The 57671-nt window shown below is 37.9% G+C and carries 50 protein-coding genes and 2 tRNA genes (1 of these 52 running past the window's edge); 9 read left to right on the top strand and 43 right to left on the bottom strand.

The window, feature by feature from the left end; all coding sequences use genetic code 11:
- The 26 genes from lpxD to PHO71_RS13860 form a co-directional block, all read right to left on the bottom strand.
- Positions 1 to 784, bottom strand: the 5' portion of a protein-coding gene (gene lpxD / locus PHO71_RS13985) for a UDP-3-O-(3-hydroxymyristoyl)glucosamine N-acyltransferase (protein WP_300204385.1). The gene continues 260 nt to the left of window position 1, outside the view; only the first 784 of its 1044 coding nucleotides appear in the window; it begins with the start codon at positions 782 to 784; its stop codon lies off the left edge, out of view.
- Between the two features lie 81 nt (positions 785 to 865).
- On the bottom strand, positions 866 to 2095 hold the full coding sequence (locus tag PHO71_RS13980) for an HD domain-containing protein (protein ID WP_300204382.1): 1230 nt from the start codon (positions 2093 to 2095) through the stop codon (positions 866 to 868).
- A gap of 9 nt (positions 2096 to 2104) precedes the next feature.
- On the bottom strand, positions 2105 to 2929 hold the full coding sequence (gene pyrF, locus PHO71_RS13975) for an orotidine-5'-phosphate decarboxylase (protein WP_300204379.1): 825 nt from the start codon (positions 2927 to 2929) through the stop codon (positions 2105 to 2107).
- Between the two features lie 15 nt (positions 2930 to 2944).
- The gene (prfA, locus tag PHO71_RS13970; protein ID WP_300204376.1) at positions 2945 to 4057 is read right to left on the bottom strand and encodes a peptide chain release factor 1; all 1113 of its coding nucleotides are present in this window, start codon (positions 4055 to 4057) and stop codon (positions 2945 to 2947) included.
- Between the two features lie 25 nt (positions 4058 to 4082).
- On the bottom strand, positions 4083 to 4529 hold the full coding sequence (locus tag PHO71_RS13965; RefSeq protein ID WP_300204374.1) for a hypothetical protein: 447 nt from the start codon (positions 4527 to 4529) through the stop codon (positions 4083 to 4085).
- Between the two features lies 1 nt (position 4530).
- Entirely contained in the window at positions 4531 to 5697 is a 1167-nt protein-coding gene (locus PHO71_RS13960; protein ID WP_300204371.1) for an AIR synthase related protein, read from the bottom strand.
- Between the two features lie 159 nt (positions 5698 to 5856).
- Positions 5857 to 6438, bottom strand: a complete 582-nt coding sequence (locus PHO71_RS13955) for a LemA family protein (protein WP_300204369.1) — start codon at positions 6436 to 6438, stop codon at positions 5857 to 5859.
- 69 nt (positions 6439 to 6507) lie between these two features.
- Positions 6508 to 7440, bottom strand: coding sequence for a YgcG family protein (locus tag PHO71_RS13950; RefSeq protein ID WP_300204366.1), 933 nt, complete (start codon positions 7438 to 7440; stop codon positions 6508 to 6510).
- A 72-nt stretch (positions 7441 to 7512) separates the two neighbouring features.
- Positions 7513 to 8460, bottom strand: a complete 948-nt coding sequence (locus tag PHO71_RS13945) for an alpha/beta hydrolase (protein WP_300204363.1) — start codon at positions 8458 to 8460, stop codon at positions 7513 to 7515.
- 58 nt (positions 8461 to 8518) lie between these two features.
- Positions 8519 to 9265 carry a shikimate dehydrogenase gene (locus tag PHO71_RS13940; RefSeq protein WP_300204361.1) on the bottom strand — a complete coding sequence of 249 codons (747 nt, stop codon included), beginning with the start codon at positions 9263 to 9265 and terminating at the stop codon, positions 8519 to 8521.
- 36 nt (positions 9266 to 9301) lie between these two features.
- Positions 9302 to 10039, bottom strand: coding sequence for a bifunctional demethylmenaquinone methyltransferase/2-methoxy-6-polyprenyl-1,4-benzoquinol methylase UbiE (ubiE, locus tag PHO71_RS13935; protein WP_300204358.1), 738 nt, complete (start codon positions 10037 to 10039; stop codon positions 9302 to 9304).
- 2 nt (positions 10040 to 10041) lie between these two features.
- Positions 10042 to 10986, bottom strand: a complete 945-nt coding sequence (locus PHO71_RS13930; RefSeq protein ID WP_300204464.1) for a phosphoribosylaminoimidazolesuccinocarboxamide synthase — start codon at positions 10984 to 10986, stop codon at positions 10042 to 10044.
- Positions 10987 to 11030: 44 nt separating this feature from the next.
- The gene (locus PHO71_RS13925) at positions 11031 to 12047 is read right to left on the bottom strand and encodes a PhoH family protein (protein WP_300204356.1); all 1017 of its coding nucleotides are present in this window, start codon (positions 12045 to 12047) and stop codon (positions 11031 to 11033) included.
- Between the two features lie 90 nt (positions 12048 to 12137).
- On the bottom strand, positions 12138 to 12815 hold the full coding sequence (locus tag PHO71_RS13920) for a DUF5715 family protein (RefSeq protein ID WP_300204354.1): 678 nt from the start codon (positions 12813 to 12815) through the stop codon (positions 12138 to 12140).
- A gap of 107 nt (positions 12816 to 12922) precedes the next feature.
- Positions 12923 to 14572 (bottom strand): flotillin family protein, encoded by a 1650-nt coding sequence (locus tag PHO71_RS13915; RefSeq protein ID WP_300204352.1) that lies wholly within the window; start codon positions 14570 to 14572, stop codon positions 12923 to 12925.
- A gap of 25 nt (positions 14573 to 14597) precedes the next feature.
- Entirely contained in the window at positions 14598 to 15095 is a 498-nt protein-coding gene (locus PHO71_RS13910; protein ID WP_300204349.1) for a hypothetical protein, read from the bottom strand.
- A gap of 283 nt (positions 15096 to 15378) precedes the next feature.
- Positions 15379 to 15642: a hypothetical protein gene (locus PHO71_RS13905; RefSeq protein WP_300204347.1), complete on the bottom strand. Its 264-nt coding sequence runs from the start codon at positions 15640 to 15642 to the stop codon at positions 15379 to 15381.
- Positions 15643 to 15659: 17 nt separating this feature from the next.
- Positions 15660 to 16610 (bottom strand): DUF4906 domain-containing protein, encoded by a 951-nt coding sequence (locus PHO71_RS13900; RefSeq protein WP_300204344.1) that lies wholly within the window; start codon positions 16608 to 16610, stop codon positions 15660 to 15662.
- Between the two features lie 27 nt (positions 16611 to 16637).
- Positions 16638 to 17633, bottom strand: a complete 996-nt coding sequence (locus tag PHO71_RS13895) for a BF2992 family fimbrillin-A clan protein (protein WP_300204342.1) — start codon at positions 17631 to 17633, stop codon at positions 16638 to 16640.
- A 26-nt stretch (positions 17634 to 17659) separates the two neighbouring features.
- Positions 17660 to 19783, bottom strand: a complete 2124-nt coding sequence (locus PHO71_RS13890) for a hypothetical protein (protein ID WP_300204339.1) — start codon at positions 19781 to 19783, stop codon at positions 17660 to 17662.
- Positions 19784 to 19823: 40 nt separating this feature from the next.
- Positions 19824 to 20792, bottom strand: a complete 969-nt coding sequence (locus tag PHO71_RS13885) for a hypothetical protein (protein WP_300204336.1) — start codon at positions 20790 to 20792, stop codon at positions 19824 to 19826.
- Positions 20793 to 20805: 13 nt separating this feature from the next.
- A complete protein-coding gene (locus PHO71_RS13880; RefSeq protein ID WP_300204334.1) occupies positions 20806 to 22167 on the bottom strand; it encodes an Mfa1 family fimbria major subunit in 1362 nt (453 codons plus the stop codon).
- A gap of 12 nt (positions 22168 to 22179) precedes the next feature.
- Positions 22180 to 23289 carry a FimB/Mfa2 family fimbrial subunit gene (locus tag PHO71_RS13875; protein ID WP_300204331.1) on the bottom strand — a complete coding sequence of 370 codons (1110 nt, stop codon included), beginning with the start codon at positions 23287 to 23289 and terminating at the stop codon, positions 22180 to 22182.
- 115 nt (positions 23290 to 23404) lie between these two features.
- Positions 23405 to 24775: an Mfa1 family fimbria major subunit gene (locus tag PHO71_RS13870; protein WP_300204328.1), complete on the bottom strand. Its 1371-nt coding sequence runs from the start codon at positions 24773 to 24775 to the stop codon at positions 23405 to 23407.
- A 1460-nt stretch (positions 24776 to 26235) separates the two neighbouring features.
- Positions 26236 to 27684, bottom strand: coding sequence for a DUF3868 domain-containing protein (locus PHO71_RS13865; RefSeq protein WP_300204326.1), 1449 nt, complete (start codon positions 27682 to 27684; stop codon positions 26236 to 26238).
- A 13-nt stretch (positions 27685 to 27697) separates the two neighbouring features.
- Positions 27698 to 28267, bottom strand: coding sequence for a DUF3575 domain-containing protein (locus PHO71_RS13860; RefSeq protein WP_300204323.1), 570 nt, complete (start codon positions 28265 to 28267; stop codon positions 27698 to 27700).
- A 530-nt stretch (positions 28268 to 28797) separates the two neighbouring features.
- Between PHO71_RS13860 and PHO71_RS13855 the strand changes: the two genes are divergently transcribed.
- From PHO71_RS13855 to PHO71_RS13835, 5 genes are all read left to right on the top strand, one after another.
- Positions 28798 to 29433 (top strand): DUF5033 domain-containing protein, encoded by a 636-nt coding sequence (locus PHO71_RS13855; RefSeq protein ID WP_300204321.1) that lies wholly within the window; start codon positions 28798 to 28800, stop codon positions 29431 to 29433.
- A gap of 317 nt (positions 29434 to 29750) precedes the next feature.
- Positions 29751 to 33926: a response regulator gene (locus tag PHO71_RS13850; RefSeq protein ID WP_300204318.1), complete on the top strand. Its 4176-nt coding sequence runs from the start codon at positions 29751 to 29753 to the stop codon at positions 33924 to 33926.
- 48 nt (positions 33927 to 33974) lie between these two features.
- Positions 33975 to 34736 carry a tRNA pseudouridine(38-40) synthase TruA gene (gene truA, locus PHO71_RS13845; protein ID WP_300204461.1) on the top strand — a complete coding sequence of 254 codons (762 nt, stop codon included), beginning with the start codon at positions 33975 to 33977 and terminating at the stop codon, positions 34734 to 34736.
- 26 nt (positions 34737 to 34762) lie between these two features.
- A complete protein-coding gene (locus PHO71_RS13840; RefSeq protein ID WP_300204315.1) occupies positions 34763 to 35665 on the top strand; it encodes a DMT family transporter in 903 nt (300 codons plus the stop codon).
- A 78-nt stretch (positions 35666 to 35743) separates the two neighbouring features.
- Entirely contained in the window at positions 35744 to 36394 is a 651-nt protein-coding gene (locus tag PHO71_RS13835) for a DUF3256 family protein (protein WP_300204312.1), read from the top strand.
- A gap of 27 nt (positions 36395 to 36421) precedes the next feature.
- On the opposite strand, the gene PHO71_RS13830 is transcribed toward PHO71_RS13835, so the two are convergent.
- The 8 genes from PHO71_RS13830 to PHO71_RS13795 form a co-directional block, all read right to left on the bottom strand.
- Positions 36422 to 37513, bottom strand: a complete 1092-nt coding sequence (locus PHO71_RS13830; RefSeq protein ID WP_300204309.1) for a phosphotransferase enzyme family protein — start codon at positions 37511 to 37513, stop codon at positions 36422 to 36424.
- A 34-nt stretch (positions 37514 to 37547) separates the two neighbouring features.
- Positions 37548 to 40946 (bottom strand): glycoside hydrolase family 2 TIM barrel-domain containing protein, encoded by a 3399-nt coding sequence (locus PHO71_RS13825; RefSeq protein WP_300204459.1) that lies wholly within the window; start codon positions 40944 to 40946, stop codon positions 37548 to 37550.
- Between the two features lie 25 nt (positions 40947 to 40971).
- Positions 40972 to 41862, bottom strand: a complete 891-nt coding sequence (locus tag PHO71_RS13820; RefSeq protein ID WP_300204307.1) for a YitT family protein — start codon at positions 41860 to 41862, stop codon at positions 40972 to 40974.
- A gap of 199 nt (positions 41863 to 42061) precedes the next feature.
- Positions 42062 to 43471, bottom strand: a complete 1410-nt coding sequence (locus tag PHO71_RS13815; protein WP_300204305.1) for a Gfo/Idh/MocA family oxidoreductase — start codon at positions 43469 to 43471, stop codon at positions 42062 to 42064.
- A 166-nt stretch (positions 43472 to 43637) separates the two neighbouring features.
- A tRNA-Gly gene (locus tag PHO71_RS13810) sits at positions 43638 to 43710 on the bottom strand.
- A gap of 8 nt (positions 43711 to 43718) precedes the next feature.
- Positions 43719 to 43801, bottom strand: a tRNA-Tyr gene (locus PHO71_RS13805).
- A gap of 50 nt (positions 43802 to 43851) precedes the next feature.
- Positions 43852 to 44346, bottom strand: a complete 495-nt coding sequence (gene ribH, locus PHO71_RS13800) for a 6,7-dimethyl-8-ribityllumazine synthase (protein ID WP_025074298.1) — start codon at positions 44344 to 44346, stop codon at positions 43852 to 43854.
- A gap of 177 nt (positions 44347 to 44523) precedes the next feature.
- Complete coding sequence (locus PHO71_RS13795) at positions 44524 to 45207, bottom strand: tetratricopeptide repeat protein (protein WP_300204299.1); 684 nt, start codon at positions 45205 to 45207, stop codon at positions 44524 to 44526.
- 161 nt (positions 45208 to 45368) lie between these two features.
- Between PHO71_RS13795 and PHO71_RS13790 the strand changes: the two genes are divergently transcribed.
- Both PHO71_RS13790 and PHO71_RS13785 read left to right on the top strand, forming a co-directional pair.
- Positions 45369 to 46478, top strand: a complete 1110-nt coding sequence (locus PHO71_RS13790; protein WP_300204296.1) for a DNA replication/repair protein RecF — start codon at positions 45369 to 45371, stop codon at positions 46476 to 46478.
- On the top strand, positions 46475 to 46762 hold the full coding sequence (locus PHO71_RS13785) for a DUF721 domain-containing protein (protein WP_300204294.1): 288 nt from the start codon (positions 46475 to 46477) through the stop codon (positions 46760 to 46762). Before PHO71_RS13790 ends, PHO71_RS13785 begins: the two co-directional genes overlap by 4 nt.
- On the opposite strand, the gene PHO71_RS13780 is transcribed toward PHO71_RS13785, so the two are convergent.
- The 7 genes from PHO71_RS13780 to gap all read right to left on the bottom strand — a co-directional run bounded on the left by PHO71_RS13780 (position 46749) and on the right by gap (position 54001).
- Positions 46749 to 47540, bottom strand: a complete 792-nt coding sequence (locus PHO71_RS13780) for a histidinol-phosphatase (protein ID WP_300204292.1) — start codon at positions 47538 to 47540, stop codon at positions 46749 to 46751. The two genes, PHO71_RS13785 and PHO71_RS13780, sit on opposite strands and share 14 nt — an antisense overlap.
- Entirely contained in the window at positions 47485 to 48009 is a 525-nt protein-coding gene (locus PHO71_RS13775; RefSeq protein WP_300204289.1) for a 5-formyltetrahydrofolate cyclo-ligase, read from the bottom strand. Before PHO71_RS13775 ends, PHO71_RS13780 begins: the two co-directional genes overlap by 56 nt.
- Positions 47987 to 49735, bottom strand: coding sequence for a S41 family peptidase (locus tag PHO71_RS13770; protein ID WP_300204286.1), 1749 nt, complete (start codon positions 49733 to 49735; stop codon positions 47987 to 47989). Before PHO71_RS13770 ends, PHO71_RS13775 begins: the two co-directional genes overlap by 23 nt.
- 30 nt (positions 49736 to 49765) lie before the next feature.
- Positions 49766 to 50215 carry a dCMP deaminase family protein gene (locus PHO71_RS13765; RefSeq protein WP_300204283.1) on the bottom strand — a complete coding sequence of 150 codons (450 nt, stop codon included), beginning with the start codon at positions 50213 to 50215 and terminating at the stop codon, positions 49766 to 49768.
- 19 nt (positions 50216 to 50234) lie between these two features.
- Positions 50235 to 50732 carry a DUF4847 family protein gene (locus tag PHO71_RS13760; protein WP_300204457.1) on the bottom strand — a complete coding sequence of 166 codons (498 nt, stop codon included), beginning with the start codon at positions 50730 to 50732 and terminating at the stop codon, positions 50235 to 50237.
- Positions 50733 to 50761: 29 nt separating this feature from the next.
- Positions 50762 to 52819 carry a M3 family metallopeptidase gene (locus tag PHO71_RS13755; RefSeq protein ID WP_300204281.1) on the bottom strand — a complete coding sequence of 686 codons (2058 nt, stop codon included), beginning with the start codon at positions 52817 to 52819 and terminating at the stop codon, positions 50762 to 50764.
- Between the two features lie 171 nt (positions 52820 to 52990).
- The gene (gene gap, locus PHO71_RS13750) at positions 52991 to 54001 is read right to left on the bottom strand and encodes a type I glyceraldehyde-3-phosphate dehydrogenase (protein WP_300204278.1); all 1011 of its coding nucleotides are present in this window, start codon (positions 53999 to 54001) and stop codon (positions 52991 to 52993) included.
- A 142-nt stretch (positions 54002 to 54143) separates the two neighbouring features.
- On the opposite strand from gap, the gene mscL reads away from it, so the two are divergent.
- Positions 54144 to 54587 (top strand): large-conductance mechanosensitive channel protein MscL, encoded by a 444-nt coding sequence (gene mscL, locus PHO71_RS13745; RefSeq protein ID WP_300204275.1) that lies wholly within the window; start codon positions 54144 to 54146, stop codon positions 54585 to 54587.
- 750 nt (positions 54588 to 55337) lie between these two features.
- On the top strand, positions 55338 to 55628 hold the full coding sequence (locus PHO71_RS13740) for a hypothetical protein (protein ID WP_300204272.1): 291 nt from the start codon (positions 55338 to 55340) through the stop codon (positions 55626 to 55628).
- Positions 55629 to 56032: 404 nt separating this feature from the next.
- Here PHO71_RS13740 and PHO71_RS13735 read toward each other — a convergent pair whose 3' ends face one another.
- Both PHO71_RS13735 and PHO71_RS13730 read right to left on the bottom strand, forming a co-directional pair.
- The gene (locus tag PHO71_RS13735; RefSeq protein ID WP_300204270.1) at positions 56033 to 57013 is read right to left on the bottom strand and encodes a TraB/GumN family protein; all 981 of its coding nucleotides are present in this window, start codon (positions 57011 to 57013) and stop codon (positions 56033 to 56035) included.
- Positions 57014 to 57025: 12 nt separating this feature from the next.
- On the bottom strand, positions 57026 to 57643 hold the full coding sequence (locus PHO71_RS13730) for a hypothetical protein (RefSeq protein ID WP_300204267.1): 618 nt from the start codon (positions 57641 to 57643) through the stop codon (positions 57026 to 57028).
- Between the last annotated feature and the right edge of the window lie 28 nt (positions 57644 to 57671).

Here is a 57671-nt window from a genome sequence, read left to right as displayed (position 1 = left end):
TTTTGGCTGAACCGGCAATACCTGCTTGAGCTGCCATAACTGTGTGAGAACCAATTTCATCATTATGTGCAATTTGCACAAGATTATCTATTTTGACACCACTATGTATTACTGTAGCTCCCATTGTAGCACGGTCTACGCAAGTATTAGCACCTATATCTACTTTATCTTCCAGAATGACAATACCTATTTGCGGTATTTTGTCATAACCATTCTGAGTAGGAGCAAAACCAAAACCGTCAGCACCGATTACTGCACCTGAATGCAAAATACATTCGTTGCCGATGCGGCAATCGTGATAAACATTCACATTAGAATAGAGCAGACAGTTATTACCTATCTTCACGCCGTCTCCAATGAAAGTATGTGGATAAATCTGGGTATCATCTCCAATAATGGCATTTTCACCAATGTATGCAAAAGCACCGATATATACGTTCTCTCCGATTTTAGCACTAGGTGCAACAAAAGCCAATGAATTGACCCCCTGCTTTTTAGGTTTGCTCATTTCGTAGAGATTAAGCAACTTTGCAAGGCTTTCATAAGCATTGTCTACTTTTATAAGAGTCGTTTTGATTTTTTGTTCGGGAACAAAATCCTTGTTTACCAGTACAATGCTGGATTGTGTATCATAGATATAAGGTGTATATTTAGGGTTTGATAGGAAAGAAATAGCTCCGGGCATTCCCTCCTCAATCTTGGCGAATGTGTGTACCGTTGCATTTTCATCTCCTACGATTTCCCCTTGGATAAATGCTGCAATTTGCTTAGCCGAGAACTCCATGTCTTTTTTTCAATTTTAATTAGTTCACAAATAACGGATTTTTTTTTTAGATTTCCGTACTATTAAATGAATATTTTATACTTATGTATGCAATCTCTGATAGCAAAGATAGTATTTCTTTACCTTTTTGGATAGCAAAGAGATATTTAACATATCTGATGCTTCAGCAATATTTTTGATAGAGCCGTCCTTATAAATAATATCAATACTGTCATCGGCCGAGTCGTACATATTCTTTTCGATGCTTGGGGTAGAGACAAAATAGTTCGCTTCGGAAAGGGGTATGTCCAGTTGTTGGCTGATTTGCATAATTAATTCTTTTTTCCTGTCTTCTCCAATGCGTTCGGACGAAATTTCCACTTTAAAAATGTTGCGATTAATCATTCCCAGACTCAGCATTGATAAAACTTTGTCGGAGTGAGTACTCCATACTTTCAATGCGGTCCAGATATCGTTGTCATCAAGTTGGATAAATTGCTCCAGACATTCTGGATTATTATAAAACTCTTCATGATTAATGTCATTATATAAGAAAAAATGTAATGCGGGTGAAGCAAACAAATCCATTCCTTCGGAAGCAAGTTCCTTTGCACGAAGCAGTGTACTAATGAGCATTCGTTCATAGGCTACCGAAGTCTTGTGCAGGTATACTTGCCAATACATCAGGCGGCGTGCTGTAAGAAAGTTCTCAATGGAATAAATTCCTTTGGATTCAATAACCAACCGGTCATCTGCTACATCAAGCATTTTTATAATACGCGCTGAACCAATATTACCTTCAGTAACGCCTGTATAAAAACTATCCCGACGAAGATAATCAAGTCTGTCCATATCCAACTGACCACTGACAAGCTGATGCAAGAAGCGTTTCGGGTATTCATCCTTGAATATTTGAATCGCAAGGCTAAGTTGTCCGTTCATATCCTTGTTCATCCGTTCCATAAGCATAAGAGAAATTTCCTCATGAGAAACCCCTTTGACGATGGTATCTTCCAGTACGTGCGAGAAAGGACCATGTCCGATATCATGTAACAGGATAGCAGCTTGTACAGCCTCCGCTTCACTATCGAAGATGAAGTTCCCTTTAGAAGCTAATTGTGTAATTGCTTCACTCATCAGGTAAAAAGCACCTAAAGAATGCTGAAACCGGGTATGTTGTGCTCCGGGGTATACAACAGAAGAGAGTCCTACTTGTTTGATACGAGTAAGACGCTGTAAAAGGGGATGTCGTACGATATCATACAACAACCCCTTTGGAATATTGATAAACCCGAATACCGGGTCATTGATTATCTTTCTTTCGTAAGGCATTCGTTTTCTTTAGAGAATCGCTTTTAGTTGTTCAGCCATTTGTGCCTGTACTTCCTGTGCAGCTTTGCGGGCAGCTTCTGCAAACTTTTCTGTTTTATCTACGTAGATAATACCACGGGAAGAATTAACAATCAGTCCACAAGTACTGTTCATACCATATTTGCACACTTCTTCGAGTGAACCACCTTGAGCACCAACGCCAGGAACCAATAAAAAATGATTAGGAACAATCTTACGAATATCCTCGAAAGCACATCCCTGAGTAGCACCTACTACATACATCATACGATCATCACCGGCCCATTCTTGTGATTTGCGCAATACTTTTTCAAACAGACGTTCGCCATTCACGTCTTCTGTCAGTTGAAAATCATGAGAGCCTTTGTTGGAAGTTAATGCTAGCAGAATTACCCATTTCCCTTCATAACTAAGGAATGGAGTAACACTATCTTCTCCCATATAAGGAGCTACTGTTACAGAATCAATATTTAGTTCTTCGAAAAAAGTACGGGCATACATGGCAGAAGTATTTCCGATGTCACCACGCTTTGCATCAGCAATAATGAACTGGTCAGGATAGTTATCTTTAATATATTGTACTGTTTTTTCGAAAGCAATCCAACCTTTTACACCCATGCTTTCATAGAAAGCCAGATTTGGCTTATAAGCGATACACATATCAGCTGTTGCATCGATAATTGCCTTGTTGAAAACAAAGATCGGATCTTCCTCACTCAGCAGATGTTCAGGAATCTTTTTGATATCCGTATCCAATCCTACGCAAAGGAATGATTTCTTGCGCTTTATGTTTTCAAATAACTGTTGTTTATTCATTTTTATTTTATAATTTTAAAGTTCACTTTCTTTCAGACGTTCTGCATTTTCTGCTACAATCAGGTGGTCGATACAAGCCTGAATATCTCCATCCATGAAAGCTGCCAGATTATAAATTGTATAGTTGATGCGATGGTCAGTAATACGTCCTTGTGGATAGTTGTATGTACGTATTTTGGCGGAACGGTCACCGGTAGAAACCATTGTTTTTCGTTTGGATGCAATGTCATCAATGTATTTTTGATGTTCTTTATCGTAGATGAAGGTACGAAGTCTTGCCAGAGCGCGTTCTTTATTCTTCGGCTGGTCACGTGTTTCAGTACATTCGATTAGGATTTCTTCGGCTATTCCTGTATTCGGATTCTTCCAAATATACCGTAAACGTACGCCGGATTCTACTTTATTGACATTCTGCCCGCCTGCACCACCACTTCGGAAAGTGTCCCATTTGATTTCACCTTCGTTGATAACCACATCAAATTCTTCAGCTTCGGGAAGTATGGCAACAGAAGCTGCAGAAGTATGCACACGTCCTTGAGTCTCCGTAGCTGGTACACGTTGTACACGGTGAACCCCCGATTCATATTTCAATGTTCCATAAACACTGTCTCCTGTAACGCTGCAGATTATTTCTTTGTATCCACCTGCTGCTCCTTCATTGGCACTGGAGACTTCCATTTTCCAGCCTTTGGTTTCGAAGTATTTGGCGTACATTCGAAAAAGGTCACCCGCAAAAATAGCAGCTTCATCACCACCTGTTCCACCACGAATCTCAAGAATTGCATTTCTGCTGTCTTGAGGATCGGCAGGAACAAGCATCAGTTTGATCTCTTCCTCTAATTGTGGAAGACGGTTCTGGCTATTGTCCATTTCTTCTTTTGCCATCTCGCGCATTTCGTTGTCAGACTCGGTTGCCAGAATATTTTTAGCCTCTTCGATATTCCCAAGCAATTGGATATATTCCTTGCGGGCTTTCATCAAATCATCTAAATCCTTATATTCCTTTGTCAGTTTGACATAGCGTTTTTGGTCGGCAATGACTGACGGGTCGGTAATAAGAGTAGATATTTCTTCAAAACGGGCTACAAGTCCGTCCAATTTTTCTAATATGGTACTGTTATCTGCCATTTTTTATCCTTTGTATATCTGTTATTTATAATTGTATCTCATATATATACCAGATATTTTCCTTTTTATCTAAAAAATATAAGTTCTGATTAAACACGTCAGGAATTGTATCAATTGTATATTGAACGAAATCATCTTCTAATTTAAACCATTCGGGGGCATCTGATGGTATTACAGGTTTTGATAATATTTGTTTGATACTGTCATTTACAATACTATCTACCTGGAATAGTTTTTTCTTGAGATAATCATCCCAATTCTTGATTGATTTGATTTTGAAATATGCAATGTATTCATTGGTGAAATGCGCTGACTTCCAATATTGTCCTTTCAATACCTGAAAGGAATCGGGTTTTACTTCGTCACCTGTCCAGAATTTATAACTTTGGTTTGGATCTGTCGTCTTAATCTCACATGAATAGAGAGATAGAAAGCAGTATATGAATACAATATATTTACAAATATGCTTCATATTAATACTGAAATTCCCCGAATTCGCTCTTAATGATTAACTCTGTCTGATCACATGCTTCGATACGACCTACAATCTGTGCCGGAATACCGAATGATTCAGAAATAGCAATCACTTCTGCTGCACGTTCCTGTGATAAGTAAACTTCGAGACGGTGTCCCATATTGAATACCTTGTACATTTCTGCCCAATCCGTACCGCTTTGTTCCTGAATTGTCTTAAACAACGGAGGAACAGGGAATAAATTATCTTTGATAACACGGACTTTTTCAACAAAGTGAAGTACTTTAGTTTGCGCGCCACCGGAGCAGTGTACCATACCGTGTATTTCCGGACGAAGAGCATCGAGTAATTTCTTTACTACCGGCGCATAAGTACGGGTAGGAGAGAGAACTAGCTTTCCTGCATCAATAGGAGAATTTTCCACTTCATCGGTCAGTTCTAGGTTACCGGAATATACTAGTTCTTTAGGTACGGCAGCATCATAGCTTTCCGGATATTTTTCAGCAAGGTATTTGCCGAATACGTCATGACGGGCACTCGTCAGACCGTTGCTACCCATACCACCATTATATTCTTTTTCATAAGTTGCTTGTCCATAAGAAGCTAAACCAACAATCACATCGCCGGGGCGGATATTTGCATTGTTAATAACATCCGAACGCTTCATGCGACAAGTAACAGTTGAATCAACGATGATAGTACGTACCAAATCGCCAACATCAGCAGTTTCACCACCAGTAGCATATACGCCTACACCCATTTCCCGGAGTTCGGCCAACAGCTCGTCGGTTCCGTTGATAATAGCGGAAATTACTTCACCCGGAATCAATAATTTATTACGACCGATAGTAGAAGAAACGAGGATATTATCTACGGCACCTACACAAAGTAAGTCGTCAATGTTCATAATTAGCGCATCCTGTGCAATACCTTTCCAAACGGAGAGATCGCCCGTCTCTTTCCAATACATATAAGCTAATGAGGATTTGGTTCCTGCACCGTCAGCGTGCATAATATTGCAATATTCCGGATCACCACCTAAAATATCAGGGATGATTTTACAAAATGCTTGTGGGAAAATACCTTTGTCTATGTTTTTGATGGCGTTGTGAACATCTTCTTTTGATGCGCTAACGCCTCGCATCATGTATCGTTGATTACTCATGAGTTATAGAATTTTGTATACGCCTGCAAAAGTACGGCTTTTTTTTCGTACAGCCAACTATCTTTATATAAATGGCATTGCCTAAAACAGTTTTCGCATTCAAGAAAATACGAAAACTGTTTTAGGCAATGAGTGAATGTTTATTAGAAAATATCTGTCTTAGAACTCAACTTTCGGAGCTTTTTCGCTTCCTTCTTCTGCTTGGAAATAGGCTTTTTTATCAAATCCGAACATTCCTGCAAAAATGTTTTTAGGGAAACGGCGAATATTGGTATTATAAGCTTGTGCTGCATCATTGAAGTTTTTACGTGCTACATTGATACGGTTTTCCGTACCTTCCAATTGTGCTTGTAATTCCAGAAAGTTTTGATTAGCTTTCAAATCCGGATAATTCTCCGTGATTGCAAGTAATTTGCCCAAAGCTGATGTAACTGCACCTTGTGCTTTCTGGTATTCAGCTAATTTTTCCGGAGTAAGGTCAGTAGCATCCACTTTGATTTGCGTGGCTTTGCTACGCGCTTCAACTACCCCTTCCAGTGTTTCTTTTTCATGGGAAGCATACCCTTTCACTGTATTTACCAGATTCGGAATCAAGTCTGCACGACGTTGGTATTGAGTTTCTACATTTGCCCATTGACCGTTTACATTTTCTTCCATTGTCACCAGACCATTATATGCACTGACTGCCCAGATCACAATGATTGCCACAATGGCTAAAATGATAATAATTGACTTTTTCATGTTTCTTGCTTTTATTAAGTTTGAAAATCAGATTTTCTATTGATTGAGTTTAAATTTATTTTTCTATAATCAGAATCGTGAACCGGCACCGCCTCCGCCGCCAGAGCCTCCGCCAAAGCTTCCTCCACCGAAACCACCTCCGCCTCCGAAGCCACCGCCAAATCCTCTTCCTCCGCCAAGCCCTCCTACAAAAGGACCACCTCCGCCACCTCCTCTGTGGCGGTAGTTGTCATCGTAACTTTGCTGTTGCCGTTTAACTGTATGACCACAATTTCTACAAGTATAAATGACTTCTTCTGTCTTGACGCCATTTATATTTGAAATAGGTCGGCTGCTACTTCTTTGCAACTTGTGTTTACCGCATTTGGGACAACGGCTCTGATTCCATGAGGCATAGAAAGCTGCTCCAATACCAAAAGCAATAAAACAAATAATAGCGATAATCATATCACTTGAACCGCTTCCTTCCGGTTCAGAAATAGAATCGTTTTCCATTGAACCATCCAGTCGCTGGCAAGTAGCTTTTATTCCAGCTACCATTCCCGCATCCCAATTCCCATCTTTTAAATATGGAATCATATAACGGGTCTGAATTCTTTTGCAAATAGCATCCGGAAGTACGCCTTCCAATCCGTAGCCGGTATAAAATTGAATACAACGTTGATCTGTCACTAATAAAATGACCAATCCGTTGTCCTTATCTTTTTTACCTACTCCCCACTTATTTAGTAGTTGATCGCAGAAATCGAAACAAGATTCTTCTCCTATTGAGGGGACAACAGCAACTACCGTTTCAATTCCGGTTTGTTGCTCCAAAGCGTAAAGCATCGCGTCTATTGAGTCGCAAGATGCTTGTGAAAGTATCCCCGTCGGATTGCAAACATATTGCATTTTATTTTGTAGATGCACTTTCGGAAGATTATCTACTGTATATACTTTTTCTTGAGCTTGTAAGGGTGTCAGCAGAAAAGTGATAAATAACAGTGTAAATATTGATTTCATAACAGTTGTTTTACTTCTGCAAATATATAAACTTTTTCCGTTACGAATTTCAAACTCCTTGTTATAATAGGTTTAATGAATATATCGCCCCACAAATTCACGGATCTTCTCGGTATATTCCTTTTTATTCTCTTTGTACGAAACAGCATGAGTTGCTCCCGGAACAATCCACAATACTTTAGGTTCCGGTTTGGCTTCGTAAAGCGGATAAACCATCCATGTTGGTACATAATTATCCTTGTCTCCGTGGATAAAAAACATCGGTAACTCACACTTTGCCACTTGTTTTAAAGAAGAGGCCTCTTTGAAATTCCAACCATATTTTTTTTCGCACAGCCAACTGGTAGTGTGCATCACTGGGAAAGGGGGAAGATGGAATGTAGATTTTAATTCGTGTGAAAACTCATCCCAAACACTGGTGTAGCCACAATCTTCCACAAAACATTTCACGAAAGGTTGCTGTTTTTCACCTGATACCATCATAGTAGTGGCGGCTCCCATAGATATACCATGTACTACCATTTGTGTACTGTCCCCGAAAATATGGTTTGCAATGTTCATCCATTGTAACACATCAAAGCGGTCTTTCCAACCCATTTGAATGGCAGGTCCCTCGCTTTCACCTTGATGTTGTAGATCAGGGAGCAGAATATTGAACGCTAAATCCCTATTATATAAATAACCAATCATAAACATACGGATGGCATTGTCCGTATATCCATGCACGATAACAGCTGTTTTACCAGTAGCTTGCGGAGCGGCAACATAATAAGCGTGTAACTGCCTTCCTTCCGGATTGATAATGAAAGTATCTTTCAGTGCATCTACCTGCCTAAGGCTGTCTACCCAACCATGGAGGAAAGGATAGTTTTTGTACATAAAAGGATAAGAGTCTGCATTTTTAGATAAAATCTTAGCATTCGGAGTTAAAGAGAAGTTAAGCATATAAAAACTTCCTCCGATAGTGCAGCCGGTAAGAACCAACAGAACAACGATAATGATATAAATAAACTTTCTCATAAGCTAAAATCCTTTTACTACTATCTCTTTCTCCTTGAAAGAGGAACCTAAAGAGGCCTTACTTATGCCAAATTTCCCAAGCGGCAAATGCTTGTAGCAATAGCATCTCCAATCCGTTTTTAGTGACAGCACCCTGTTCTTCTCCTTTTTTCATGAAGAGAGTAATATTCGGATTATACAACAAATCGTAAAGTAAATGGTTCGGAGTCAATTGATCATAAGGAATATTTGGACAATAATCCACTTTAGGATACATACCTAATGGAGTACAATTGACAATTACAGTATATTCTGCTATGATTTCGGGAGTTAGCTCTTCATAGGTCAGCATACCTTCTGCTTTATGAGTGCGCGATACAAATAGACATTCTATACCTAGATTCAGTAGCCCACGGTAAACTGCTTTGGAAGCTCCGCCTGTACCAAGAATCAAAGCTTTTTTGTGATGAGGCTGTAGTAATGGCTGTATAGATTGAGTAAATCCGATAATATCGGAGTTATAACCGATTAATTTAACTTTACCTTTCTGTTGGCGAATAATCTTGATTACATTCACAGCACCAATCTTAGCGGCATCAGGATCTAGTTCGTCCAAGAAAGGAATCACTTGCTCTTTATAAGGAATGGTAACGTTGAGTCCATACAAATTCGGATTTTCTTCAATGATCTCCATAAAGTCATTAATGCTGGGAATCTCAAAATTTTCATATTCAGCATTGATACCTTCTGATTTGAACTTCTCATTAAAGTAGCCGATTGAAAATGAATGTTTCAAGGGATAGCCGATTAAACCGTATTTTTCCATAACATGAAAGAGTTAAATTGATTACTCATGTTTGATTTATTTAGTAGCCGTATAAAGTGTGCAGATGCCAAAGGTTAATCGTCGGAAATTCACTTCGCTGAAACCGGCTTTGGTGATGACTCCTTTCATGACTTCCCCTTGAGGAAATGCTTTGATAGTATCCGGCAGATAATGATAGGCACTGTTGTCTTTGGAGAGCAATTTGCCAAGCAATGGGATGACAACTTTGGAGTAAATAGAGAATAATTGCTTCATCGGAAAACGATCCGGAGTAGTCAATTCCAAAATAACAAGATGTCCACCCGGATTCAGTACTCGGCACATTTCCGAAAGTCCTTTGTCTAGGTCTTCAAAGTTGCGTATACCAAAAGCTACAGTGATAGCGTCAAAACTGTTGTCGGCAAATGAGAGAGAAGTACAGTCCTCCCGGGCAAAAGATATTTTGTCCGAGAGACCTTCCTTCTTAACTTTTTCACGACCCACATTCATCATACCTTCCGAAATGTCCGTGCCGATCAGTTCGACAGATTGCAATTCATGACAAGCAAGGATAGCAAAATCTCCTGTTCCGGTTGCGACGTCCATGATACGTTGCGGTCGGAAAGGGCGGAGCCAAGCAATTGCTTTACGACGCCAACTGCGGTCGATACCTAAAGATAAGGTATGATTCAGTTTGTCGTAGGCATGAGCGATATTGTCAAACATTCGTTCCACTTGCTCGGCTTTCTTGCCTTCTTTATTGTAGGGTTTGATATGTTGCTGTGGGTAATCCATTCTTATTTTTTTAAGAAATTCATTACATTCTTTTCGATACGTTCAGCAATGTTGGTGGTATCCTCTTTTACAAATTTCTCACCGGTGATATTCTCGAACAATTCAATGTAGCGGTCACTGATGCTCTGTACAATAGTCGGAGTCATTTCAGGTACATTTTGTCCATCTTTGCCTTGGAAGCCATTCTCCATTAGCCATTCACGAACGAATTCTTTTGAAAGCTGTTTCTGAGGTTCACCTTTTTCGAAACGTTCCTGATAGCCTTCTGAATAGAAATAACGGCTGGAATCCGGAGTATGAATCTCATCCATCAGGTAGATAGTACCATTGTGTTTACCGAATTCATATTTAGTATCTACAAGGATCAAACCACGTTCAGCAGCAATCTCAGTTCCGCGTTTGAAAAGTGCTAATGTGTATTTTTCAAGAATAGCATATTCTTCCGGTGTAGCCAGACCTTGCTTTAAGATTTCTTCTTTAGAGATATCTTCATCATGAAGGCCCATTTCAGCTTTAGTAGTTGGGGTTACAATTGGTTCCGGGAATTTTTGGTTTTCACGCATTCCGTCCGGCAATTTCACACCGCAGATTTCACGTACACCACTTTTATAGGTACGCCAAGCGCTGCCGCACAAATAACCGCGTACGATCATTTCTACCGGAAAACCTTCGCACAACACACCGACAGTAACCATTGGATCCGGCGTAGCTAGTTTCCAGTTGGGACAGATGTCAGTAGTGGCATCGAGAAATTTAGCTGCAATTTGGTTCAGCATTTGCCCCTTGTAAGGAATACCTTCAGGCAATACTACGTCAAAGGCCGAAATACGGTCAGTTGCTACCATGACGAGTTTTTCACCGTTGATGTTGTACACATCACGCACTTTTCCGTGGTACACGCTTTTCTGTCCCGGAAAGTTGAAATCTGTTTTTGTTAATGCTTTCATCATTTTATATAATAAAAATTACAAGTTACAATTTGCTGTACCACTCATTCACTGGCTTGTTTGATCTGACGTTCGCCGTTGATAACCAACTGCTCACTTTTTCGTCTCTCCCGTTCAGCTTTCACTTCTTTATCGAATTTGTCATAAGCATCCACAATACGTTCTACCAATTTGTGGCGTACAATATCTTTTTTATTCAGTTCAACAAAGCTAATCCCTTTTACTCCTTTCAAAATACGTAGTGCCTGGACTAATCCGGATGTTTGTGAGCTGGGGAGGTCAATTTGTGTCATATCTCCGGTTACAATCATCTTTGTGTTCATTCCCATACGGGTAAGGAACATTTTAATTTGCTGTGCAGTAGTATTTTGTGCTTCATCCAGTATGACAACTGCATCATTCAACGTGCGTCCACGCATAAAAGCTAATGGTGCGATCTGGATGACATTCAAATCCATGTATTCTTTCAATTTGGCAGCAGGTATCATATCTTGTAATGCGTCATAAAGCGGCTGCAGATACGGATCTATTTTATCCTTCATATCACCGGGTAGGAAACCCAGTTTTTCTCCCGCTTCTACAGCAGGACGACTAAGAATGATTTTTTTAATTTCTTTGTTTTTCAGGGCACGTACAGCAAGTGCAATAGCAGTGTACGTCTTTCCTGAGCCTGCCGGACCGATAGCAAATACCATATCATTCTTGGCAAAACCTTCTACCAATTTCAATTGATTCTCACTTCGGGGGATAATTGGCTTACCTGTAACACTGAAAACGATCACGCTTCCATTTTGTTCTGATTGTGGGGCATTGCCTTTGATTATGTCGATGATGACTTCCTCTTTCAGCGAATTATATTCAGCACAATATTTCTCTAGTTTGGTGATATTTTCTTCAAAGGCACACATTTCCTCTTCATCACCCAATACTTTGATAACATTGCCGCGGGCGACAATACGAAGCTTCGGATATAAAGTTTTAATTAACTGTATGTTGGCATTGTTTACGCCATAAAAAATAACCGGGTCAATATCCTCAAGAACAATCAGTTTCTCTATCATTGGATCGTATTAAAGAAAAATTTCTGCAAATTTAATGAAACGTTTTGGATTCTCCGGCTGTTTAGAGGTGAATTTTACTTCAATTTATACTCATCTTGCGGTGATATGAAAACATCCTTGTTTTAATTCATATTTAATATAGCATTTATTAGCTTTTCGTAGATCTCTCAGCACCTCGGACAGAACAAGTTTCAATGTGTCTGCACTAACATCTTGTAAGGGGCGACCGTTTTCATCTTCTACTTTTTTGAAACGTTTCCAACTAACATCAAAAGTAGCCCCAAAGCAATGTGCCGAGTTTTCAGAAGCATTTCCATTACGGTGGCGTAGGCGCTTCACATCATTATTTGTACGGAGTACAGACGTCACTACCACTTGATTGGGGTTTAAACCTTTTGCAGTTAGCGAATCAAGAAAAATGGAACCGATCGTATCAAGCAACTCGCTTGCACGGGGAATAAGATAAGGGATAGAGTGCGTCAGTGAGTCTACTCTATAAAATTTATTATCGGTAATATGAATTAATTGTTCTTTCATATTTTCAGCCTCTTCACGGTCTTCTAATGGACGGATGCCGATTGCTTTAGCAACAGACAGATGTGTGTCATTCAAATCAGGAAAAGAACGTTTATAGCTAATGACACCGTGAATGTTGCGCGGTTTGTTCAGTTTGAGCGACATATCCTTCTTTTTGCAAGCTGCGGTAAGAGATAAAAGACTGATAAGTAATAAAAAAAATGGTTGAATACGAATTTTATGATGGTTCATTTTGTTACTTTTGGCTACAAATATATACGATAAAATAATAATAGCACAGATTTTAAATGAAAAATCTGTGCTATTATTATTAAAGACATTTATGCGTAATTGTAACCTTACTTTTTATGTTGCTTTTCGTCTTTTATTTCTTTCTTCTCTTCGTTTTTATTTTCCGGATTTATAATCCCTTTCACTGTTTCGCCAATTGGTAACTTGTCGAGTATTCCGAGACTCGGAGCCACAGTCTTCACCAACGTATTCAGGAAGTTACTTGTCCCTCCATTTCCACCATCGAACACAGTGATATTTCCTAAATTCATGTGTTCAAATGCCTTCACTTGTTCACCGGCAATCTCCTTCCACTGATCTACCATCTTGTATTGAATAGCGATAGCAGGATTTGATTCGGCAGCTTTTACCATAGCTTCGAATCCTTCCGCTTCAGCGAGTAATGATCTCTTCTTACCTTCTGCTTCTGCTTCCAGTTTCAATTGGATCGCTTTTGCTTCCGCTTCCGCTTGTGCTAAAGTTGCCTTTGCACGTGCTTCTGCTTCACGGGTAATTTTTTCGGCAATAGCATTTGCCTGAAGAATAGCTTCCTGACGAGCTATTTCTGCCGGAACGATCTTTTCAGCTTTCAAAGATGATTCCACTTTGCGAGCTTTTGCTTCTTCCACTTCTTTCTGAGCGATTTCTCGTGCAGTCTGTACGGCAGCTTCTGATTTTGCAGCTGCTTCACCTGCCTGTTTATCGGCATTAGCTTGAGTCACTGCTAATTCGGAGTTAGATAAAGCAACTTCTTTTTGCGCTTCATTTCGCCCGATAGCAGCCTTTTTGCCGGCTTCTGCTTGCTTGATTTCCATGTCAGAGTTCAATTCGGCAATACGACTTTCCTTTTCAGTGTTAGCTTGTTCGATACGAATATTTTTTTCTGCTTCTGCTTTTGCTACTTGTGATTCTTTTTCTGCATTTGCGATAGCTACTTGCGAGATTCTATCTTTATCTGCATTGGCAACAGAGATTTCCTGTAGTTTTTTCGTTTCAGCTATAGCAATGTCTTGATCTTTTCGGGTTTCGGCAACTTTCGTTTCACGTTCTTTAATTTGATTGGCAATTTTGATAGCACCCAGTTTTTCTTGTTCTTCAATATTGGCTTGTGCTTCGTTCAATGCCTTGCTTTCAGCTTCTTTACCTAAGTTTACAATATAATTGGCAGCATCACGAATATCACTGATATTGATATTCATTAAGTAAAGACCGAATTTGCGGAGTTCCGTATCGATATTATCCTTTACTTTGGCAAGAAACTTATCACGGTCGGAATTTAATTCTTCAATCGTCATGTCGGCAATTACCATACGCATCTGACCATATACGACATCAGTAATCAAGTTTTGCTTATCGTCCATGTTTAACCCCAACATACGTTCGGCTGCATTTTGCATCACTTCGCCATCGGTACTGATAGCAACAGTAATAGTGGTAGGAACATCCACACGAATATTTTGAGCGGAAAGAGCTCCGGTTAGTTTACATTCAATCTGCATTGGCTTCATTGACAGAAACTCATATCCCTGAATGATTGGCCATACGAAGGCAGCACCTCCGTGATATAATTTGGCAGACTTTTTATCCCCGCCTGTCTTACCATATACAACGAGGACTTCGTCACTCTTACATTTACGGTAGCGCGATAGGATACCGATGAAAGTGAGCAGGATAACCGCTACTAATATAGCAGCCATAATGAGCATTTCTTGTGTCATAAATAGTGTGTTTTAATTGGTTATTTTATTGAATATATAATATTCCATTTTTATAATTGCTGATAATAGTTCTGTCTCCTGTCCGATAGGCTTTCCCCGATTCGGATATCACGTCTACTTCGCGTATGGCACCGTCTCGGCTAGTCTGTACAGTATATTTATTTTCGTTTTGTTTAAAATAGATTGTGCATTCCCGTCCCACTAGTTGCTCCGTTTGTTCCGAACGGTTGATTTGCTGTAGTTGATATGCCTTTTTATAGAGGAACCAAACAGCAAAAATGAAAAATAGACCAATAAGGATAGCGATGACGAAACTCTGGATTTCAGTGTTTCCGGCAAGGTACATATACCAGCCGAAACCGATTCCGAAGTGGGTGAGTCCTTTGAATGAAACAACGCTACTGATATCCACATCCACGTTTACATCTGCGTCCATATCTCCAAAGAAGATCGACAGGATAAATTGGATGGCGAATATGCCTGTTGTTACAAGAGCAATGATGAGAAAAATTGTGTGGCTCATAATGTTATTGTGTTAATGAATCATGCATATTATACAAAAGTAACTTATTCTATTGAAAAAACAAGAGAAATGCGAGTAAAGTTATAAAGCATAAATATCCATATAAAAAAGGCAGCTAGTATTCGGAATACACATAAAAATCCCCATCCACTCAGGATTACCTTCACAGGCGATATCTGAGTGGAATGAGGAACACAAACAAAACAAACAATTTTGTGTAAATCTAATTTATATGGGGGTCGTGATCCGTACGCTTACGGAGATTACACACCATTAAATATTTTTAGTTGCTGCTTGGGCAATCAAGTACAAGCAATGAATCTTCGCACAATGTAATGGAGCATCTCTCCAGAATACCGAGGTCGATTTCTACTTTCATTCGTCCGCAGACATCTTGCACTTTATGCTTGAAGTCTACAAAACCTTTCACAAATTTCTCAATCCTATTAGCAGAATGCTCGTAAGCATACCAGTGTCCGTTCTCTTCAAATAGATAGGCTTGGCGCATATCTGATGATTCTAATTGTAGGATGTCATTTGTTCTCATAATATTTTGGTATTAAATTAATTATTCAAGACTATATTAAAAGTATAGTTATTATTGCGATATAGTGAATAGTTTCGATTGGGAACTTCAGGCCGATCACAACCTAGATCTACTGTATATCTTTTTGTTGTCCAGGTAGACTTACTACCTCTATTTGCCGTTATCACAACTTGCGTATGATTGGTACTGCTAGGTGATATGTTTTCTCCAATCTGATAGTAGTAAGAAAATTCAGTTGAAGCATTGGCAATTTGAAAATCGGATGGATTAAATGACTCTTTGAATGTACTTCCAAAAATATTATTGGTTGAATTATGTGGAAAAAAATAACTCTTTACAGCAGCTTTTACTATCTCTATGCTTTTAATTTGATAGTTAATGCTCGAACTTGCATCTTTTGCTGAAATTACAAATTTAACAGCTGCTGTCATGCGTCCTAGCATAATATTGATACTTTTGTTTGATTGGATAGCCCCCTCATAATAACCAAACATATACATCTTTTTGTTGGAAATCAGACCATTACTGCTATTAAATTGTAAATCTACAGTCATCTCTTTTAAGTCTGCCAACCGGCTAGGCCAAGTTGGATGGTTTCCATCCATATTTGCTACAAGACAAAGGGTCTCTGTTCTATTCTGTGGATCAATTGTTAAAGTGGGACTCCATTGATAGCCAAGTTGAGGTGCATCCGTACCGAAAACTTGGTATTTTGTATCTTTAGCGATAAGTTGTCCTTCAAAATTGTAATGTAATAGACAGAGATCATATATCGGATTATCTGTCATCGGATCTTGTGGAGTAATAGAACGAGTGTCCACGCTTATTTCTGCACTTTGCAAATTTAAGTGTACGATTCCTTCTGAAGAAGTTTCGGCATCTATATTCTCGCCAATCCATTCATTGTTCTGAGTACAAGCTGCCAGCCATAAACAACTTAACAGGAATATATATTTATAAGCTTTCATAATCATTGGTTTTATTCGTTTTATCTGTTATTCTCCGCTGACTTCTGTGGACCATGAAGTCTCTTGCCAGTTTGCTACGGAGATATTATCTTTGATTTTCACATTTACAGTATAGTCATATGAGTATCCCGCATAGAGTATTTTATTGACGATAGAATAAGTAAACTGTGTTGGTACTCCGTTCACCATTAAGTTCATAATGATTGTCATTGGCGTTGCCCGATTATCTATTGGCAAAAGACAAATTTCAGCTCTTAAACTACGATCTTCTTGTACTGTGATATCTTGTTCTTTGATATAGATACGATTGTAATTAGCTACAATTTCAGCTTTAATAGAGTCTCCTACATTTGTTAATTCAGCAGGTTTCTCTCTTATTCTGTCTATTTCAATTCCATCTTGCATTACCGATAGAGATGATACACCGTTTGCTATATCTCCTTTCAGCGTGAAAGTCATGCGAGCTGTAAGTTGCATTAATGGATTTAAAGGGATAACTTTACTTACGTCATCCTTTCCAATAGTGATTTTAGTCGGTGCTGTTTGGTCCCAGTGACTATTATTCGCTATTACAGATTCGCCATTATTTATGGTGATTCCATTATTATATTTGTGTGCCGGAGATATTGCGCTGAATGTATAATCTCCTGGAGAAAGATAAAGAGGAGTTTTACTTTCATCTATAATAGCTCCCGTATTATTGTCTACTTTGCAGGGATAAAGGGACTGGGATCCTCCATCTGACGTACGGACTACATAATCTTGAGTTGCAGTTATGGTACCTTTTGCAATCAATCTCAAAGTCGTTCCTTCCGGTAGGTTGATAATTTTAGTCAGACCGGGGTGAACAGCACGTACGTTATTAGTCCAGTTACCCGGAGAAGCTGTATACATTCCAGATAACTCGGGTATAACTGCAACTGTATCTTTATTTGATACTTGCTGTATCTCATCTTTCTCACATGCTATAAGGGAAATTATTGCTATGGTAAAAAGTAATATGTTTTTATAGGTTGATTTCATAACTTTTAATTTCTTGTTCGTTTTTATTAATCGTTAGCTTTAGTATCACGAACACAACGTATCAGACACCCGTTATTACGGATTTCGTTTTTATACATCATGATTTGATTCGAAGCGGCATCGCCTGCAAATTTCATACGAACTGTATAGGCCTGGTAACTATTGGTGGTACTTGTCCAATATACAGCTTCAGAACCACTATAAATTAAAGCCGGATAATTGGTGTTCCCTGATATTGCATGCTCTGGTCCGATATGTATATATCCGGAAATAGGTAATTTAATTTGTTCTACCGGATGGCTCCATTTTGCAACATATTTTACATTCCCTGTAGTTAAGGTACTACTTTTGGTTGCTGGATATCTCGATATTACTAATACATTACGGTATGGATCTCCTTTGTCGGAAGTAGTACATTTATTAACTAATTTATATTTACCACTTTTTTCTATATGCCATCTCAAAAAGTATGCATTATCTGTACCTTCTCTTTTTAAAGCATAAATAGAGTTGGTGATACCTACAGTTGTTTCTGTCCATGTGTTTTTTTTGACGCCTACATATGTAGAGCTGGAACCTGTTTCCGGGTCATTATTTTCCTTTTCAATATAAGTTTCAGATGGATGACTTTTCAAAAATGGAATATCTCCAGCCTTTTCTGTAGCAGGAATAATCAGCTGGAATTCATTGCTCGTCGGTATACGCCATCCTTTAGGACAAGGTTGGGCCTTGTTATCATTCCAATTGTAACTGCTACTCCAGTTGTTACTACCATAACAAAAATTGAAATATAGATTTTTGTCACTAGGATTTCTGGCCATACTCTGGTTACTGGTTCTTGGCTTTTCAGACATATATCCTGGCACATGTGGGTATGGCATTGATTCTTGTAGATGCCAATTACCGTTTGATAGTGCATATATTATCCCGTTATCATCTTGAGCTGTATTTATATAGTATGGTATATTTCTTCCGAATTGATAATAATATCCACGGCTATTTTCCCAAGCCTGATCTCCCGCTAGTGGGTCTCCGCTGGTAGCTCCTAGGTTACGGTCCATCCATGTAATACCACTGATGGTCATAGAACCGTTCACTTCATCCTCTTCTTTTAATTCCTCATCCGGAATCCAGTCATAAAGCCTTGGGACTATAGTTACAACCAATGAGCTCTTTGTGATAGTGATAACCATATCATATTCATGATTACTCTTAAATTCGAATGGAATTTCTTTTGTTGTAGGATTGTTTCCTGTATTTTCAGCCAATATAGAAGTGATTTCAATTTCTTTTGTAGTAGATTGTCCATCAATGGTTACTGCTACTTTTATATGCGTGGAATGATTAGTTCTATCAGTTTCCTGTAAGTTTTCTTTTCTTGTAGGAAAAAGCATAGGAGTTATTACTACATTATTTTTCTCGACTACTGCTGCTTTAGTAGTAACCTCTTGATTCCCTTCTGAATAAACAGTACATTCTTGGCTCCTTTTATCAGTATTTACTAAATTGTATTTACCGGTTTGCATATTCAAAGAACCATCCGGATAATCTTTTATAGATATGCTATTCAAACTGACAGTAGTCTTTTCATATTCGGAGTTTTTCATTACATACAGATTCAATTTAGCTAGAGTATGTCCGAACAAAAGTTTAATAATGCCAGAGTTCAGATAACTTTGGTTCTCTTTTTTTGCCCACATAACATCGGTTAGCGGAGTAGTTGCATCTTTGTACTTAATGTAGCATGTTGGAGCAGACTTTCCATTGGGAATTATTTCTACCGGTTCTTCTGTACTATTTGTTACAGCATAGAAACTCAATGTTTTGCCATTAAATTTATTGATTTCGATACCTTCAATGTTTTGATGATCTTCAGATTCTATTCCTGTAATAGCATCCGAACTGGCAGGATTTGTTAAATAGTTATATCTGAAATCACTGTTTGTTGCATCTATTGCATAAATCTGATAGGCAGTTTTTTTCGAAAAAGTAGATTCCGTATTCGCTGCACGGGTAAACTTCCCTTTATCCGAAGATAATTGGAATGCACCATTACCTGTTACTTGTTCGGCTGTTTCATCTGTGGTACATGAAGTAGCAAGAAGAAGTGCTGCCGTTGAGATTATAGTGTATATTAGGTTCTTTTTCATTTTACTATCAGTTATTATTCGTTGTTTTGATTGTTTTCTTTTACGGTTTAATCGGTACATAGATTAATCCTCCTTGTTCCCAGTTGTCTAATTGACGGGCAATAAGTGTGAAAGAGTTTTGTTGGAAACGAATGCATACTTCATACGCTTCACCCGGTTTTGCATTTGTAACTTTGGTTATATTATCATTATCATACAACTGTATATTCAATGTATTATCAATTGTTCTTTCAATCTCATGACTACCGGTTAGCAGAATGTCCGCAGTCAGACGTAAGTTTTTTAATATTCCCGAATTGATCATAGGCAACATCAGATAAGCTGTTCCTAATTCGTCAGTGTTAGTACCACTGATAATATCGGGATGTATAAATTTTAAATTGCTATTTGCTGTTTTTTCGGAATTTATCTTGTATTTATTTTCATCGAAGTTATAATTCCATTCTACAGGTAAATAGCTCTTTGGGATGGTGATGGTAATGTTTCTCACATCACGATTTCCTACCATTGTTTGGTCACGCTCAACCGTGAAAAACACCTTAGTTAGCGTGTGTTCAAAATTCATAGTTTCGCTGAATGGAGCATTTTGGTTGCCACCGATAACTTTTTCTGCTACACAAACATCAGCGATTCCTGAATTTGCTATTGATAAAGTTAATGTTTGATAGTCGCTACTGGTTTGTATATCTGTAGGCGAGTATCCCGTAGCATACACCATAGCATTATCATATGGATAAAATTCTCCGGTATTGTATTTGTTTTTACTGTATTCATTCAAATCATCTATTGGAGATTGAAAGAAGTCATTGAGGTTTTTTTTCCAGAAAATTAAAGTTCCAGATGCAGGTGTAGAAGAAGTACCGTCCATAGAAAATTTTGCAAATCTTACTTCTATCTGTTGTTGTTCATTAGAGATGGTATATTCATCCTCTAATATGCTGTCGCAACCACTGAAAATAGTCGTTGTCAGAATCAGTAAACTGAATATGGTATATTTTATTTGTTTCATTTTCTTTTCTCCATTATTTATTGTTTCCTGTTTCAATATCAATAGTGGTTTTTCCTTTGATATTCCAAGGACATATAGTGGTATTTACTTCTATTGTTTTCTCTATTAACGGAGCAGTGAATGAAGTAATATTAATGATGTAATAGTTATTGCGTACCAGCCCGGCATTTTCACTGAAAATTGTTGGTGAATTAACAAATGTCTCGTAATATTGCCATCCACCTGTATGGATAGTAAAATCACTGTTGGTGGTATTAGTATTATAGTTTGTTTTTAAATAATCAATTCCTTTTTGTATGGTACTATAGCACATATCTTTTGCATCTGCCGGAGCTTTTTTACAAGTATAGAAAGTTCCTTTTGTTAGTTTGTTATTGGCATCACTTTCTGATAAATTCTTCGTTCCATCAATGTTTTTAGGAGTAAATTTAGCATTTATAGTTAAATAAGTAGCTACATTTTTTGCACGGTTTACATCTTGCAAGTCTATATTGATCGTATTTTCGAGACAATAGACACCTTCTGTATATTGGTATTCACCTTCTTGCATTCTACTTGCATCATATTTTACAGCAGTTTCTCCACTTTCTGGTGTATTGTTGAAGGGTGCAGCAAAAAAATTATCAGCATAATTGGTTTTCAACGTTTCACTCATGTTGAAATTAGGATCTTCATTATTTGGTTTAGCAAATGGGAAAAACTTTTTGTTGGTGGTGTCCAATATATAATGCACATTATTCAATCGTATATAACCATTGTCTTGTGCTAGTTTTACATATTCCTCATTATTATCCTGTGTAGTACACGTCAGCAGTACTTTAGACATGACACGTGCCAGGGTTGCTTTAACTTTTGTTGTTTTCTCTGCCTCGATATTTATTATTCCACTACCACTTTCTGTTACAACTTGTCCTGTCATTAGAAAGTTATTCTCTGTAGTGATATCCGTAATATTATCTATAGTATAAGCTGGATTGTGATCTGTTGCTTGTTTTATCTTTGTGATTTGAGCGTCTGTCATATTTACAGCGACAAAAGCTTTTTTCTGACCTTGCTCTGTGGTGACATTGAAAAACAAACTTTTATTTTGTAGACTTTCTCCTTCGATAGAATAGTCCTGAATACTACTTCCATCAGCGTTCATTATAAACAAAGTAAGTTTATGACATTCATTCTCTGTGGTCTTCCCCGTCAGTGTCGTTTCTGGGGCACGTATACCTTTTAGAGGAGTGCTAACAGATAATATTAGTTGAGCTTCTATTTTGGGTTGTTCCACAACCTGCTTTTCCGCATACTCATCTTGTGAACATCCAGACAAGCTCGTAACTGATACCAACGTAAATAAAAGATAGTATGTTATTTTTGAAAGTCTCATTCTTTTGTTTATTTAGAGTTCAAAATCGTTGATGTTTATGATCCAGTCATTAATCTGAATTACTGTGTTGAGCAACGTCAAGTTTTCATCTACGAAAAAAATCATTCCGAAACTACTTTCGCGGTCGAGATATTCTTGTAGAGGCATATTTATTAAATTCTGCTCTTTTAACAACCCAAGATAACGGATGAGGGATCCATTAGGAAGTAATTCTGTATTGTTCTCTTTATTATAGATTTTCAATAATGGGTTTTGAGTTTCTACAAGTCTTGCTACACTAATTTCTGCTACAGCTGCTGAATATGTGTTAGCAGGTTCATCCTCGTTACTAAAGGCACGAGTGGTTACTTTACTAGTCTCTGTAACGAATGGTTGGTAAGTCAGTAGGTTGTCTTCCATCAGGGAGTTATCATAATTCATTTTTCCATTGTCATCGTAGATAGAGTAAGTGAACATATCATCTTTGATAGCCCGTGTTGCTGGAATTTGTTTTTCCGGATGTTGATTTACCTGTGCAATTATAATACGTATATTATTAGTGTTTTTCACCAGTCCGATAGTTGTGACTTCTTCGCGAATGCTATTTCCTGTAGCGGGTGTGGTGTATAGTACGCTCTTTCCTTCAATAGCTTCACCGTGCCACAATGGAGAGAGGTTTTTCTTTACAATATATTTATTTTCTTCACCTTCCGTAGAGCGTGTCGCTGGATCGCGGAGTGTCAGGACAGTGAGGTCATTTACTTTAGATTGACCGTTCATCACGGGGACTGCAAATGATTCATTGTCGAGCCCTGCCCAAGTGACCAAATGATATTTTTGTGGATCGATATCTACATCCATAAAGTAGCTACCATCTGCTAACGGCTCACCTTGGTCAGTTTTCTGGTATACGAATTTACCATTGTCATCAAAAGCATAAAGCGTCACTGACTTTACATTTTGTGCGAAAGCGTCTACTTTCTCCATATTGTAGTCATACTTGAACTTTACCCGGTATTTGATGTCACAATCGCCTTCCTCAAAATTGAGGACAGAATCACAAGATGCGATTGTACCAGCCAATACTGTGAGTAGCAGTATTCTACTTGCTTCCTTTTGTATGTTAGTGAATATACGTTTCATGCTTTTTATTATTTTCTGTTGAAATTCTTGTTTTGCTTTGTTTGGCAAAGTTTTGAGTAAAGAGGGAGGGAAGATCCCTTCCCTCTTTTTAAAAGTTTGTCTGTGTGGGATGCAGTTAGAGTTCAAATGCGTTTTCGTTTACGCTCCAAGGTTGAATTCCTACTGTTAAATCTAATAATGTAGGATCTGAGAATTCTTTAGGAAGAACAGAACCGATTCCTTTGATAGATTTAACATTTAGACGGTAGATATTGTTACGTACAATCTGCTTACCTGTATTTGCTGTTTCAATTGGTGCTACATAATAACATACACCACCGTCGTATTTTCTCAAGGCATAGTTATTCCAACAATCTTCAATAGTAGTCTCCTCTGTTAATCCTTCAAAATTGTAACCAGCTTCTTTCATTGCTTTTACACTTTTGAAAGCTTTGTTATCAGATGTAATGTAGAGTGTTCCTGTTGCACCATCCACACTGATTTGACCTTTATAAATAACGTTGGTATATGTTTCATTTGATGTTCCGGTTAAATTTTCCATACAGTAATTGTTTACAGAGCCTGTTTTAACATCGTTACTCATTTGAGCTGCAAATTTTTGGAAAATAAAACCATCTACTGCTGTTGTATTGTATGGAGCAAATAAATTAGATGTTACTGTACCACCTTTAAGTACTGAAACTTCTTGTTGCAAACCTGCATATGCAAAATCTGTTAATTTAACTGTTAATTCAACATTAGCTAAATTCTCAGCATCATCTGTTACTGAGTAGCTGTTGTTCAAAAGTGTGGTTTCTTCCAACTTAGAAGCTACACGGCTAACATCTACTGTCAAAGGATTAGTTATGTTTGCTGTGAAAACTGCTTCTTTGGCGTCACCACTTGCATTGCTCATTAAAAAGTGGTTTTCTTCTGCGATTCCTGCTTCTGCTTCTAATGCTTTAATGTTTCCAGTGAATGAAGCAGTTTCTTTTAAAGCTTTGTAATCAGCATTTGGTGTTGCTAAAGCTGTTTTCAGTGCTGAAGAAGCATTCAAAAATACCCAAACGTTTGCAGCTCCTGGATTTACAGCTATTTTTTCTTTTAGCCATAGGATTGTAGTAGTTGTACTAGTTTGTGATTCGAAATCATTTTTAAGAACATTCACAATGTTTTTTTTACCGTTTTGTTCTATGACAATGGTTGCATCTGAAAAATTTTGTTCTGATGCAGTGCCTTTATCTTCTCCTCCGGCAGTTGCGTCTCTTTCTCCTATGTTTGAAGAATTAGCAAATGAAATACCGAATTGCATAATAGCGTCTTTTGTACCGTTATCGCTATTGTCAATACCTTCAACTTCATTACTGCAAGATGTCATAGCAAACGCAGCGATACCTACTAAAAATAAACTTTTAAGTTTCATAATTTGATGTTTTTTTTGAATGATAATTATTTTATTTTTTTTCTTTCTAAAAATTTTTATTTTTTCTTTCTGAGAGGGAATCATTATTATGAATTGGAATTAATAATAATGTGAGAACTTGTTTCATCTTTGGGGTTCTAGTTCCGGGGAGGAACTTCGGAAGTCCTTATATATAAATAAGGAAGAGAGTAGCTTCCGCAAGAGTTTAATTGTTACTTCCTTTTTGATTGGCAATGTTTGTTTATTTGTTTTTTTACTATTATTTAATTGTTTTGTTTTCAGTTCTCAGGAACTCATTTGTTCCTTATTGACATTGCAAAGATATGGGGTAATTATAGAATCGTAGATTGGCGTTTTTTTCAATTTTCATGGTGATTTCTACAAACTTTCAATATTGCTGTTTTAGGTGGGTGTTTCATTCGGATTGTGAATAGAATAGCGCTTATGTTGAATGTTTTACCATCTTTGATTGTAATTTAACACTGTTATTTTCCTCGTAATTTTTACTATTTTTTTTCTGTTTAATGGAATAATCTTAATTTCTCTTTTGATATCAAGGGATTCTCTTGTCTTTTGAATGATTTACGAGTGTCTCTCATTAGATGGCTTAAATTTTAGAAGTTTATATGTGCCCCTTTGTGTGTAAGATTATCCTTTGAAATTTTAAATAACATATAAATTGTGGTATAATTATCAATTATGTATATGTATTTATCCATTTTCTTTTTGACAAATTGTATTTTGAGTAGTATCTGGAATCCTTTATTTTGTCTCTTATGCAAAGAATGATATTAATTTCTCCTTTATCGGCTATTTGTCTCTCCTGTGGATTTTTAAATATGACTAAAACAATAACATTTGGATGTAATATCACTGAATTAATTTTCAAAAAAATACTTTTACGTGAAATATAATTTCCTTTTATTTATTTAGTCTTGTTTGTGAAAGTTGCTGAAATAGAGAATAATCTGAAGAAAAAGAAGAAAATGTGGTCATCATTATGTGATAATGACATTATCTGTAGTGTATGGCTACACCTTTTGCATCCAATGATGTCATTATACCGATCTTATGATGTCATCATCCGTATGCTTTTTCTCAAAAAATGGGTATTTATATGCTTGTTTTTTGTTGTTTTATGCAAATTAATTATATGTTTTGCATAAATAAAAAGTTTTATTTCACCAGAAGAAGAAAATAAATAGATATGTAGAAACGTGAGTTTGCTCATTCTGTAGAAAATAGTTAGGATTATACCTTTATATTGTACTTTATGATAGAGTGACGGAAATTTGTGAAAGGATTCATTTCCTAATCTTGATTAAAGCTATCTTTCTCAAATTATAATATAGGTGTGATTTTTATAATAGCAAATGCCTATAATTATATGATTTTACTTGTATAAGAGGTTATCAATAGCCTGAATAAAAACTGACTTTTGGCGAATAAAAACGCACTGCCTTCACAGGTAGTGCGTTCTTTTATCCCATCTTTATTATATATGGGGTTGGGGGAAGTTTCTAATTTATATCATATTTGACTTTTCATTTTATTGGGTAATTTTGTTTCTTAGCTAATTCTTTCAGGTTGGCATTAGCTTGTTCGGTAAGACCGGCTGCTTTTGCTGCGTTGAAATAATTCTCAGCTGCTTTGAAATCGTCCTCCATCATGGAGACAATACCTAGGTTATTGAGGGTTTCGGCTGCCTTTTGGTCTGCTTTTGCCAGATGTTTTTTGGCAATGGCTAGGTCTCCGCCTTTCTGAATCTCCACTGCGGCAGCATTCAGGTTAGCAGTCGGATCGTTCGGAAACATTATGGCGGCCACTTGGAATGCATGATTGAATTCTTCGCTTCCTGTTTGGTAACTTTGAGCTATAAGATAAAGCTCTTTCAGGCTTAATTGCTGCGGATGTTTGTTAATAATTTCCTTTGATTCTTCCAGATCGAAACCACGAACTGTGTAACTTACTACATAATCCGAGTGGCGTAAAGCCGGATAGCATTCTTGCAGGAGGTATTGGTATGCTTGTGGACCAACCAGTTTTGCTATGCTATGTTCCTTTACATCTGCATCCATATTCACATCATCCATTAGACTCAATATCTCATCCTTCTTATCTATTGTAGAAGCAATAACAAACTTGCGGAAACCTTCCCAATCTTCAGGAGTAAAATCCGAAGTAATAAGTTTGAGGTCAAAGTTGTAATAACTGGTCACATAATCCACAAGTGCTTGTGTACGATTCTTTGCTAAATACGTGTTATGTGTATAACTTCCTTCAGGAGACGCATATCCGTGGATACTGATGCCAGTAAGTTTAATGTTATTGTCATTCCGTACAGTATCTATAGTTGCACGTACTTTGGCAAGTTCATCTGAATTTCGACGATAGTCCGGATAGATAATGTATTTATTAACCGGGAAATCCAAAAAAGCTCTTCCTTCCACTGCGCGATGTTTTACCGCTTCCTCTTGTGGAGTGATATATGCCACTACCGGTTGAAGCTTCAGTGGAGCAATATTAAGTTGCGCGATTTTTTCACCGCTGTTTTCCTCTATCATGTCACAACAGCCACATACATCAACATTCAGTTTCATATTTGCCTTACGCATCCATCCTTCATAAGGAATCTGTATCAGATAATTCACTTTCTGTTCCGTTTTTCCTTTACGTCGAACAACAGTGTAAGCTGATTCAGGAGTTTGATGATTACGCTGATTGATAAGTTGTCTTTTGCGACCGTATATTACTATGGAAGGTAGTTGTTTTGTTTGTCCGTTGGCTTCGATGAATGGGGTCAGTGTAGTAACATTGTTAGAACTCATTTTCAGATTTGGTTGCAGAATGATGTCCATGCTCACCGTCAGGCGATTGTCTTCGCTACGTGTAGCTGACTCTTTTTCTATACGTATCTGATCTTTATAAATTGTCTGCGCTTTTCCGCCCAATACAGGCAACAGGCAGAAAAGGATATATAGAATCTTTTTCATATTTGTTTTGTTATTAGAATAAATAAATTAAACTGATGGCAGCTTTAGTAGGACCTACATAGTTCTTGTAACCTTCACCTTTCTTTTCACCGCAAGTTTTGCATTCGTATTGTTCGTACTTGACACGTGCATAACCAAAACCTATATTTCCTTCCAAATTCCAATGTTTGCCCAGAATCCATTGGTAACCATAAGACACACCTGCACCGTAGAAATGACCTTTAAAACGGTAGTCTTTCAAATCTGGCCAGATACCCCAAGGCATATCGATAGCGGCAGCTTGGTAAATACCTCCATGAAGGTGTACTCCAATGAAATGACCGTTGAACTTATCGCAGAACCAGTAGCGAAGTTCAGGCTGGAAAGCCAGCATCTTCATCATTTTCTGGTCTTTATAGCTCCAGGGATTGTAATTGGCATACAAATCCAGAGTTAGTTTCTTACTAAGGCCGACTTCGGCCCCTAGATTGATAATTTTCAATGCGTCCATTACAACATTTGTTTTTATGCCAACAACCTGACTATATAATAAGGTGGAGGCAAACAACGCAACACTTAAGATTATGATTCTTTTCTTTTTCATCGTATGATGGGTTTTGTTTGTTGATTGGGACAAAAGTAGAGATATTCTAAATATCCTTTAAAGGGCAGATTCATCTTTCTTTTCTGTGGTTTCAGTGGAATTTAATAAGCCGTGGGGTATATCTTTCATTATAGGTGGTGTATAATTCATGTTTTAATAGGTGTTGTTTTTATCGTAGCTTGTGAATTAATCACGGATGGTCGGTGTTTAATACTTGTATATTCTGATCAGCTACTTGAATAGGTTGTATTTCATTCATTAAAGAGTGGTAAATCATTCATTTTTTCTTCAAAAACGTTTTTTTATATGAATTAAATACCCTAGGTTTGTATCAAACAAACAAAACGAGGTTTATGAAGTCTTAAATAGAATAAGATTTAAAGAAACCGAATCGAATAACATTTTTTTTAAAGATTCCCTCCTGAGGAACATAAACAAACAAACAATTAAGTGTGATCGGTGAATTGCAGAATTAATAAAACAATTCACAAACAAATTATTAAAACGAATAAAAAATAGGAGGAAATATTATGAAGTCAATTAAATTCTTTTTAGCTTGTGCATTTGTGTTAGCTTTCACTGCATGTTCAAACACTGAAAGTGATAGTTTTGAAGATAACTCTTCTACTTTTGAATCCATGAAAACTTTATATGGAATTGAGGCAGCTACTCTTGATTCACAATCTGATAATATTCCTACTGTTACAGCTGAAGAAATGCGTGGTGTTTTAGAAGCACTGTATAAAAACAGTGATGCTTCATATGACTGTAAGGTAGAAGATGTGGAAGGTTATTATGGAGCTGGAAATAATAAGAAGACAGTGATGATGACTGCTGAATATAAAGCTCGTACAAGATCAGGTGCTCTTTTGGAGAATTTCGCGCTTTGCGTATCATTGAAATTTAATGTCGATAAAAGTTCTGTATATTATGTTGGTACTTCTTATGACTGTGTGACTGACTTATTTACTTGGAAAGGATACGCTGCTTCAATTTCTGCAATTCCTGAAGGTGGTACCGTATTTACTTCTACCTCTTATATCTATTTCCGCGTAAGTGACGAGGGTAATTGTTTGGTGAAAGTACCGGTTAGCTTCAAAGGTAGCTATGATTTTGATGCAGCTAAAGGAACTTACAACTTTACTCTTTCAAAAGCTGCAAATTAATTCTACTCATACGATAAATACAATAACAATAGGTATAAAATAATAATGACTCTGAGATATTCGTAATTCTCGAAAAGAGTCTGAAAGAGGAACCAAACAACAAATAATGACAATTTTAGGTAAAATGCTAGGAAATAGAATGTTATATTGAAAGAAATATAATGTAAGTATATATCGTAGAAGAGGATTTTTAACAACTCTGTTGATTCTTTTGAGGATTGGCAGAGTTCTTTTATTGTGAATTATTCCTAAAAAAAGCAGCTACATACTTTTGTTATAATTAGATATTTATATCTTTAACAAATAATTGCACATAAATGAACATTGAGCAAGGTATGAGGGAGAAAATCTTTATGATATTGGTTCTGCTTGGAATTTGCAAAGTACATTCACAAGATATTCATTGGAATCCGGAACCAGTAATTATTAAAAATGGAATAAGTGACCGTACTGTTTATGATATTTTTTCTAGTAAGGAAGGTTTCTTATGGCTGGCAACAGATGAAGGAATTACCCGTTATGACGGATTCCGTTTTCGTAATTATCCTCTGGTCACTAGTTTGGATTCCGCTTCAATTCCGTTGCGTCAAGTTATAAAGTCTTTAGAAGAGTCTCCTTGTGGTTTGTTTTATCTCCAACTTTTTCAAGGTGGAATTGCTTGTTTTGATAAAGAAAGAGAGATTTATTTGCCTCTTCGCTTTGATAAACCTATCAATATGCGTGAAATCCTTGATTTTTGTTGGAATGATAAGACTTTGTTTTTAGCAACTACTCAAGGATTATTTTCATCTATCCCTAACCGCCTGAAAGAAGATAAGAGAGAGTTTATATCATGTACGTTGAAAACAGAACCGTTGATAAAAGGTGAAATAACTAATTTGTGTACAGATAATAAAACTAACCTTTACTTTGTGGTTGATGGAAATAGGGTCGTAAACTATAATCTTACAACGGGGAAAACTTCATTGATACAGAGCGGAAATGTTGTAAATCAGTTATTTCTGTTGAACGGTTATTTATGGATTTGTAAATCATGGAGTGACTTGGTTTGCTATGATCTTAAAAGAGGAAAGGAGCGGATGATTTCTGTGGGAACATTAGCTAAAGTTGATTATACTAGTTCATATGTTACGGATTTGACATATAAGGATAAGAAGGTGTATTATCTGACTACTTTGGATGGATTGTTCAAATTAGAATTCGATAATGAAAATCTTGGCGAAAGTCCCTATTCCTTCGAAGCAGTGACACAGAATGAAGGACGATTTGGTCTACAGATTGATACAAGAATGATGAGTGTGTGTTTGGACTATGCACGAAAGAATATCTGGGCAGGTGGCTCTGGTGGAGGAATAGTAAAATTTGACATTGGTAGTAATATATACTGCCGAGTGGCGCAAGATTTTAAATCGAAAGTACATGGGATAGTGGAAGATGCTAAAGGATATATCTGGTTGGTGACGAACGATGGAAAATTAATGAAGAGCGTTACTCCGGCACTATCTATGAATACTCGTTTTGAACCATGGACAAAGTCGTCTGACTTTTCCGGACATTACCATATTTATAAAGATAAAAATGAATATATCTGGTTAGGAAATAATCAGGGTGAATTAACACAAGTAGATCCAGCTACAGATACGAAAAAATCTTTTCGACTTCAAACCCGGAATGGGGAATATATAAATGCTGCTATTTACCAATTTTGTATGGACTCGCGCAAACGTTTATGGATAGCTACTTCTCAAGGGTTAATGCTGGTTGATCCCGTGACGCATATATGCAAAAAGGTAGAACCGCTAAATGAGAAAATTGAGGGAGTTTTGTCAGTTGCAGAGGATAAGGAAGGAAATATCTGGATAGGAACCAATAAAGGTTTGAAGAGGTTAGAGTGGCAAGGAGAGCAGTTTATGCTGAAAGGCAACTATGAACGCGAAAATGGATTAGGTGAATCGGTCGTGAGGACAGTTTTTGTTAATAACTCTAATCAGATATATGCTGTTTATTTAAATGCTATTGTTCGTATTGACGGTAAAGATAAAGAGAAGTTTGAATCTGTATATACGTTAGGTAGTGGCTTAACCTGTGGTCATGTGGGATGTATGGTAGATGATCAGGTTGGAAATACTTGGGGAGGAAATAATATAGGAATCATAACTATTCGCAATGGTGGGGATTCTTTTTATAACTATCTGTCCACGGGAGGATGTGTAGCTGTTTGTCGCTTAAATGACGGACAGTTGCTGTGGGGAGATTCTAAAGGGTTGATTTATTTTGATCCAGAAGAAGTAGTGAAAAGTAATGCTAGCAACCACAAGGTGCAGCTGACTGATATGGAAGTGAATGGTGAGGTTGTTATGGCGGGGGAGAAAAGGAACGGGCAAACCATTCTTTCAGTTTCACCAGATAAACAGAAAGAATTAATATTTGATTCGGGTAATAATGATTTCTGTTTGTATTTCTCAGATCTATGTTATGAGACAATGCAAAGAAAAATGGCTTATCGTTTGCTTCCAAAGGATAAAGAATGGCATATGAAACCTTTGTCGGAAGGGTTATGGTATAACAGGCTCCCAGCAGGAAAATATGTATTAGAAGTTAAATTAGTTTATCCAGATGCAAAAGAAAGTGGAATTATTAAAATTCCCATTATAGTGAAAGCTAAATGGTACTACACGATATGGGCTTTTGTAACTTATGGATTGCTGATAGTCGCTTTAGCTTATTTCATATTTCACCGCCTTAAGGTCAGAGATGTTCGCAGGCAGGTACTTCGTGACCGCGAAATGATATTGAAAGAAAATTTGAATCTGGAAAAGATGAAACATGAACAGAAACAGGAAATAGATGCTATGAGGAATAGATTGCTGACGTTGTTCGTTCAGGAATTACGAACTCCTCTTTCTTTAATAATTGCACCGTTGAAGGATTTGTTGGATGAACAAGCTCTTGTTCCGCATTTTGCTTCACGTGCGCAGGTGGCTTACAGAAGTTCACTTCGAATGCTTGATGTCTGCAATCAGTTGCTAACTGTTTATGAACAAGGCAATCAAAATGAAAAGTTAGAAATTGCTTCTTATCAGATAGAAAAGTTGATTGATAGCAATTTGGTTCATTTTAGGGAGCTTTTAAAAGCTCATCCAATTACCTTTCGTTGTGAAAAACGAATTAAGAAGGATTTGGAATTTTATGTGGATAAGAAAAAGTTGGAAATAATTTTGCATAATCTATTGTCGAATGCTTTTACACATACGAATTATACCGGAACTGTTTCACTGATAGCTTATGAGACGGTGGAAGGACAGTTGCATTATGTCACCATAGTTGTCGAAGATGATGGGGAAAAGTTGGTAAAGACTACTGAGCAGTTTATGCATGAAGATAAAGTATTTATGAATGATGTGCCATCCGTACAACTCGGTTTTACTTTCATGCAGCATATTGTTGAAATGCACCATGGAACTATTTCGTTAGAGAGTGTTGAGGGGAAAGGTACCAAAGTTATCGTAAACTTACCATTAGAAAAGAATATTTTCAAAAATGATCCGAATGTTGTATTTGTTAATCCGGATACCTTGGAAGATGTTGTTCCGGAACCTCAGAAGGAACAGCTATCAGTGGATACAATTACAAATGAAGTAGTGAAACAGGATATTTCGTTACCTGTAGAAAACCTGATGCTTGAAGAAACAAAGAATTCTTCAACGACGGGATCTAAAAAGACATTGTTAATTGTGGAAGATCATAAGGATATTCGTCTTTATTTAAAAGTTTTATTAGGTAGAGAATATAACTTGTTGATGGCGACAAATGGTCAGGAAGGTATTGATATGGCTACAAAAGAACTACCGGACTTGATTATTTGTGACGTAATGATGCCCGTGAAAGATGGTTTCGAATGTTGCCGGGAAGTCAAAGAAGGATTGGAAACATGCAATATTCCTTTTATCATGCTGACGGCAAAGGTAGAAGATGAAGATATTATACATGGCTTGGAGATGGGAGCGGATGACTATATTCTGAAACCGTTCACTCCCGGCATTTTGAAGGCTAAAATACATAATCTTATTAATGGACGGATTGCTTTGAAGCAGACGTACACCAGGTTGTTTACATTGCCGGGTACTGATAGCGTGGCAGAACAGAATGAGGCAAAGTCAGAGGCTGAAGTGGTGAAAGTAGAAGATCCGTTTATCAGTTCTGTTATTAAAATAGTCGAAGAAAATATCTGTGAAGCCGATTTCAGCGTGAAGAAGTTGGCTGCTGAAATGAATATGAGCCAACCTACACTATATCGTAAGGTGAAGCAAAGTACGGATTATACTATTATAGAACTGATTCGGGGAGTACGTATGCGCCGGGCAGCGGTCTTGTTGAAAACGAAGAAATATGGCGTGCAAGAAGTTGCCGAAATGGTAGGATATAATGATATTCCAACCTTTAGAAAGCATTTTGTGGATGCTTTTGGCAAGACTCCTTCTACTTATGAATGAAAAAATGACTACTTTTGTACGCGAAAACACTAAAAAACAGGAATGAACGTGCAAAGGTATTTTATTTATTTGGCTTATGATGGGACCAACTATCATGGTTGGCAGATTCAACCCAATGGTATCAGTGTGCAAGAATGTATGATGAAGGCGTTGTCTACTTTCTTGCGTCGTGATATTGAGGTGATAGGCGCCGGTCGCACAGATGCAGGAGTGCACGCTTCTCTAATGGTGGCACATTTTGATTACGATGATCTGCTTGATCCTAATTCTGTAACTGAGAAATTAAATCGATTGTTGCCTCCTGATATTTCTGTTTATAAAATCTGCCAGGTCAAACCGGATGCTCACGCACGCTTTGATGCTACAGCACGAACTTACAAATATTTTGTAACTACGGCTAAATATCCTTTTAATCGGCAATATCGTTGCAGGGTTTACAATTCCTTGGATTATGAATGTATGAATCAAGCTGCACGTTTGCTTTTTCAGTATAGCGATTTTACAAGTTTCAGCAAACTGCATACAGATGTAAAGACTAATATCTGTCATATTACTTATGCCGAATGGACGCAGGAAGAAGATGGAAGTTGGGTGTTCACGATTCGCGCCGACCGTTTCTTGCGAAATATGGTACGTGCTATTGTAGGTACACTGATTGAGGTAGGGCGTGGGAAACTGTCTTTAGAGGGGTTCCGTCAGGTTATAGAACAGAAAGATCGTTGCCAAGCCGGAACATCAGCTCCCGGTCATGCTCTATTTTTGGTAAATGTGGAATATCCTGAAGATATCTTTCTCTTCACGAATTCTTAATTCTTCATACTTAATTCTTCTTTATAATGTGGTTGTTATTAGCTTTTCTCTCAGCTACTTTGCTGGGTTTTTATGATGTATTCAAGAAGAAATCATTGAAAGATAATGCGGTATTACCGGTATTATTTCTAAATACACTTTTTTCCAGTCTTATCTTTTTACCGTTTATTGTGATTTCTGCCTATGAGCCGGACTTATTGGGAGGGACAATCTTTAATGTTCCCGTCGCTGACTGGGAGCAACATAAGTATATCATCATCAAATCGTTTATCGTGTTATCCTCTTGGATTTTCGGCTATTTCGGAATGAAGCATTTGCCCATTACCATTGTGGGCCCGATTAATGCTACCCGTCCCGTGATGGTGTTAGTAGGAGCAATGTTGGTTTTTGGTGAGCGGTTGAATCTATATCAGTGGATCGGAGTATTATTGGCAGTTGCTTCCTTTTTTATGTTAAGCCGTTCTGGTAAGAAAGAAGGAATTGATTTTAAACATAACAAATGGATATTCTTCATCATTCTAGCTGCTATTATGGGTGCTATCAGTGGATTGTATGATAAATACCTGATGAAACAATTAAATCCGATGCTGGTTCAATCGTGGTATAATGTCTATCAGGTGTTTATTATGTGTCCTATCTTATTGCTGATTTGGTGGCCTAAACGTAAGACTACCACTCCGTTTCGTTGGGATTGGACTATTATTTTGATCTCCATCTTTCTTTCAGCGGCAGATTTTGCTTACTTCTATGCGTTAAGTTATAATGACTCTATGATCTCTATTGTTTCTATGGTTCGCCGGGGAAGTGTCATTGTCTCCTTTACTTTCGGTGCCCTCTTCTTCCGTGAAAAGAATTTAAAAAGTAAAGCGATTGATCTTATACTAGTGTTAATCGGAATGATATTCTTATATTTGGGAACTAAATCGTGAAAAGCTTAAAATTATAAGGTTATAGAGTGATGACTCTTTTTAAATTTATGATTTTCTATAAAGTAATTTTGAAGTAATATGAAAGTAAATAAATTGATTTTTAACATAGCATTTTTTATTATCGGAGTGTTTTCGTTTACCTCCATACAGGCTCAGGAGGCCAAAACTTTGTTTATAAATATGCCGGATTCTTTGAATCCTATTTTGACTAAGGTGAACCGGGAAGATTGCATTGATTTTCTCGAAAATAAGATGAAAGCAGAAGTCGAGAACCGATTTGGTAAGAAATCTGAGATGACAGATTTGAGCAAAGACTATATTCGTATACAAATGTCTCCTCAAACAACCTGGCAGATGAAATTGTTGGCACTGAAAGATACAACTAATGTAGTCTGTGTTATCACTACAGCTTGTGCACCTGCTTGTGATAGTAATATCAGCTTTTATACACCTGCTTGGGAAGCTATATCGGCGTCTGATTTTATTACTCTTCCAACGATAGATGATTTTCTTGTTGCATCCGATTCGACAGAAATATACGCTTATGACGAAGCTCGTCGTTCTGCCGATATATTTTTATTGAAAGCTGATCTTAACAAAGAAAATACGGAATTGGTACTAACCTTAGCAACGCCGGACTATATGTCAAAAGAAACAGCGGAAAAACTGAAACCATTTCTCCGCCGTCCAATTATCTATCAATGGAAGAACGGTAAATTTACTAAATAATACCGTTCATTTTACATCTATCGTCTATCATTTATCATCTAGGCACTCCTTGATAAATGCTATCATTTCCGGTGTATGAGCTTCCACACTCTGAAGTAATTTGAATTGTGCTTTGGTGCGAACCAGATTATGCTCGGGATATTTAATCTTATAGTAAGTATCTCCATTAATATAGTCGGCAAGGAACCGTACACATTGCATATAGGGGAATAATGCCGCAGCATAGGGTAAATTCTCGATCTCAATCGGAGTCAGGAATGATTTGGCACCTTCCAGATAGCCTTTTGTAAAGGCCTTAAAAATATCCATATTGAAGTTTACCCGATCCGGATCTTTATCGTCTTCATCTCCTGTATTGGCGCCGGTACGCAGGAAGTCACCATAGTCGGAGAAGATAAAGCTGGGCATAACAGTATCCAGATCGATAACACATAAAACTTTTCCGTCCTCATCGAACATCATATTATTAACCTTTGTATCGCAGTGACACACACGTTTGGGTAATATACCTTCACGATGCAAACGTTCGGCTTTGCACATTTCATTAGTACGCTTTTCTATTTCGTCCAGATAATATTGTACTTCTGCCACTCGTCCGGCTGCATTAGTGCTGACAGCCTCATGAAGTTGTTGAAGGCGGAATTCCATATTATGGAAGTCAGGAATAGTTTCACCTAAAGTTTCCGGAATATCAGCAAGCATTGCCTGAAAATTGCCGAATGCTTGTCCTGCATAACAGGAATATTCAGGATTGACCGTTTCATATGTTTGGGCACGTGGGATGAATACCATTACACGCCAATAGCTATCACCATCGAACCAATAAGTCTTTCCCTCTTCCGTTTTCAGGAAGTTCAAGACCTTACGGTCAATATCCGATTCACCGGCTTCTATTAGTTTCTTGCGAATATGTCCGGTAACAGCAGCGATATTGGATTGTAGCATCTCCACATTCTGAAAGATGGCATGATTAATTCGTTGGAGAACATAGTCGGGTGCATCCGCTTCTTTGGTATCTACTTTATAGGTATCGTTGATGAGTCCTGTTCCCAAAGGTTTGATCTCTTCTACTGTACCTTGGATGTTGAATTTTGATATAATGTTTGATAAATCTTTCATGAGTCTTATTTTAAAGAATTTATACTAAGGTTATTTAATAAGCATATTTTGCGGCTTCGTTTGCCTGATTTGCAGACCGTACGGGAACTAAAGTGAATCCCCAATTATAATCACTGTTGGCTGGAATCTGATGGATTGATTCCGGGCGTGCTCCCCAACTATCATAACCTCCTACTCCCTGTTGTTTCAAATCGACACAGACTTCAACGAAATCTCTCGGGGTGATGTCATTGACATGAGTCATACGGCGTAATGAATTACGAGCCGAATTCTCGTCATGGTTTGCTACTTCTTGTGGAGTAAAGTTGCTCCATTGGTAGGGACGGGAATGTGCTTCTTCCGAGTCGAAGTCTTCGATAGAATTACGTAGGGCATTGAAGCCGATCAGGCTGTCCGCTATTATAGCCAATCCATTTCCGTTATTGGAAGAAAGAGCAATCCAACGTGTATCTGTATGATGTCCGTTTTCCTGTGGCCGTACATAGTTGAAGTACATATTGTCTGCTGTCGTTTTGTAAATGCCTACAATAGTTCCATGATTTCGGTCGATGTAGTTTTCTTCCGGACCACGACCGAAATATTGTACATTATTCATTTGTGCAGGTAGGCGAAAACGTACTCCGATACGGGGAACTTCCAGTTTTGAAGCAGCTTTGCGGGCTGCATCGCTTCCGGGAGTAAAGGTTGCCATACGGGTTGCTTCAGAAACTTCTGTTTCAGTGGGTTGCATATCTGTAGAACTGAAGTATGCATTTACATTAACTACGCCGTTCGGATAGATCTTGTAAGTAACTGTATACAAGTTGCCGGCGGCAAGCAAATAAGTTGCTTTTATGATCATCGCTTTTTCTTCTTTTGTTATGCTTGCATCTGTTACCTGGAAATTCTTGCTGGATTGCTTCCACACTTGCAAACGTTTGGGAGCACCATTCCCGTAATCATTATCCGTAGGTGCCCGCCAGAAGTTGGGTTGTATGCCAAAACCATCTTTAAAGTATTCGATTCCATCTACTTTATAAGAAGTTACCAGACCACTTTTCTTGTTAAAGACAAAGTTTACTTTGGGAGAAGTAGCGATAAGTTCATCCCATTTATCAATGCTTATCAATGCGGGACCGCTAGCTTTAAAAAAACTTTTTTCTCCTTGAATAGGGATACGGAACTGATCGTATGCAATGTCATATCCGGCAGGAACCAGCGGTTCCGGTTCTACAGTTATTACATTGAAGTTTACAAAATATTCTACTCCCGGTTGGCTTTTCAAGCCTTGAACAGGCACTATGAACTCTTGTGATGCCTGCGGAGCAATATCCAGTGATACTTTCCCACTCTTGATAATCTTGTCGTTTGCAAGTATTCCATAATGAATCTGATATTTTTTCAGATTAGTGAAGTAGAAGCGATTGGTGATTTTGAATTTACCTGTTGTGGCATCAATAGCTTCAAAGCCTACATTTTGGTGTACATATTTCACTTCAGCCATAGCAGGGTGGGGAGTCCGGTCAGGATTTACCAGTCCATTACAGAGGAAGTTTCCGTCACTTGGAGCGTTTACACCGAAATCGCCACCATAAGCCCAATACTCTTTCCCATTTTTATCTTTTTGGAGTATACCTTGGTCCACCCAATCCCAAATATATCCACCCTGTAGGTTTGGATATTTATAGATTGCCTGCCATTGTCCCCAGATATTTCCGGTAGAGTTACCCATAGCGTGTGCATATTCAGAAGGAGCGACAGGACGATCACTTCCGTTCTTACCAATATTCTCTAGCCAATTGGCACCGGGATATTGTGGTACATACATATCAGAATTCCATTCCCATTGAGCGCGCTCATAATTGACGGGACGTGCCATCATATTTTTATCAGCCTCTTTCACCCATAAATAAGTTTGGTAAAAGTTATATCCGTTTCCGGCTTCATTCCCCAGTGACCAGATTGTAACTGAAGGATAGTTTTTATTGCGTTCGAACATATTGATAGTGCGGTCCATGTGCGGTTTCAACCATTCCGGATTATTTCCTAGCGTACCACCCTTGCGTAGGTCGTAATACATACCATGGCTTTCAATATTTGCTTCATCATATACATATAGCCCATATTCATCGCAAAGTTCGTAGAAACGCCGATCCTGTGAATAGTGACAAAGACGTACACTGTTCAGGTTGTGCTGTTTCATGAGTTCGAAGTCCCGACGCATCAAATCTTCTGTTACATAATGCCCTGTTTCCGGATTATGTTCGTGAATATTTACTCCTTTTAATTTCAGTGGCTGTCCGTTGATGAAAAGACATACATAAGGTTTACCGTTAGCGGATTGTTGCTCAATCGGTTTTATCTCAATACGTCGGAATCCGACATTGAAAGGTACGATTTCCACTATTTTCTCTCCCTCTTTGATATACATCAGGAGTTTGTAGAGGTTAGGTTCTTCGGACGACCAGGTTTTAATGTTGGGAATCTCGAGTTCCTTAGATATCGTAGGAACTGTAATGGTCTGGTTCGCTTGTACCGTTGTATTAAACTGGAAGTTTGCTATCATCTTATCTGTTTTCGGATCTATTAATTGATAGCCGATGATGTAGTCTTTTGAAGCTTGATTACTTCTGTTGCGGATATCCATTTCCAGTTTAAAAATACCGTTTTTATAAGTATCATCCAACGACGATTTAACACGGAAATCTTTAATTGCTACTTTAGGTTGCGAATACAGATACACATCCCGTTCAATGCCACTGATACGCCAGAAATCCTGGCATTCAAGGTATGAACCCGTACTCCAGCGGAAAATTTTCAGCGTAAGTACATTTTTACCTGGTTTCACATATTTATTGATCAGAAATTCTGCCGGATTCTTTGAATCTTCACTGTAACCAACTTCCTGCCCGTTGATATATACATATACACCTGATTTGGCACCCGACAGATGTAGATAAATATCACGTCCATCCCAATTCGCCGGAATGTCAATGTTCCGGCGGTAAACTCCAACTGGATTATTTTCAGGAAGAGTGGGAGGTTCCGGATTACGTGGCTTGAACTCGTAACCGTGATTAGTATATATGGCTACTCCATGACCTTGTACTTCCCAGTTACCGGGCACTTTGATATCTTTCCATGAATCAGTGTTGGTAGAAGGGTCGGTAATATTATCGGGAAGATCTTTATAGCTGTCTACGAAAAAGAATTTCCAGATCCCGTTCAGTGATTGGTAGTAATTACTCTTTTCAAATTTTCCGGTAAGAGCATCAGTATGATTATCATAGGTCATAAAAGAAGTGCGTGGGTACTCTTTATTGACAGCTACCACTTGTATATCCTGCCAATAAGGTTTTCCGGACGTTTGTCCGATCATTTCATCTGTTGCTATCAGGGAAAATATTCCTATTAGGAATCCTGTTAGTAATAGGTGATGTGATTGATTTTTCATGTTTTTCATTCTTGGTTTTAGCTTTTTATTTTACTTTAATATGGTCGAAACCTTCTCCGTACACTCCAATGACTGCACTTTGTGAAACAAAAGCATTTGGGTCAATATCCTTTATTAATCGGAAGATAATAGTTGATTCGCGTTTTTTTGCCAAAACGAACATCATTTTCACTTCTCTGCCGGTATAAAAACCTGTGGCATTGATAATCGTCACTCCACGGTGGGGATACTCATTGATATGTCTTCCTATTTCTTCATACTTGTTTGATATGATGAAGAACTGAACGGATTGGCGTGCGCTATTCACTACTTGGTCTAGAACAAAACTACAGGTGTAGAGAGTCACAAAACCATATACTACTTTCTCCCAATCTTTTAAGACAAAATAACCGGAAGAAATAATGATTAAGTCGCAGATTAGTACGACTCTTCCTAAAGTGATGTCCCGGTATTTATTGATAATAGCAGCAATAATGTCAGTACCACCTGTACTTCCATTGGCCGAAAATGCAACACCTATGCCACCTCCGCAAAATGATGCTCCAATGACGCATGCCATAAAAGGTTGGTCGTGAAGAAGGGTAATGCCTGACGATATTTTCTGAATGACTGATAAAAAGAATGTCAGGGTAAATACTCCGAAAATTGTTTTAATGCAGAATTTCAATCCCAATAGTTTCAGAGCCAATAACAACAGGAAAAAATTGATGCCGAAGTAAGTATATTGCACGGGAAATCCTGTTGCCCAATATACAATAGATGCAATACCTGGCACTCCACCTGTAGTAATATCGTTCGGGAGTAGAAAAATAGTCCAACCGATACCGTAAAGAATCATGCCGACGGCAATCATTACGTAGTCTTTGGCTTCCCGGAGGATAGTCTGTCTAGAGGGTTTTAAAACTGCTGTTTTCATATAAGGAAAATCTATAATTAACGGATGAACGTTTGACCAGAAAGCTGATTGTCTATTAAATAATTCTTTAGACGCGGATAACCGAGATGATACGGATTTTTTGTTTTAATTAAATTCCTAAAATCCGTGTCATTCGTATTATCCGCGTCTAAAAATACTAAGTATACACTTCTGATTCTGTTTTCGAGTGTATTACTGTTTATTTAGCAAAGGAATATTGGAAGCCTTTTACTTTGTTCCATCCACCACGAGTGAAGTCGGGAATTTCTACAGGAGCAGAATTGTTTTCAATAGAAAGTCTGGTCAGTTCCGCCATAGAACACCATTCTGCTAAGTCATATACGTCCATATCCAAAGGTAAACCGTTACGTAGACAGTAAATTAAACGATAATCCATGATATAGTCCATACCACCGTGTCCGCCTACTTTCTTTGCAGTCTCTTCCAATTCTTTATCCAAGATAGGGCTTCTATATTTAGCCATCAATGCTTGTTTTACATTTGCAGGAACGGAACCATGTGCATTCAAATTTTGATGGTTGGGTATTTCGTCCGATTTTACTTGTGAAGGTCTCAGACAATACTCTTCAATGGGATATTTACTGGCGTATCCATCAGTTCCTACTACCTGATACATACGGCTGTATGGGCGTGGTGTCATTACATTATGCTGGATAAGCATTGTACGTTCGTTTTCTGTACGGATGATAGTCGTAGTCTGGTCACCGTTCTGGAAATCTTTTACATCTTCTCCGGTTTGTTTTTTAATAAATGCCGGGCCATTTACAGCTTTGGTATCCATGGCAACTAAAGTTTTCATACGGTCGCCACGATGAATGTTGAGTACTTGACAAGCAGGACCCATACCGTGTGTAGCATAAACGTCTCCGCGATGTTGGCGGTTGTAGTCCATACGCCAGTTATTCCAATAATAAGGCCAAAACTCTTCCAGATTATGGATATAAGAACCTTCAACATGAAGTACTTCACCGAATACACCTTTTTGTGCCATATTTAATGTTGTCATCTCGAAGAAATCGTATACGCAGTTTTCCAATTGCATACAGTGCTTGCGAGTTTTTTCAGATGTGTTGATAAGTTTCCATATTTCTTCTAATGTCATGGCAGCAGGAACTTCGATAGCTACATGCTTTCCGTGTTCCATGGCATATACACCCATTTCGGCATGATGTTTCCAGTCTGTTGCAATATAGACAAGATCAATGTCATCGCGTTCGCACAATTGTTTCCAGGCATCTTCTGTGCCGGTGTAGGAAGTTGCTTCCGGCAAGCCGGCTTTTTTCAGAATCTTTTGTGAATTTTCTACGCATTCGGGGCGGATGTCACAAAGAGCAACGACTTTGGTTCCGGGAATGTACGCAAAACGTTCTACAGCTCCGGGACCTCTCATACCTAAACCTATGAAACCGACACGTACTGTCTCAAGTTTTGGGGTTACCAATTGAATGACATCTTCCTGGCCGGTAGGACGAGTAGGAGTTTCTACTTGAATAGGTTTAATAGTTTTCTTGTCTTTTTGAGTAACGCAGCTAGTTTGACAGGTTAATAAAGTAAAACCGATAGCCAATGAAATCAGCAGTTTCTTCATGATTTTTTTTAGGGGTTAAAGGGTTAATTAGTGTGTTTTCTTTCAAAAGCCAAAAATAGTAATTAATCATAAATTAATAGCTTTTATTTCAGAATATTTCAAATAAAACGAAAAGAAATAGGAGGAAATAAAAAAAGAGAATTTGAAATTCAAATTCTCTTTAGAGAGCGGAAGACGGGGCTCAAACCCGCGACCCTCAGCTTGGAAGGCTAATGCTCTATCAACTGAGCTACTTCCGCAATTTTTGTGGGCAAAGATGGATTCGAACCACCGAAGTCGAAAGACAGCAGATTTACAGTCTGCCCCATTTGGCCACTCTGGTATTTGCCCTTTTTTGCTTTTGAGGAGGTTTGTTTCTCAATTGCGGTGCAAAGATACAACTATTTATTTAAACTCCAAACAAAATCGATCATTTTTATTGCAGTAATCGCACATTCATCTCCTTTGTTACCCAGTTTGCCACCGGCTCTATCCTCTGCCTGTTCCATCGTGTTGGTGGTAATTAATCCATAAATCACTGGTATATCGCCAGTTGCATTTAATTCGGTAATACCTTGGGTGGCTCCCATGCAAACATAATCAAAATGTGGAGTATCTCCTTTAATTACGCAACCAATTGCAATAATTGCATCAATCTCACAATTTTCCATCATTTGGTTGGCACCAAAAGTAAGTTCGAAACTTCCCGGTACTGTTTTAACCAAAATATTTTCTTCTTTGGCTCCATGTTTTTTCAGAGTATTGATTGCACCGTTCAATAAAGCACCTGTAATATTAAAGTTCCATTCTGATACGACGATGCCGAATTTCATATTTTCAGCATTGGGTACAGAATTGAAATCGTATTCGGATAGGTTATGATAAGCTGTTGCCATTGGTAATTTGAAAATTAAAAGTTAAAAAAATAGAGATTAAAAGGTATTCATTTGATTCTTTAGACGCGGATAACGCGGATAACATGGATTTTAGGAATTTAATTAAAATGAAAAATCCGCGCCATCCGCGTTATCCGCGTCTAAAAATTATATGATAAAAGTGATTAATACACCACTTTATTTCTTCATCAACTTAGCTTGTTCGATATACTTGTCGATATTGATAGCTTGGTAAGATTGGAAATATTTATCTTTGATTTTTGTATAAGCATTTACTGCGTCGTCATATTTTCCTTGTTTTACCAGAATTTCACCTGCTTGCATCAGGAAAATAGGGCTCAGTGTATTATTATCAGCTTTGTCTGCTGCTGATAACAAAGTAGAAGCAGCTTTGTCTAACTGTCCAAGTTGAGCATAACAGTTTCCGGTAGCACCAAGGATTGCAGGGGCTATCATTTGATCGCTACTGCTAAAGCTGTCCAGCATCTTGACTGCATCTTCGTATTTCCCAAGTTGTGCATAACAAATACCTGCATAAGCCTTAGCCAAATTTGCAGCTTTTGTTCCGCTGTATTCATCAGATACTTTCAGGAAACCTGCGAAACCGATACTGTCACCATTCAGAGCTTGTTCAAAGGCGTCCTGTTCAAAATACTCTTGTCCTTTGAAGAGTGCAGCTTGTGCTTTTTCTTCACGTGGCTCAGCATAGAGGTGTTTGTACATGATAAAACCTGCTACGATGATGGCTACGGCTGCAACACCACCGATGATTGCATTTTTGTACTTGATAAGAAATGCTTCCGATTGTGTCAGTGCATCTTCTACGTTCAGATGTTCGTTCTGATTCTTTTGTTCTGCCATTTTTATATGATTCTTTTTGTTATTATTCGTTGTTCGATAATTCGACTCGCAAAATTAGTTTTTTTATATCTACCTACGAAATTTAGAAGCATCTTTTTTTGTTTTACACTCGAAAACCACGAAAATCTTGCTACTTTTGTGAACAAATTAACGTGTATACAATGATACTGAAACGGATATCCATATTAAACTATAAGAACCTGGAGCAGGTGGAGTTGGATTTCTCGACCAAACTGAATTGTTTTTTCGGTGAGAATGGGATGGGAAAGACGAATTTGCTGGATGCAGTCTACTTCTTGTCTTTCTGTAAAAGTTCGGGCAATCCGATTGATTCACAGAATATTCGTCACGAGCAAGATTTCTTTGTGATTCAGGGATTTTATGAAGCTGAGGATGAGACACCGGAGGAAATTTATTGTGGAATGAAACGCCGTTCGAAGAAGCAATTTAAACGGAACAAGAAAGAATATAGCCGTTTCTCCGATCATATAGGTTTTCTACCGTTGGTAATGGTTTCACCTGCCGACTCGGAACTGATTTCCGGAGGAAGTGACGAACGCCGTCGTTTTATGGATGTCGTGATTTCTCAGTATGACAAAGAATACCTGGATGCTTTAATCAGATATAATAAGGCATTGGTGCAGCGTAATACTTTATTGAAAAATGAGTTACCGGTAGAAGAAGAACTGTTCCTGGTGTGGGAAGAGATGATGGCGCAGGCCGGTGATATTGTATTTCGTAAGCGTGAAGCTTTTATTCGGGAGTTTATTCCTATTTTCCAGTCTTTTTATTCTTTTATTTCTCAGGATAAAGAGCAGGTGGGATTGTCTTATGAATCTCATGCAAAGGATGCTTCACTTTTGGAAGTGTTAAAGCAGAGCCGGAAGCGGGATACGATTATGGGATTTTCGTTGCGGGGTATTCATAAAGATGAGCTGAATATGCTTTTGGGTGAGTTTCCTATTAAGAAGGAAGGATCGCAGGGACAGAATAAAACATATCTTGTGGCTTTGAAACTGGCACAGTTCGACTTCCTGAAACGTACAGGGAGAACTATACCTTTATTGTTGCTGGATGATATCTTTGATAAACTGGACGCTTCGCGTGTGGAACAAATTGTAAAATTAGTTGGTGGAGATAACTTCGGTCAGATATTTATTACCGATACTAACAGAGAACATCTGGACCGTATTTTATATAAGGTAGGTAGTGATTATAAAATGTTTTGTGTAGAACAGGGAGTCATTCATGAAATGGAGGCGGAACAATGAAGAGAAATGATGCAGAGCAAATAGGGAAGTTGATTCAAAAATTTCTTCGTCAGGAAAGCCTTGAGTCTCCCCTAAATGAACAAAGATTGCTGGATGCCTGGCCTCAAGTATTGGGACCGGCGGCAAGTTATACCAGCAATCTTTATATTAAGAATCAAACCTTATATGTACATTTGACTTCTGCTGCTCTTCGTCAGGAGTTGTTGATGGGACGTGAAGTTCTAGTACGGACGCTGAACCAGAAAGTCGGAGCAACAATTATTACCAACATTATTTTTCGGTGAGGAAGGGGATTTTATCCACAATTTTCATTCCCAGTTCTGTAAGTTTTTGACGGGCTCGGTCGTAGTAAACGGGAGTTTCCAGATATTGATTATTATGTGCATCTACTCCGATAATGGCAGTGCAACCCTCATTTGCCGCTATTTTCCAAAATTCCGGATGAGGAATATTCGTGATTCCATTTGCTTCATTATAATCTTCGTAGCCAATATTATATTCTAACGGTAATTTGAAGCGTGCTGCTGCCCGGCAGATGTGTCTGCTGATTAATTTACAGTGGCGGTCGAATTCGGGATAAGAACGCATGAAGAGATCGGGGTGGGCAAGATATGCAAATAATCCGTATTCCATACCTTCGATGGCACTTTCCTCATAAAGTTCGAGCATATCAAGTGTATCTGTATAGCGTCCGAAATAGGGGAATTTCTCGTCAGTATGGAAAAAATGGTTCCCGAAAATGATATAATCTAAGCGGTATTCCTTGATTACCTCTTTCAGCCAATGAAGGTATTCTGGAAAATATTCGCATTCCAGTCCTATTTTGATACTAATCTGATTTTTATATTTCTCGCGTAACGAACGGAGGCTTTCAACATATTCCGGCAATTCTTCGGGAGTCATTCGGATGTAAGAAACATAATTCGTACCGTACTTCCATGGAGTATGATCTGAAAAACCGAGTTCTTGATAGCCGCCTTTGATAGCGCTTACAACAAATTCTTCGTCACTTCCTGTCGCATGTTGGCAACGGGTGGTGTGAGTGTGATAATTCGTTCTCATTGACTGTTATAATTATGTCCATGCGGATATCATACGATTCCGCCGGGACTTCTTCTACTAATTGAAATGGAAAACAAATGCCTGCTTTGTAAGCTGACGGAATATGTGGCAAAAGCCGGTCATAATAACCTTTTCCCCGTCCTAATCGATTGCCTTTCTGATCGAAAGCTACCCCGGGAACAGCAATGAAATCTATCGAATCATAGTCTGTAAATGCTTCTCCAACAGGCTCTTCTATGCCATAGTCGCTGATTCTCATATCTTCTGAACTGGTGTATATCCTTAATTCCAGTTCGTCACCTATGACTACCGGCAACAGTATCTGTTTGCTACTGCTCCATTTTTGAATAAAAGCGTGAGTATCTACTTCATCCTCAAGCGAATGATAGAGTAATACTGTGTTTGCCGCTCTAAAAGCCGGATGTGCTTCAAGAGCGGCAAGTATTTCAGCTGATTGCAGTTTTTGCATAGTTGAAGATCTTTGTTGGATCTTCATGGATGTTATATGCTTCCGCAGTTCTTTTTTTCTTTCCATCATTTTTGTCTTTTGTCACCTCTTCGACTGTATTTTCGGGAGCTTTAGGGAAAGCTTCTCCTTTCTGAAGAATTTCTACTCCTTTATTAACTGTATCGTCTGTCTTATTGAAGTATTTAATATAGGCTTCCAGACCTAATATATTATAGATTATGCTACCGTAGATATTTCTCTCAAGTAACTTATGCGATTTTTGGATTAATATATTTCTTCTTTTTACTCCTTTGGTATCTGCATAATGGATAAATTGTTCTATCAGACCTTGACGGCGGAGGTAGTCTAATAATTCCTCTTCTGTGCTATACTGAGTGAGTTTCTGACGGTTATTGTCTGTATATTGGAAAGTAAACTGAGTGATCAATCCCCGATTGATTACTGTATACAGATAAGAAGAAACTCCTGTAGTATCACGCGGAACGAATACATCCGGCATGATTCCACCACCACCATATACTGTACGTCCCAAGCTCGTGTGATAGAGTTCATTTTCATTTTGTTTAATACTATCACGTGAGAAAAATTCACCATGTTCAAGACGGTTGTAAATATCCAACTCATAATTCCGGTCATTGCCGCTTTCATAAGGACGTTGGATACATCTTCCCGATGGAGTATAATACCGGGCGATAGTCAGACGGATAGCAGAGCCGTCACTAAAATCAATCGGTTGCTGTACAAGTCCTTTTCCAAAAGAACGAAGTCCTATTACTGTGCCACGATCATTATCCTGGATGGCTCCTGTGAAAATCTCACTGGCAGATGCAGAACTTTCATTGATCAATACAACCAAAGGCATTTTTTGGCAACTTCCTGTACCATTGGCAAATTCTTCTGCGCGAGGGTATTTTCTGCCTTCAGTATATACAATTAGTTTGCCTTCCGGTAAGAATTCATTGACCATGCGGATGGCCGCTTCCATATATCCTCCCGTATTATCGCGAAGGTCGATAATCAATCCTTTGCTATTTTGGTGATTCAGCTGTGCTAGTGCATTGAGTAACTCAACGTGTGTGGTACGTCCGAATTTACTGATCCTCACATAACCGATACTGTCATTCAGCATATAAGCTGCATCGACAGTATTTTGCGGAATATCTCCACGTTTAATAGTGAAATTCAATAAATCTTTTTCTCCCAAACGTTTCACACCTAGTTTTACTTCAGAACCTTTCGGACCTTTCAGCTTACGCATAGCTTGTTGGTTAGTCACTTTTTTGCCGACAAATAAACTATCGTCCACCATTATGATGCGATCACCTGCCATAAGTCCTATTTTCTCAGAAGGACCTCCCTGGATAACGGCGTTTACATGGATTGTGTCATTCTGTATGGTAAATTGAATACCGATTCCGCTAAAACTTCCTTCAAGTTCGGAATTAACTTCTTCCAGATTTTGAGCAGGAATATAAGAAGAATGAGGGTCGAGTTCGGCAAGGATCTGCGGCATTGCTTTTTCTACAAGATCAGCCATATTTACGCTGTCTACGTATTGGTCATCTACGATCCGTAACAAAGCATTCAACTTGTTAGATGAGCCGTTGATAATGCCCAGCCGGTTGCCGGCAAAATGTTTGGCATAAAAAGTGCCGATAAGAATCCCGACTACCACGCTGACAGCTATGATGACAGGCGTAAAACGTGAAGAGTTTTTTGTACTCATGTCTATTCCTTTTTTAAAACGTTCGTTTTATTATTTGTTAAGCGGGGAGTGGTTGTCCGGTTCTGTATAGACAACTTTAATTCCTGCTCGTTTTAGTAATTCAATTCCATCTTCCAGACGGTAATGTTCAGAGTAAACGACTCGTTTGATTCCTGCCTGAATGATGAGTTTTGCACATTCAATACAAGGTGAGGCAGTAACATACATCGTAGCTCCCTCACTACTATTGTTGGAGCGTGCTATCTTAGTGATGGCATTTGCTTCGGCGTGAAGAACGTATGGTTTCGTAAGATTGTTTTCGTCTTCGCATATATTTTCGAATCCCGAAGGTGTACCGTTGTATCCGTCGGAGATAATCATTTTATCTTTTACGATTAATGCTCCTACCTTACGGCGCTGACAATATGAGTTTTCCGCCCATATGCTAGCCATACGTATGTAACGTTTGTCAAGTTCTGATTGTTTCTTTTCTGTGTCCATTCTGACTATAGCTTTCTGTTTACTTTACCGCACGGAAAAACATACGAAAAGATCCTAATTGATTTTTGTAAATGAGGTATAGATTGTTCTCGTCCCCTTGATAAGAAGCGGCATTGTTTAATCCTTCCAAAAAGTTTCTGGCAAGGGCATCACTATCATCTTTCCCATTTACAGTTGCATTGAATCCATTATTTTTAGCATTCGCACTCCAACTGCCTTCCAAATTACTGGTGATTGTTGCTCCACTTACTTTTCCTTGGATAACATCACCTTCTACCAAACCTTCAAATTTGACCGTAAAAGTACCTTTTAAATTTAGTTTCTCAAAGCTTTTCTCTCTGGCGTCGGTATTGCCTCCCCAGAAATTAAACATTTTACTTTCTCCATCTTTGGCGATCATGGTAAGTTTCCAGGTTTTTCCTGTAAAGATAGCGGCTACGTCATCCGTATCGTTGCATCCGGAAAATACCGGCAGCAAAATTAAAACGAATAATATTTTGTATATAAGTCTCATAATTAGTACTTTATTTTTATTATTTGATGCTTTTACTTAATCCCGTTTCTTTTCAACAGAGCGTCTATGGTAGGATCTTGTCCGCGGAAGCGTTTATAAAGAGTCATCGGATGCTCAGTGCTTCCTTTAGAAAGTATATTGTCACGGAATGAATTTGCTACCTCCCGGTTGAATATACCTTTTTGTTTGAATAACGAAAAAGCGTCTGCATCCAGAACTTCCGCCCATTTGTAACTATAATATCCGGCAGCATATCCTCCGGCAAAAATATGTGAAAACTGAGTACTCATACAGGTTTCATCTACTGTCGGCAATATTTGTGCTTCTTTCCAAGCTTCCAGTTCATAGACTTTTACATCACCATTGAAGGGAGTACTACGGGTATACCATGCCATATCTAATAGTCCGAAACTGACTTGCCGAAGACAAGCATATGCTGCATTGAAGTTTGAGGAATCAACAATACGTTGTACCAGTTCGTTGGGAATTAAGTCGCCTGTTTGATAATGTTTGGCAAATGTATGCAGAAATTCTTTTTCAATGGCAAAATTCTCCATGATTTGAGAAGGAAGCTCTACAAAATCCCAATATACATTTGTACCACTCTGGCTTTGATAGGTAGAGTAGGCGAATATACCATGCAGACTATGGCCAAACTCGTGCAGAAAAGTTTTTACTTCGTTAAAAGTCAATAAAGCTGGCTTGCTCTCCGTCGGTTTAGTGAAATTCATTACGACGGAAATGTGCGGACGGCTATTTTCTCCTGTTTTAGAGTCAATCCATTGTTCTTTGTAGCTTGTCATCCAAGCTCCGGCACGTTTTCCGGTACGCGGATGAAAATCGGTATACAAAACTGCCAGATATTTTCCGTCTTTATCATATACTTCGTAGGCTTCCACTTCTTTGTGATAAACAGGGATTTCTGTATTCTTTTTAAAAGAAATTCCGTATAGCTTCTCTGCTAAACCGAAAACACCTTTTTTCACCTGTTCCAGTTCGAAGTAGGGGCGGAGCATCTCTTCATTGAGATTAAATTTTTTATCTTTCAGCTTGTTTGAATAGTAACTCCAATCCCATGGCATAATAACAAAGTCATTGCCTTGCTCCTGACGTGCCAACTCTTGAACTTCGAGATATTCCTGTTGGGCAGTCGGAGTGTAAGCTTCCAGCAATTGATTCAATAATTTATATACAGTATTGCTGTTTTCCGCCATTCGTTTCTTCAAAGAATATTCCGCGTAGTTTTTATATCCTAGTAGTTGGGCTATCTTCATACGCGTATTTGCTATTTTCTTTACGATGTCGGTATTGTCATATTCATTATTGTGGGTACACTTTGTATTGTACGCCATATATAGTTTTTGCCGTAATTCGCGATTGTCGGCATAAGTCATAAAAGGCACATAGCTCGGCGCATGAAGAGTAAATACCCAACCATCTTTTTCTTCGCTTTCTGCAGTTTCAGCAGCAGCTTCTATGATTATTTCCGGTAGTCCCGCAATATCTGCTTTGTCAGTTAGCAACATCTGATAGTGATTAGTCTCTTTCAGATTATTTTCACTAAAAGAAAGAGTCAGCATACTCAATTCATTGGTCAGTTGGCGGTATTGTTCGCGAGCTTCACCTTTGAGGTTCGCGCCATGACGTATAAAGCTGTCATATATATCATTCAGTAGACGGCTCTGTTCTTGAGTTAATTGTAAAGCATTCTTTTGATTAAATACTTCTTTCACGCGATCAAACAGTTTTTCATTCAGCGTGATATTGTTACTGTGCTCGCTCAGTAATGGCATAATTTTCTGTGCCAATGCTTGCAACTCATCATTGGTTTCTGCGCTAAGCATATTGCCGAAAACTGTTGTAACTTTATCCAGTAACTTTCCGGATTGTTCGTAGGCTTCTATCGTATTGGCAAAAGTTACTTTATCCGGATTTTGGATGATAGCTTCTATTTCAGCCTTCTGTTGGTTGATACCTTCCAGAATGGCAGGTTCATAATGTTCCGTTTTTATGCGGTCAAACGGCACGGTTCCGTGCGGTGTCTGATATGATTCAAAGAAGGGATTTTGAGCGTTCAATATATTGTTCATGGTGCAAACTAGTATCAATGTTATTAATATTTTCTCCATAGAAATACAAAACTACTAAAATTGTGGGTTATACAGCAGATAATTGCTTGCTTTTTAACAATATATAAAGTGAATATATAAAAAAACCGCTACAGTTTCCCGTAGCGGTTTCGTATATGTTCAGACTTCTAATTAAGCGTTTACTGATGCCATGTGAGCGATCAGGTCAAGAACCTTGTTAGAGTAACCGATTTCGTTGTCATACCAAGATACAACTTTAACGAAAGTGTCAGTCAAAGCGATACCAGCTTTAGCATCGAAGATTGAAGTACGAGCATCACCCAAGAAGTCAGAAGAAACAACTGCATCTTCAGTGTAACCCAAAATACCTTTCAATTCGCCTTCAGCAGCTTCTTTCATAGCAGCGCAGATTTCAGCATAAGTAGCCGGTTTAGCCAAGTTTACTGTCAAGTCTACTACAGATACATCTAAAGTAGGAACACGCATAGACATACCAGTCAATTTACCGTTCAAAGCCGGGATAACTTTACCTACAGCTTTAGCAGCACCAGTAGAAGAAGGGATAATGTTACCAGAAGCAGCACGACCACCTCTCCAGTCCTTTGCAGAAGGGCTGTCAACTGTTTTCTGAGTAGCAGTTGTAGAGTGAACTGTAGTCATCAAACCGTCAAGGATACCGAACTTATCGTTCAATACTTTAGCGATAGGAGCCAAACAGTTAGTAGTACAAGAAGCGTTAGATACGAACTGAGTACCTTTAACATATGTCTTTTCGTTTACACCGCAAACGAACATCGGAGTGTCATCTTTAGAAGGAGCTGACATTACAACATATTTTGCACCAGCTTCGATATGAGCCTGAGCTTTGTCTTTGCTCAAGAACAAACCTGTAGATTCAACAACGTATTCAGCACCTACAGCGTCCCATTTCAAATCAGCCGGGTTTCTTTCTGCAGTGATGCGGATTGCTTGACCGTTTACGATTAATTTGCTGTTTTCAACGTCAGCTTCGATAGTACCATTGAATTGACCGTGCATTGTGTCATACTTCAACATATAAGCCAAGTAATCTACTGGGCAAAGGTCATTGATACCTACGATTTGAATATCGTTTCTCTCCATTGCAGCGCGGAAAACGAAACGTCCGATACGTCCGAATCCATTAATACCTACTTTAATCATTTTGTTTAAACTTTTAAGGGTTTTATAATATTTGTTCAAATATCTCTCGGTCTTCGCATTTGTTTTACTTTCAAATGCGGTGCAAAATTACAAAAATGTTTTTATATTCGCATATTAAATTCACATTAAATATTGAAAAAAGATGGGAAAGAGTACATTTTTACAGGACTTCAAGACGTTTGCCATGAAAGGGAACGTGATTGACATGGCTGTCGGTGTTGTTATCGGTGGCGCTTTTGGGAAGATTGTTTCGTCGTTGGTGGCGAATGTTATTATGCCTCCAATAGGCTTATTGGTTGGTGGTGTGAACTTTACGGACTTGAAATGGGTGATGAAAGCAGCAGAAATTGGAGCTGATGGTAAGGAGGTTGTTCCAGCCGTGACATTGGATTACGGACAGTTTTTACAGGCAACTTTTGACTTCCTGATTATTGCTTTCTCTATATTTTTATTTATACGTATGATTACTAACTTAATGACGAAGAAAAAAGAGGAAGTTCCGGCTGCTCCTCCGGCTCCTCCAGCACCGACTAAAGAAGAGATATTGCTGACGGAAATTCGTGATTTGCTGAAAGAGAAAAAATAGTGAGATACATAATTGCTTAAAAGATGCTGTCATTTGAGATGACTAAGTTCATGTAGTCATTTTTTTAAAGTATATATCAGCGAGGCTTTTTCCTTCAGGAGTGTTTCGCTGATTTTTTATATTGGGCACAAAAGAACCTATATGCTTTTTGGGAAGTTATTTTATTTGTCCCCAATACTGTTGATTCGGGAGATAAATTTATGTAACGTATTGATAAGTAATATAATATTAAGAATAAAATATTTTGGAAGTATTATCTTTATTGTAAAACTATGTTTGTTGAAAGGTATGGCGCAGGTCATAGATCTGTAAATTTGTATTTAGCGAATGAAGGATTAAAGTAGAAGAAAAAATATATTTGTGCTTTAAAGAATATTTTTTGGTTTCCGTAAATGTATTATTTCACAATTAACGAAATGTATAGTTCTAACTGAGCTTGGTATGATCATATCAAATAGGAATCTCTTACTGCCTTTTTTAATAGATAGTAGTGATAAAAAGTCGTTGATAATCAAGGGGGTGTTACAAATAAGTGAATACAAGATGCTTTTATGGTTGTATATGTTTGAAGAATAGTGTTTTATATTTTATGACTGTAACACCCTCTTGTTTTACTATCATATAATCCCTACCTTTGTTGAGTGATAAATACTGGAATGAAGTATAGTATGTTAATGAAAAGCGTTTGAATTCTTTTTATCTGAGATACCAAAACTGCCAAGACTTAAAACAAGAGCAGAAGCGCCTGATTTGCCAGGAATTACAAATGTTGATGTTGAACTGGGGAAGGGATATGACATTCTAATACATTTAGTATATAAGAAAAAAGGAAGTGGTCCTATTTCTGTATCAAGTGATAATAAAAATACTTGGGTCTTTTCATCTTGGACACAAACTGTCGGTGTAGCTAATTGGAGATCTTCCAGTTTTATAAATTATGCAATCACAAGCATTATAAAATGGTATATTATTATACAAACCGATTTGTTTGAGGTGAATAGACGAGAAACGTCTGTTTTAGGTGATGAGCCTGTTTTGTAAAAGAATTCAAGAAATAATTTTTTAAATGAAAATACTATTAATAGAAATATGAATCAGTCAATAACAATAAATCCTCCTGAGGATCTAGGTTTCGTTTTGAGCCATTGGGGGACCATTTCCATCATAATGTACACTATATCTTTTATTGTGGTGGTCTTTGCAATTGTGGAAAAAACAACAGTTTGGAAGAAAATATTTAATATTCTAATCATAACTTCTATCCCAATAATAGGATGCTTAGCTTACATAATAATGAGAGTTTGGAGAAATAGAAATATTCAGAAACTGGTTTGAATTTATCATTTCCTGACTTCATCACTTTTCTGCGCCATCACATAGCGCAGATTGAATATCAGTAAGTTGGGTGAACAAAATGGGCGACACATTGACGCAGTCAGGTACATTTATTTTCCGACAGGTTCCACTTTATATCCTTTTTTAATCAAGAGTGAGATTAATCCGTTTTTACCCGGAAGATGGCGAACGCCGACCGCTATAAAAGTGGGTTTATCTTTCATTAATGCAGGTATTTTGTTTATCCAGTTTATATTCCTTTGTTTAAGTAGAACTTCTCGTGTCTGTTCTATCATATTTTTAAAAATCGAGGAAGTTTGATAAAGTGAATCTAAATTGGCTTCAAACTTTATCAGATATTTCATATTCTGAGTTCGATACACTTCCGATAAAGTCTTACTAAAAATAGGAAGTTGAGCAGATTCTTCTTCCCGTAAGTCTGCTATCAGAATATCCGCTTGTTTTTTAAAGTTTTCGTTAGGTACTAATAAATTCATTTGCTCGTAAAAAGTCTCTAGCCCGACAAGTGTGTATTCTTTTTCTTGCGCTTTCGTCGCTAACACAAGGTCCATAAACTGTGATCTAATACTATCTATTATGATTTTGGAATATCCGTTTTTTGAAAATTCCTCTAGTTCGTTTATTGCTTCTAAAACCAATAGTAAATGTCCCGGTTTTAGGTACATTTTATTAAAGGGAGTTTTCAAATTTTGGCGTACTATAGAATCCAGATAATGATAATCTTCGTTATTTAATAAAATTGAGTAAGTAGTGTCTTTGGGCATCTCCATATCTAATTTAGATATAGAAGATTTAGGGTCCTCCAATAATAAATTTACTTCTCCAGCGTATTGACTACATGTATCAAAAGCCTCATGAAACCCGGGAATGCTATCTACATATCCATATAATATATCGTAAGTACCATGATATGTTCCGAACAAATAAGAGGGCTGCGTCAAACCATTGCCAGAGATTTTCCATAACCAGCCATCTTCCTGTAATTGTTTGGAAACAGAAGTACAGGACATTAACGTTGTCAGTGTAAAAAGTAATAGAAATAATCGATTTGTTTTTAACATGGTTTTCATAGATAAAGTTTATTAAATTAATTCTCTATTTTTTGCTGTGGGACAAATCTGTGAAATATTTTGTAACGGACATTTGTTGCATTGTTCTGCTTCTTTACATATACCACTCAGTTTTATTTTATTCTGAATTCGTTGTTTCCGTTTCTTTATGGCATCATAATTTTTGTCCAGTAAATTGGCTATCTCCTTTAGAGTGACTTTTTCGAATATCAAAATGCAGATAAACATTTCATAGGAGGAAAGCTGGTTTATTTCCAAAAAGTTTATCAATGGCAAATTTATTTTTCGATAGAATTTGAGAATTTCTGTGTATTCTGCGTACGAAGGTTCAGTAGGTTGCTGTTTCTCTAATTCTTTCATTCGTTCGTGTAAAGAAGTAATAATTGCTTCCTGTGCTTCATTGCGGAATATGACATCCTGATTGCCCTGTTCTATTTCCTGAAAAAGTGATTTCCAATGCGTGCTAGCTTGCTTATGCTTTTTAATCAGCAAGATAGCTACCGGGATCAGAAGTATGACCAATAATACCAGCCCTAGTATGATGAGTTGCTGCAGTTGTAATTGTTGCAGCAGTATATTGTGCTCAGTCCACGATTGTGAAGAAGTTGATTGTATAATTTCAGTTTCCATTGTGTTTGAATGTTAAATGCAGAAAATA

It is taken from the genome of Bacteroides sp. (assembly GCF_028690125.1).
Taxonomy (GTDB): domain Bacteria; phylum Bacteroidota; class Bacteroidia; order Bacteroidales; family Bacteroidaceae; genus Bacteroides.
The sequence above is the reverse complement of the archived record's forward strand: the minus strand, read 5'-3'. Positions and strand labels throughout refer to the sequence as shown.

Coding starts and splice junctions, on each gene's coding strand:
- PHO71_RS13980 (WP_300204382.1), bottom strand. CDS start 2,095: ATGCCTTACGAAAGAAAGATAATCAATGACCCGGTATTCGGGTTTATC.
- pyrF (WP_300204379.1), bottom strand. CDS start 2,929: ATGAATAAACAACAGTTATTTGAAAACATAAAGCGCAAGAAATCATTC.
- prfA (WP_300204376.1), bottom strand. CDS start 4,057: ATGGCAGATAACAGTACCATATTAGAAAAATTGGACGGACTTGTAGCC.
- PHO71_RS13965 (WP_300204374.1), bottom strand. CDS start 4,529: ATGAAGCATATTTGTAAATATATTGTATTCATATACTGCTTTCTATCT.
- PHO71_RS13960 (WP_300204371.1), bottom strand. CDS start 5,697: ATGAGTAATCAACGATACATGATGCGAGGCGTTAGCGCATCAAAAGAA.
- PHO71_RS13955 (WP_300204369.1), bottom strand. CDS start 6,438: ATGAAAAAGTCAATTATTATCATTTTAGCCATTGTGGCAATCATTGTG.
- PHO71_RS13950 (WP_300204366.1), bottom strand. CDS start 7,440: ATGAAATCAATATTTACACTGTTATTTATCACTTTTCTGCTGACACCC.
- PHO71_RS13945 (WP_300204363.1), bottom strand. CDS start 8,460: ATGAGAAAGTTTATTTATATCATTATCGTTGTTCTGTTGGTTCTTACC.
- PHO71_RS13940 (WP_300204361.1), bottom strand. CDS start 9,265: ATGGAAAAATACGGTTTAATCGGCTATCCCTTGAAACATTCATTTTCA.
- ubiE (WP_300204358.1), bottom strand. CDS start 10,039: ATGGATTACCCACAGCAACATATCAAACCCTACAATAAAGAAGGCAAG.
- PHO71_RS13930 (WP_300204464.1), bottom strand. CDS start 10,986: ATGAAAGCATTAACAAAAACAGATTTCAACTTTCCGGGACAGAAAAGC.
- PHO71_RS13925 (WP_300204356.1), bottom strand. CDS start 12,047: ATGATAGAGAAACTGATTGTTCTTGAGGATATTGACCCGGTTATTTTT.
- PHO71_RS13920 (WP_300204354.1), bottom strand. CDS start 12,815: ATGAACCATCATAAAATTCGTATTCAACCATTTTTTTTATTACTTATC.
- PHO71_RS13915 (WP_300204352.1), bottom strand. CDS start 14,572: ATGACACAAGAAATGCTCATTATGGCTGCTATATTAGTAGCGGTTATC.
- PHO71_RS13910 (WP_300204349.1), bottom strand. CDS start 15,095: ATGAGCCACACAATTTTTCTCATCATTGCTCTTGTAACAACAGGCATA.
- PHO71_RS13905 (WP_300204347.1), bottom strand. CDS start 15,642: ATGAGAACAAATGACATCCTACAATTAGAATCATCAGATATGCGCCAA.
- PHO71_RS13900 (WP_300204344.1), bottom strand. CDS start 16,610: ATGAAAGCTTATAAATATATATTCCTGTTAAGTTGTTTATGGCTGGCA.
- PHO71_RS13895 (WP_300204342.1), bottom strand. CDS start 17,633: ATGAAATCAACCTATAAAAACATATTACTTTTTACCATAGCAATAATT.
- PHO71_RS13890 (WP_300204339.1), bottom strand. CDS start 19,783: ATGAAAAAGAACCTAATATACACTATAATCTCAACGGCAGCACTTCTT.
- PHO71_RS13885 (WP_300204336.1), bottom strand. CDS start 20,792: ATGAAACAAATAAAATATACCATATTCAGTTTACTGATTCTGACAACG.
- PHO71_RS13880 (WP_300204334.1), bottom strand. CDS start 22,167: ATGAGACTTTCAAAAATAACATACTATCTTTTATTTACGTTGGTATCA.
- PHO71_RS13875 (WP_300204331.1), bottom strand. CDS start 23,289: ATGAAACGTATATTCACTAACATACAAAAGGAAGCAAGTAGAATACTG.
- PHO71_RS13870 (WP_300204328.1), bottom strand. CDS start 24,775: ATGATTCCCTCTCAGAAAGAAAAAATAAAAATTTTTAGAAAGAAAAAA.
- PHO71_RS13865 (WP_300204326.1), bottom strand. CDS start 27,684: ATGAAAAAGATTCTATATATCCTTTTCTGCCTGTTGCCTGTATTGGGC.
- PHO71_RS13860 (WP_300204323.1), bottom strand. CDS start 28,267: ATGAAAAAGAAAAGAATCATAATCTTAAGTGTTGCGTTGTTTGCCTCC.
- PHO71_RS13855 (WP_300204321.1), top strand. CDS start 28,798: ATGAAGTCAATTAAATTCTTTTTAGCTTGTGCATTTGTGTTAGCTTTC.
- PHO71_RS13850 (WP_300204318.1), top strand. CDS start 29,751: ATGAACATTGAGCAAGGTATGAGGGAGAAAATCTTTATGATATTGGTT.
- PHO71_RS13840 (WP_300204315.1), top strand. CDS start 34,763: ATGTGGTTGTTATTAGCTTTTCTCTCAGCTACTTTGCTGGGTTTTTAT.
- PHO71_RS13835 (WP_300204312.1), top strand. CDS start 35,744: ATGAAAGTAAATAAATTGATTTTTAACATAGCATTTTTTATTATCGGA.
- PHO71_RS13830 (WP_300204309.1), bottom strand. CDS start 37,513: ATGAAAGATTTATCAAACATTATATCAAAATTCAACATCCAAGGTACA.
- PHO71_RS13825 (WP_300204459.1), bottom strand. CDS start 40,946: ATGAAAAATCAATCACATCACCTATTACTAACAGGATTCCTAATAGGA.
- PHO71_RS13820 (WP_300204307.1), bottom strand. CDS start 41,862: ATGAAAACAGCAGTTTTAAAACCCTCTAGACAGACTATCCTCCGGGAA.
- PHO71_RS13815 (WP_300204305.1), bottom strand. CDS start 43,471: ATGAAGAAACTGCTGATTTCATTGGCTATCGGTTTTACTTTATTAACC.
- ribH (WP_025074298.1), bottom strand. CDS start 44,346: ATGGCAACAGCTTATCATAACCTATCCGAATACGATTTCAATTCTGTA.
- PHO71_RS13795 (WP_300204299.1), bottom strand. CDS start 45,207: ATGGCAGAACAAAAGAATCAGAACGAACATCTGAACGTAGAAGATGCA.
- PHO71_RS13790 (WP_300204296.1), top strand. CDS start 45,369: ATGATACTGAAACGGATATCCATATTAAACTATAAGAACCTGGAGCAG.
- PHO71_RS13785 (WP_300204294.1), top strand. CDS start 46,475: ATGAAGAGAAATGATGCAGAGCAAATAGGGAAGTTGATTCAAAAATTT.
- PHO71_RS13780 (WP_300204292.1), bottom strand. CDS start 47,540: ATGAGAACGAATTATCACACTCACACCACCCGTTGCCAACATGCGACA.
- PHO71_RS13775 (WP_300204289.1), bottom strand. CDS start 48,009: ATGCAAAAACTGCAATCAGCTGAAATACTTGCCGCTCTTGAAGCACAT.
- PHO71_RS13770 (WP_300204286.1), bottom strand. CDS start 49,735: ATGAGTACAAAAAACTCTTCACGTTTTACGCCTGTCATCATAGCTGTC.
- PHO71_RS13765 (WP_300204283.1), bottom strand. CDS start 50,215: ATGGACACAGAAAAGAAACAATCAGAACTTGACAAACGTTACATACGT.
- PHO71_RS13755 (WP_300204281.1), bottom strand. CDS start 52,819: ATGAACAATATATTGAACGCTCAAAATCCCTTCTTTGAATCATATCAG.
- gap (WP_300204278.1), bottom strand. CDS start 54,001: ATGATTAAAGTAGGTATTAATGGATTCGGACGTATCGGACGTTTCGTT.
- mscL (WP_300204275.1), top strand. CDS start 54,144: ATGGGAAAGAGTACATTTTTACAGGACTTCAAGACGTTTGCCATGAAA.
- PHO71_RS13735 (WP_300204270.1), bottom strand. CDS start 57,013: ATGAAAACCATGTTAAAAACAAATCGATTATTTCTATTACTTTTTACA.
- PHO71_RS13730 (WP_300204267.1), bottom strand. CDS start 57,643: ATGGAAACTGAAATTATACAATCAACTTCTTCACAATCGTGGACTGAG.